We start from the raw sequence: 57,671 nt of genomic DNA, 5'->3' as shown, positions 1-57,671 counted from the left end.
CGGGAAACAGCTGTTTCAGCCTGAGCTTTAAGTGTGGGTGTGATGGCTTTTTGCAGCTGTCTGCATACCATGGTAATAACCGCAATATCATCTGTAAATCCTATTGGTCCGAGTAAATCGGGAATCAGATCTACAGGACTGAGAAAATAGAGCAGGGCACCCAATATCAGCATTTTACTGCGTAGCGGTGTTTCTGCTGATTTAAAGAGCAGATATAAGGTGTATAGCTGCACCATTACGGGTTTACCCAGAATTAAGGCATTTTTACTAAGCTTTGTAAAAAAGCTTTTTTCATTGAACTGATTATGTCCGATATTGACATTTTTATGTAACCAACTCATCGCTATATGCTTTCATTTGCAGATTATATCTGTATGGTTTATTTTAAAGCAGCGGGTGAAAGAACGACTTTTAGCCGTGCCTGATGGCGCTGTTGATAAAAACGGACATCAAACCACCAAAAAGCTGATTTTTTCACTGACCAGAATTGCTGCGGTAACCAGATGCCGTTGAGCAAATAAGCGCAGAACTGACCTATCCAAGGTTGATGACCTACCCATATCTGTGCGGAAGAAGCAGCGTTCTGCTGTTGCAGAAAAGTAGCGAGATTAAGCGGATGGCTGTCAGGATTCAGTAATTTATTAATAGTCAAAGGCTGTTTAAGAAATTCTGCAGTTTGCTGTGCTCTTACTGCTTCTGAGCAGAAAACTTGAAAGTTATCCGGTAAATGCTGATGCAACCATTGAGCACTGGACTTTGCCTGCTGCTGACCTTTAATTGTTAATCTTCGTGCCATATCATTGCGGCTGTCTTCAGCCTCGGCATGACGCCATAAAATTAAATCCATATCTTACTCCTTTGGATTATGGTTTCAGAGTGCAGTTAGCTGTTATGCTTATGCTACAATTATTTGGTTTGCCGGCTTCTTTCTGATAGTAGTAGCATCAGTAGTGTTCTGGCAATGTGGCTGAGGCTATCTTTGTATTTTTTAATCATGCATTAACATTGAAAGACAGGTGTGAATCGATTTTCTGTAGAAAGGAAACTGCAAGATAAAAAAAACGGGCAGTTGGCTGAGCGCTTTCAAGTCTATACACAGTTAATGCGTATAGACCGGCCGATTGGTACGTTATTGCTGTTATGGCCAACCTGGTGGGCTTTATGGATTGCTGCAGACGGATATCCGGACTGGTTAATCGTGCTGCTGTTTACAATCGGCACTTTTTTAATGCGTAGTGCCGGTTGCGTGATTAATGATTATGCAGACCGCGATTTTGACGGTGCTGTTGATCGTACCTGTCAGCGACCTTTTGCTTTAAAAAAGGTAAGTAAAAAAGAAGCGCTCATACTGACATTACTATTGTGTATTTTATCTGCATTCTGTTTGCTGCCTATGAATCGGCTTACCTGGCTGATGAGTATTCCCGCACTATTTCTAGCCATGACATATCCGTTTACTAAACGTTTTTTTCCATTACCGCAGTTATATCTTGGTCTGACATTTTCGTTTGGGATACCTATGGCGTTTGCAGCGATAAATAATCATGTGCCGATGATTGCGTGGATTTTACTGGCTGCCAATACATTGTGGACGTTAGCTTATGACACTATATATGCCATGGCAGATAAGGAAGATGATTTAAAAATCGGCATTCATACATCTGCAATTACATTTGGTAATCATGATATTACTGCTGTTATGTTGTGTCATGTTGGGTTTGATCTGCTGATGATTCTGGCTGGCTGGCAGATTCACGCCACTATCTGGTACTGGCTGGCACTGGTAATTGTATCTGTTTTGCAGTATTGTCAGTGGCTCAATATTCGTACGAGAGACCGCAAAATATGCTTTACCATGTTTGTTCGTAATAACCGGATTGGTCTTATCCTGTTTATTGGATTGCTTCTGCATTACTGGATAGGCAAATCATGAACAATGAAAGCATTATCGGGTAGAAATAAGAGATAATTTTGTAATTTGATTGTATTGAAATAAATTGCATCTGAATCAGCAAAGTAAATTAGTCCCCTTTCCGGATTAGCCGGCTGTACAGTGCAGTTTGATAGGAATTGAATATGAGCATGAGTTTAATTGGGGATATTTTACCGGTTTCACATGTGGTTCTTGATTTAAATGTAAGTAGTAAGAAACGTCTGTTTGAAGAAGCCGGTCAATTATTATCCGCAGAGGCAGGTTTGTCGCAGGAAGATGTTTTTAATTGTTTGTTTGCACGCGAAAAGCTGGGCTCAACCGCACTAGGTAAGGGTGTGGCCATTCCGCACGGGCGTACCGGTGCAGTGAAGGATACGGTAGGTGCGTTTTTCCGTCTGCAGACACCCATCGCATTTGATGCTCCGGATGAGCAACCCGTCAGTCTGGTATTTATACTATTGGTACCGGAAAATGCATCAAGCAAGCATTTGAATGTTTTATCGGAACTGGCCGGAAAATTTTCACAAAAATCTGTACGCAATGCATTATTGTCTGCTACCAGTGCCGAAAGTGTGCGTGAAATACTGATAGCAGAACAGGTATAAGGAAACATTACTATGCCCAGTATTTCGGTACGGCGCTTATATCATGACAATCAGACAAAACTGAAACTTGCATGGTCTGCCGGCACAGCCGGTGCGGATAACCGTATCAGTATTGACGCCGATAAGCCGGTACTGGCGCTGGTAGGACATCTGAATTTTATTCATCCCAATCAGGTGCAGGTAATCGGGATTGCAGAAGTCGAGTATCTGAATAAAATTGAAGCGGGTGAAATCAAAACCACGCTTAATGAATTGTTCGATTTGACTATGTCTCTGATCATAGTCGCAAATGATTTACCTGTGCCCTATATGCTGCGTGATTATTGTCATACGCATAATGTACCTTTGCTGACATCCAAAACAGAAAGCCCTTTTCTGATGGATGTTCTGCGAATTTATCTGCAGAGAGTGCTGGCAGCTTCTACAGTTAAATACGGCGTATTTCTGGATGTATTTGAAGTTGGTGTGCTGATAACCGGTCAGTCAGGTCTGGGTAAAAGCGAACTTGCGCTGGAGCTGATATCACGCGGACATGGCTTGGTGGCAGATGATGCGGTGGAGTTATACCGTATCGGGCCGGAAACACTTGAAGGCCGCTGTCCGGCTATGCTGAAAGATTTTCTTGAGGTGCGCGGTCTTGGTGTTTTGAATATACGGGCAATTTTCGGTGAAACTGCTGTACGGCCCAAAAAGCAGTTACAGCTGATAATCAATCTGGTACTGGCCGATGATACCCATATGCAAAGGATTGACCGTCTGAGTATAAAAAGTGAAACTGAAAGTATTCTCAACGTATCTATTCGCAGTGTTACTCTGCCGGTAGCAGTGGGTCGAAATCTGGCTGTATTGGTAGAGGCTGCTGTGAGTAATTTTATTTTACAAATGCGTGGTCAGGACAGTACCAAGCAATTTCTGGATCGTCATAATTCAATGCTGAAAGAGGATGCGGTGAATCATGAGGATAGTATTGATTAGCGGATTATCCGGTTCCGGAAAATCCATTGCTTTACGTTTACTGGAAGATGTTGGCTTTGTCTGTGTTGATAATTTACCGGTAAAGCTGTTGCCCGGTCTGATTGAACACTATGCAGCCAGTCATGTAGCGCAACTTGGCGTAAGCGTAGATATCCGTTCACGCTTCAACCCTGCAGATGTATTGGAATTGGTCACACAGTTACGTACTCTGGGACATCAGGTAGATTTGCTGTTTTTAACTTCTTCAGTAGCCGTTTTACTGCGCCGGTTTTCAGAAACACGCCGCAGCCATCCATTGGCACGGGAACATAAAACATTAAGTGAGAGTGTTTCTGCTGAACAGCAATACATGTCCACTTTGCAAAGCCATGCTTATGTAATAGATACTTCATTACTGAATGTACCGCAATTGCGCCGTCAGATTCAGCAATGGTTGCACTTGCCCGTAGCGCCAATGCGTGTTGTTCTGGAGTCTTTTGGTTATAAGTTTGGTGTACCTGCCGGTCTTGATTTCGTTTTTGATGTGCGTTTTTTACCTAATCCCTATTACGATTTCCACTTACGTCCGTATAGTGGTCTGGATGAACCTGTAAAGACATTTTTTTCCGGACAGCCAGTTATGGCAGAAATGATAGATGATTTATCCGGTTTTCTATTGCGCTGGTTACCGCACATGGAAAAAGAAAGTCGCAGTTATGTTAATATTGGCATCGGCTGTACTGGTGGTCAGCATCGTTCTGTTTATATTGTAGAAGCACTGGCAAACAGGTTAAATGCTTATTCAGTATTGATTCGGCACAGACAGTTAGAATTAAGTAATCATTCTGAAAAAACGGTATAATACGCATTATGCGTTATTCAGGCAGCCTGATGTCAGGCTGCCTGAATGTTTTCAGTTTTGATATTTTTGATTTCAGACAAGGACAGTTTATGGCTATTCAGTGGTACCCCGGGCATATGAACAAAGCCAAAAAAGTCATTGCCGAACGGATAAAATGCGTGGATATGGTAATTGAAGTGCTGGATGCACGCCTGCCTGCTTCTAGTGCCAATCCTTTACTGGCAAAACTGTCCGGGAATAAACCAAAATTAAAAATTCTGAACAAGCAGGACTTAGCTGATCCCGAGCGCACAGAGTTGTGGCTGGCTGATTACCGTTCCCAGCCTAATACTAATGTCTTGGCACTGGATGCATCAGAAAAGCAGGCCGCTAACAGAATTATTGCGGCCAGCCGCGCACTGGTTCCTAACCGCCACGGTTTGGACAGACCGCTGAGAGTGCTTATTTGCGGTATTCCCAATGTAGGTAAATCTACCCTGATTAATGGCATGCTGGGTAAACGCAGCGCCAAAACCGGTAATGAGCCGGGTATTACTAAGGCTGAACAGCGACTGATACTGGCTGATGATTTCTGGTTATACGACACGCCCGGAATGTTATGGCCGAAAATTATAGTTGAGGAGGCCGGTTATAATTTAGCTGCCAGTGGTGCCGTGGGTCGTAATGCCCTGGATGAAGAGGTGGTAGCACTGGAATTACTGGATTATCTGCGCCGGCATTATTTGCCGTTACTACAGCAACGCTATCAGGCCGACTTGAGCGAAAGCCCGCACTGGCTTGATGATCAATGGTTAGAATGGGTAGGTAAAAAGCGTGGTGCATTATTAAGTGGCGGGCGCATTGATTACCAGAAAGCTGCTGAACGCCTGCTGACCGATTTTCGTGACGGACTAATCGGGCGTATTACATTGGAAACACCCAATCAGTGGGCAGTTTGGTTGAAAAAAGGTCAGCAACATGAAGCACAACTTAAGGCAGAACGGGCAGCCAGAAAAGCTGCGCGCAAAGGTTAATTTTTATAGATTATTTAAAACGGATTTCAATTTAAGTATAGAAATATATGACTATGAATCAATCTGTTTCTATCGAAGCATTAATTGAAGCTGCATTGCTGACGCAAAGTGAGGCACTAAGTGAAAAAACTTTGTCTGCGCTTACTGATCCGCCTTTATCATCAGATGAGTTAACCAGCATACTGGAAGCACTGCAAATACGCTGGCAGGAAAGGGCACTTAATCTGGTGCATAGTGCTGAGGGCTGGCGCTTTCAGGTTACTCATGCTGCTTATCCCCGTTTGGCCAGTCTGGATGTTCAGCGCACCCCTCGTTATTCCCGTGCTGTACTGGAAACATTGGCCATCATTGCCTACCAGCAGCCGGTAACGCGAAGTGATATTGAGGCTATCCGTGGTGTTGCTGTCTCAAGTAATGTTTTACAAACATTACAGGATCGAGGCTGGATAGAAATTATCGGACAGCGTGATAGCCTGGGAAGGCCAAATTTATGGGCTACCACAGATGGCTTTCTGAGTGATTTACAGCTGGAAGATTTAAGCCAGTTACCACCATTAACAGAATTGGGTGAGCTTGTCTTACCTGATTTAAATGAACCTGCCGTAGATCAGTCTACCGCAGAAGAACTGTCTGAAGACAGATAGGAGTATATGAATGAATCAAGCCAAGAAAAAATTAACTAAACGCCAGATACGCGACGGAGTAGCCAGTAAAAGCAATAAACATGTTTCCGGGCGGCACTCCGGCAATAAGACCAAATCAGCTCTCAGGCAGCAAAATAATACAGGTGGTAAAGCGGATAGTTCTGTAATTACAGCTAATACAAAAACGAAAGTACAGCGTGCCAAAAAACTGGTGCAGCGTACGCCTAATCAAGAAATTCAGCAACGGGCACGGATGCTGAAAGACCAGCGTATCAGTCTGGAAAAAATGGAGCCTGTGAGACTGCAAAAAGCTCTTGCCGCTTCTGGTGCCGGTTCAAGACGGGAAATGGAACAGTGGATTAGCCAGGGGCTGGTACGTATTAACGGTAAAGTGGCTCAATTGGGAGACAAAATCACACCGGATGATGAAGTCAGTGTGCGCGGTTCTGCTATTAATATCAAATGGCCGGATCGTTTGCCGCGCATTATGGTTTATTACAAACAAGAAGGTGAAATTGTCAGCCGTGATGATCCGCAGGGGCGGGTCAGTGTATTTGACCGCTTGCCTCAGACAGCCAGCAGTCGCTGGGTAGCTATTGGTCGTCTGGATATCAATACATGCGGGTTATTGATATTAACCACTTCCGGCGAATTGGTTAACCGGTTTGCTCATCCGAGTTTTGAAGTAGAACGCGAATATGCTGTTCGTGTTCTGGGTGAACTGAGTGAAGAACAGAAACAGAGTTTGCTCAATGGTGTCGAACTAGAAGATGGTATTGCTCAGGCTCAGCATCTGTGGGAACAGGGTGGTGAGGGAGCGAATAAATGGTACAACATCATCATTAAAGAGGGTCGCAACCGAGAGGTAAGGCGTTTATTTGAAAGTCAGGGACTGACCGTAAGCCGGCTGGTTCGTGTGCGTTTCGGACCGATTGCTTTACCAAATAGGCTGAAACGTGGTCAGTATTACGAACTGAATGAATTTGAAGTAGCCAATATTATGAAATGGGCTGGTTTATATCAGTCTGAGTCTTCAAAAAAACGGTAAATATAGAGCTTTTTTGGAGGTTATAAATGGCTCCACTTTATGTTATATCTAATTAATCAGTGTATATTTTTTTTTACATTAAGTTGAATATTGATTGATTTGTGTCAATAAATAGTGTCTTTTTTTACACAACCTGATTAAATGCTTTGTGTTCTTTTGCTAATCGGCGCAATATATATTGCAAATTAATTTTTGCATTATTTGCTTGGTTGTCCACATTCAAGAAAATGGAGTCATAATGATTTCACCAATGAAAGTGCCAGAAATCGAACACCGCACATTTGAATTGACACATTACGATGGTGTAAAACGCACGGTATATTGTACTGATGTAGAAACAGAGTTTCCTGATGGCTGTCTGATTACTTCCAGAACAGATCTGAAGGGAATTATCACTCATGCAAATGAAGTATTTGTACACATGAGTGGCTGGTCGCGCGATGAACTGATGGGTGCCGAGCACTATATTTTACGCCATCCTGATATGCCCAAAGTAGCTTATAAAGATTTGTGGGATACTGTAGAGCAAGGAAAAAAATGGCATGGCTATGTAAAAAACCTGCGTAAAGACGGTGGTTTTTACTGGGTTTACGCTACAATAGTACCCAATATCCGCGATGGTGTTATTGAAGGTTATACCTCTGTACGACGCAAACCTTCCCGCAGTAAAGTATTAGAAATGCAGGCATTATATGAAGGTCTCATGAAAGAAGAGCGGGGTAACTCATGACTATCAATTTTTTAATTGCCCCAGATTTTCCTCCTGAATACTATGCCGGTTGGCATTTTCTTAATACTCGCCTGCAACGGCTGATTGATGCACCGGTGCATTTATCAATGGCCAGCAATGCTGAAGAAGAACAGCAGGAAATTGATAAGGATAATGTTGATATTATCTATGCTAATCCGTTCAATGCTTCCAAGCTCATTCGCGAACTTGGTTATTTGCCGGTAGTAAAGCCTGTCAATTGTTTTGATGAGATGGTTATTGCCAGTAGTGCAGACAGTGAGATCAAATCACTTGCCGATATCAAGCCCGGTATGTCAATTCTGTGTACCGAGAATTACGATGTTAAACTAATTGCTTTGCGACTGTTGGAAGCCGTAGATATAGAAGAAAAAGATTTAACATGGATTAAAAGTGAATCTTTCGCAGCTGTTGCCCGCGGACTGATACAGAATCAGGGTAATATTGGTTTATTTATGTCCTCTGCCTATCATAAACTGACTGCTATTACACGAAGTCGCTTAAATCTTTTAATTGAAAGTAAAATCAATGATTTATATCATTTGATTTTATTGCATCCGCGTAATGCAGAAATGCTGGAAAACTTACAGAATGCATTTAGTACTATGCATGATACTCCGGCTGGTGAAATGCTGCTGGAGGACTTGGGTTTAAATGACGGCTTTGAAGTATTGAAAAAAGAAGATGTGGAATTATTAATCGATCTGATTGAAACATTACGCGATTAAAGTTTTTAAAAGCAATTTTATTTTATAATTGTCGACGCAACTTGTTTATAAAACGAGTTGCGTTGTTTTTTGATTTAAGTAATTGTAATTTGTGTGGGCTGTATTATTTTGCAAACTAAAAGTACTGTACCAAAATTATTTTTGGCGCCTATGCAGGGTTTAATAGATGCGCCAATGCGCGATCTGTTAACACGCATTGGCGGATTTGATGTTTGTGTTACTGAATTTGTGCGCATAACTCATACCATTCATGGTCGCTCTATCTGGCTGAAATATATGCCTGAACTGACAAATAATAATCAAACTCAGTCTGGTGCTGCTGTAGCCGTACAGATATTAGGAAGTGATGCAGATAATATGGCACTGAATGCTCAAAAGGTAGTTGAACTGGGGGCTACCCATATTGATTTAAATTTTGGTTGCCCGGCTCCTACAGTTAACCAGCATCAGGGTGGTGCAGTTCTCCTGCAGTATCCGGATAAAATTGAACAAATAGTAGCCAAAGTACGCAAAAGCCTGCCAGATAAAATTATGCTGAGTGCCAAAATGCGTCTGGGTTATGAAAATAAAGATCTGGCTCTGGATTGTGCACAGGCCATAGAACAGGGTGGTGCAGAACAGCTAACAGTACATGCACGTACAAAAATCGAAGGATACCGGCCTCCCGCTCATTGGGAATGGATAGGACGTATTAATCAGGCAGTTTGTATTCCGGTTATTGCTAATGGTGATGTATTTACACTGGCTGATTATCAGAAAATCCGTGCTGTTAGTAATTGTACAGATGTTATGCTGGGGCGCGGGGCAATTCAATGTCCGGATCTGGCACGGCAAATTGCTGCCTATAATCATGGGCAAGTAATATCTGCTCTATCATGGCAAGAAATTCTGCCGTGGATTAATGATTTTTTTAATATTTGCTGTAATAAAGTCACCGAGGGTTCTGCTTATCCGGTATCCAGACTAAAACAATGGCTGGGCATGCTTAAATTAAATTACCCTGAAGCAGGAAAGTTATTTACCCAGCTGCGTACTTTAACAGCCGTTAATCAAATCAGTCAGGTTCTTAATCAGCAATTAGAAGAAAGCCAGAATATTGTATGAGTTATAAAATTATACAATCTGCCAGTAATAATGAACTGAAGCATTTGTCCAAATTAATTGCTCAGTCTCATTACCGTCGTCAGCATCAGCTTGCTGTACTGGAAGGTGTTCATCTGATTGAAACATTCATTCAGGCAGGATATTTAATTCAGGCATTATATTTACCGCAACAGCGTATTCATGACTCGGAAATTTCTGATTTACTCGCAGCAATTCCGGCACATCAGGTTGTACTGGTTGCGAACAATTTGCTAGATAAAATCAGTGATTTAGTTAATTCAAGAGAACCTGTAGCAATAGTGAAGCTACCGGAGGTTGTATCTGCATCAGATATTCAGGATGTTATTCTTTTAGAAAGAGTACAGGATCCCGGTAATACCGGTACCATTTTACGCAGTGCTCTGGCTGCCGGTGTTCATAATATTGTACTGAGCAAAGATAGTGTTGATGTCTGGTCGCCTAAAGTCTTACGTGCAGCAATGGGCGCTCATGCCTATCTGAATATACAGACTGTTTCCGATTTAACAGCCTGGTGTACAGATTATGCCTATCCGTTGTATGCTACGGTATTGAGTCCTGAGTCTCATAGTCTTTATACATTAAATCTGAACGAACCTGCCGGCTGGATATTCGGCAATGAAGGAAGCGGACTGAGTGCAAAAATGCTACAAGCAGCTTCCAGACACGTAATTATTCCCATGACCGGTCAGACTGAATCACTTAACGTGGCTATGGCTGCAACTATTTGTTTATTTGAACAACAGCGGCAGCGGCTTTTGGTAAACACCCTGCCAAACAATTAATATTTTTATTTTTCGGGTCTGATTTGCAGATACCGGAATGAAACCAGGGCAGTTATCAGCAGCAAACCCGGCGGACAAATGCTCTGTTTGATGTTATCCTGCTAATCTTGCAGAACGTGGATATATAAGATATTTCAAGCATGAATAAACGTATTGTAACGATTGTTGCTGCCTTAGTGGCGGTTGTATTACTGATTTTACTGGGTTTGCCATACTATCTGGGTATTAAAGCCCAGCAAAGTCTTGACGAACAGCGTGCTTTACTAGCCAAAAATTCTTTTCTGCTGATTGAAAAGCAGAACTATGAACGCGGCTGGTTTAGCTCAACAGAGACTATGCAGATTCGCTTTAAACCCAGTTTTTTTGCCGGTGTACAGCAACAGTTACCGGATAATGTACGCACGGTACTGCAACAACCGATTACTTTGGTTAATCATGTACATCATGGATTATTTGCCGGCAGTATTCGTCCTGTACGGGCTCATGTAGAAACTGAGCTGCAGTTCACGCCTCAGGCAAAACAGATACTTGATCGTTTTTTTGGTCAGAACGCGCCGCTAAAGCTTGAAAATACTATTAATCTAAGTGGAAGCGGACAAATGCACGTTGCGATTCCGAAATTCAATTATGAAGAGTTATCCGGAATTAAAATCAATTGGCAGGGGCTGGATTCAACAATTGATTATGCTAAAGATTTTAATAGTTATGATAGCCATACTGTCAGTCCCGGCCTGGATGTGATTCTGGCGACTAAAGGACATGCGTTTTATCAGGATTTAAAGCTGAACAGCCATACAGAACATGGTAAAACATCACTGGCTTTAGGTAATAGTGATCTGAGTATCAAAAACATTACATTTATCTGGAATGATGTATCAGATAACAGTATCCGTTTAGATCAGCTGGTTAATCTGGTAACTAATTTGCAGATAGGTGCATTTATTAGTCCGGCTGGTAGCAGTATTCCTGCCAAAATTAACATTCAGGATCTGAAACTGGCTACTTCTACTCAGGAAAAAGATCAGTGGATTAATAGTAATGGTAAATTTGGTTTTGCTAAATTAGAGTATGGCAATGATGTTTATGGTCCGCTGGATATTGATGCATCTGCCGAACACCTGGATGCAGCCAGTCTGGTGGCAATCAATAACAAAATTACTCAGTTATCAACTCAGAATCTGAATAATGAGCAACTTAGCGCAGCAATTGTATCTGCTGTGCGTAATGAGGGGCAGGGACTGTTTACTCATGACCCGCTTATTAAACTGAACAGTTTTAAATTGCAAATGCCGCAGGGCTTAATAGATATACATGGCAGCCTTGGTTTCAAAAACCTGCTTGCGTCTGATATGCAGCAGTTTGGATTAATGCTGAATAAAACTGAGTCAGAAATGGACTTTGCCATTCCTCAGGCAGTAATGGAAAATTTTGCTATCAGTCAGGCACGTGCCTTTTTTACGGTGGATGCCAGTGCTGGAGGTCCGGAAGCTCTTGAAGATATTGACCAGACAATCCGCTTGATGATTGATAGTGCGGTTAAATCCATGCAGACCAAAGGCTATATACAGGTCGACAATGGGGTTATTAAAACTCATCTGAAATTAATGGGTGGTAAGCTTTATCTGAATGGCAAAATGTGGAATAACGAATCAGAACCTGAGCCGGATTATGCTGAATTGCCGGCAGCGTCTGAAACTGCTTCTGTACCTCAAGTTACCGCTAATCACTAACTACCATTAGTATAAAAACCTCTTAATCTTGCTGATTAAGAGGTTTTTATTAATTTATATATCTAATTTCAGTATAGATAATTATTGACCTCTCAAAAATAAAGCATCCAAATCCTGCAAGCGAAGTTTTACCCATGTTGGGCGACCATGATTACACTGATTAGCACGTTCTGTATTTTCCATATCGCGCAGTAATGCATTCATCTCCGGTAAAGTTAATTTACGTCCTGCACGTACTGAACCGTGACAGGCTAAAGTGGATAGAATGCGGTTTTCCCGTTCCCTGATGACTTCGCTACTGCCAATTTTCATTAAATCATCCAAAACTTCTTGTACCAGCAGCTTAATATCGCTTTTTACCAACATAGCCGGTACGGTATGCACCACCAATTGCTGATGATTTTCAACTGAAATATTCAGACCATAATCTTGTAAAGTAGCGGCATATTCATTTGCCAGAGCAATTTCTTCATGGCTGGCATTAAAGCGGATTGGAATCAGTAATGTCTGACTGCTTACTTTACCAGTTGCATCACGCTGTTGCTTCATTTTTTCATAATTTACCCGTTCGGCACTAGCATGCATATCGACCAGAATAAGTGCGTCTTCTGCTTGTGCCAGAATATATATATCAAGTAGCTGGGCAATAGCATATCCCAGTGGGGGAATTATCGTTTCATTCGCCTGTACTGATTGATAAGTAGAATTTATACCGCGTACTTGCTCCAAGCTGGCCAGTTCATTATCAATTTCTGCTGATTGTGGGATACTGATTGTATTGTTTTCAAATACTGGTTCTGATTTATATAATTCAGCATAAGTATTCAGAGCACTCTGTGATTCTTTTAAACTCAGATTGCGCTGAACTGGTGTATGGCTTCGCTGATATGGTGCCGGAGAGTGTATTGCAGTATTGATTTTATTAGAACCAAATACTTGTTGAACTTCAGCCGGCTGTTTTTGCATAATATCTTTGAGTGCTGTTTCCGGCTGGGATACAGAGGTGGTATGACTAGCATTAGTAGAAGCCAGACATTTATTCAAAGTATGAAATACAAGCTGATGTACAGCCTGACCCTGGCGGAAACGCACTTCAGTTTTGGTTGGATGGACATTTGCATCAACTTCGGTAGGCGGCAAGGTAAGAAACAGGATAAATGCAGGTGTTAAGGCCTGATGTAAAACATCGTTATATGCCTGTTTAACTGCATGCAGAATAATTTTATCCCGTACAAATCGCTGATTGACAAAAATATATTGCTGGCTGGTTTTGCCATGTGTAAAAGTGGGTTTACCAATGAGTCCGTGTAAACGCATTTCATTGAGTTTTTCGTCAACACTCAGGCTGGCAGCAGTAAAATCTGTTCCCATAATGGCTGAGCAGCGCTCTTGCAGGGATTGCGCAGGCAATGAAAGTATATTTTTATTATTATGCTGTAAACTGAATGCTACTTCAGGATGAGCCAGTGCCAGACGTTCTACCATGGTACGGCAATGTGCAAACTCAGTTGCAGGTGATTTAAGAAACTGACGCCTTGCCGGTGTGTTGAAAAAAAGTTCAACTACATCAACAGTTGTACCAGTGGAATGTGCAGCTGGTTTAACATCACTGAGTTTGCCGTCTTCTGCGTAAATCTGAGTTGCGTGATTATCTGTATCTGTACGACTGGTCAGAGTCAGGCGGCTGACTGAGGCAATGCTGGCCAGACCTTCACCACGAAAACCCATGCTTACTACTTTTTCCAGATCTTCCAGAGAACTGATTTTACTCGTTGCATGGCGATGTAAAGCTAGCGGAATATCTGTCTTATCTATGCCCTGGCCATCATCAGTAACGGACAAGCGTTTGATACCACCGGCTTCCAGCTGAATATCAATATGGCTGGCTCCCGCATCCAGACTGTTTTCAATTATTTCTTTCAGTGCATTGGCCGGACGTTCAATCACTTCTCCGGCAGCTATCTGGTTAATTAAATGATCGGGTAATACATGTATCTGACTCATAACATGCCTGTAATATCGTTATTAACAGCAGAAAAAAATATTTAATTTTGCTTTGAAGCTGCAAATCTGTGGCGCAGTATTTCTATAACAGCCGGCAATAAAGAAACAGCAATGATAATAATCAGTGCCAGAGAAAGATTCTGTTTAATGAATGGCAGATTACCAAAAAAATACCCAGCATAAGAAAACAGCACAACCCAGAGGATAGCACCAATACAGTTATAGCGTATAAAATGACCATAATGCATATGTCCCATTCCGGCTACAAACGGTGCGAATGTACGCACTATTGGGACAAAACGGGCAATGATAATCGTCTTTCCGCCATGCTTTGCATAAAATTCCTGTGTTTTGTGTAAATAAATTTGTTTGAATATTTTCGAATGCGGATTTGCAAACAGATGGGCACCAAATTTTTTTCCGATTGAAAAATTTACGGCATCACCGATGATAGCGGCAGCCAGTAACAACACAACCATAAAATGCACATTCATCTCGCCTATAGCAGCGATTCCACCGGCTGCAAATAACAGGGAATCCCCAGGCAGAAACGGAGTAACTACCAATCCGGTTTCACAAAAAATCAAAGCAAACAGAATTACATAAATCCATATTCCATATTGAGTCACAATAAATTGCAGGTGCTGATCAATATGTAAAATGAAATCTATCAGAGTTGAGATTATATTCATGAAGGATAGCAAAGAAATAAATGATGGTATTTTAACGCAAAGCATTCGTTAACAGCAGGTATATGCATGCTAAAATTAAAATCATAATCATCAGCCCTTTTTTTCAGGCTGATTCTGACTAATTTACACTGATGAATATGCTATGAGCCAATATGTATACTCAATGCTGCGCGTAAGTAAAACCGTGCCGCCACAAAAACAGATTATCAAGGATATTTCTTTATCTTTCTTTCCCGGTGCCAAAATTGGTTTGCTGGGACTTAATGGTGCAGGGAAATCCACTGTTTTAAAAATTATGGCCGGAGTGGATACCGAATTTGAAGGTGAAGCCATTCCAATGAGTGGTATTAAAATCGGCTATTTACCACAGGAACCCCAGCTTGATGCTGATAAAACGGTGAGAGAAGAAGTGGAATCCGGCTTAGGGGATGTGGCCGGTGCACAGAAAAAACTGGAAGAAGTATATGCAGCCTATGCAGAGCCGGATGCTGATTTTGATGCGCTGGCTGAAGAGCAGGCACGGCTGGAAGCTATTATCGCGGCAGGGGCCGGAGATAATTTAGAACATCAGCTGGAAATTGCTGCTGATGCACTGCGGTTACCAGAATGGGATGCACGGATTGGTAATTTGTCCGGTGGGGAAAAACGCAGGGTTGCATTATGTAAATTGCTATTAAGTAAGCCGGATATGCTGTTACTGGATGAACCGACTAATCACCTTGATGCAGAATCAGTAGAATGGCTGGAACAGTTTCTGGTTCGTTTTCCGGGTACAGTAGTAGCTGTTACGCATGACCGCTATTTTCTGGATAATGCTGCAGAGTGGATTCTGGAATTAGACCGGGGGCATGGTATTCCATGGAAAGGTAACTATAGTTCATGGCTGGAACAAAAAGAAGCCCGACTGGAGAACGAAGCTAAAACCGAGGCCGCAAGAATTAAAGCCATGAAGCAAGAGCTTGAGTGGGTAAGACAGAATGCGCGTGGGCGTCAGGCTAAATCTAAAGCGCGTCTGGCGCGTTTTGAAGAAATGAGTAATTACGAATATCAGAAACGTAATGAAACTCAGGAAATATTTATTCCGGTAGCCGAGCGTCTAGGTAATGAGGTGATTGAATTTGAGCATGTCAGCAAAAGTTTTGGTGATAAATTACTCATTGATGATTTAAGTTTTAAAATTCCGCCTGGTGCCATTGTTGGGATTATCGGACCAAACGGAGCCGGTAAATCTACACTATTCAAACTGATTACCGGACAGGAAGAGCCGGATACGGGTGAGGTAAAGATTGGTCAGACAGTAAAATTATCAATTGTTGATCAGAGCCGTCACGGTCTGCATGATGATAAAAACGTATTTGATGAAATAGCAGAAGGGCGTGATATTTTACAGGTAGGACAATTTGAAATTCCTGCCCGAGCCTATCTGGGCAGATTCAACTTTAAAGGCAGTGACCAGAGTAAAATTGTAGGAAAACTATCCGGAGGTGAGCGCGGTCGCCTGCATCTGGCCAAAACTTTAATTTCCGGTGGTAATGTATTGCTGCTGGATGAACCATCTAATGATCTGGATGTGGAAACTCTGCGTGCACTTGAAGAGGCATTACTGGAATTTGCCGGCAGCGTACTTGTCGTTTCACATGATCGCTGGTTTCTTGACCGGATTGCCACACATATTCTGGCTGCTGAAGGTGAATCAAAATGGGTATTTTTTGATGGCAATTATCAGGAGTATGAAACTGATAAAAAACGTCGTCTGGGAGAGGAAGGTGCAAAACCCAAACGCATTCGCTATAAACCGGTAATTCGCTAGTTTGTCTGGCCGGACATGTTGATTTCAGATGCCGTATATTTGTCCGGCTAATATTTCACTTTTTAAAATAAATCTTCTTGATACAGAATTTTTCAATAATTATTCAATATTTGAAATACTTGAAAAAAACTGGTTTAGCACCATTTTAACATCCAATTTAATTGCATATTTCCAGGAAAGATTGAGGCATTACATGGCTGAAATTTATGATTCTGCTCCGTTACAGCCAACCACGATGGCAATGTTGCCTTTGCGTGATGTTGTCGTTTACCCGCATATGGTATTGCCCCTTTTTGTAGGACGTGAAAAATCCATAGCGGCTCTGGATGCTGCCATGGAGCATGATGAACCGGTATTTTTGCTGGCACAGAAAAACGCAGATACTGACGAGCCACATGCTGAAGACATGTATGACATGGGCACAGTAGCCAGTATTCTGCAAGTGCTTAAATTACCCGATGGTACGGTTAAAGTACTTGTGGAAGGTCTTTACCGGGCTAAGGTACAGTATATTGATGAAAGCGGGCCATATGTTGAGGCTCATATAGAAAAATGTACGGATGCCATTGAAGAGGATAAACACGATGATGAGGCATTACGTCGTACATTATTATCCCAGTTTGAACAGTTGGCAAAATTGAATAAAAAAATTCCGGCAGAAGTCATTACTACTATTAACGGTATCGATACTCTTAGCCGTCTGGCTGATACTATTGCTGCCCACTTGCAGCTGAAACTTGATCAGCGTCAGCAAATCCTTGCTATGACCAATGTGACTGCGCGTCTGGAACATTTACTTCATTTGCTTGAGTCTGAGCTGGATATCCTTCAGGTAGAAAAACGTATTCGCGGGCGAGTAAAGCGGCAAATGGAAAAGTCGCAGCGTGAATATTATCTGAATGAACAGGTAAAAGCGATTCAGAAAGAGCTGGGTGAAGAAGATGATGATTTGGCTAATCTTGAAACGCAGATTCGCCAGGCTGGTATGAGCAAAGAGGCAGAAGAAAAATGTCTGTCTGAATTCAAAAAATTGTGCATGATGCCTCCGATGTCAGCTGAATCAACAGTTGTTCGTAATTATATAGATACGCTGCTTGAATTACCGTGGAAAAAGAAATCTAAGGTAAGCAAAGATATTGTCAAAGCCGATATGATTCTGAATGCCGACCACTATGGTCTCGAAAAAGTTAAAGAACGCATTCTTGAATATCTTGCAGTACAAAAACGCATGAATCAGCTTAAAGGTCCTATTTTATGTCTGGTCGGCCCTCCAGGTGTAGGTAAAACATCACTGGGTGAATCCATTGCTAAAGCGACCGGAAGAAAATATGTTCGTATGGCGTTAGGTGGTGTGCATGATGAAAGTGAAATTCGTGGTCACCGGCGAACTTATATCGGCTCAATGCCCGGTAAAATTCTGCAAAACATGGCCAAGGTTGGTGTTAAAAACCCACTATTTTTACTCGATGAAATTGATAAATTAGGTAATGATTTCAGGGGTGATCCTGCTAGTGCTTTACTTGAAGTGCTTGATCCTGAACAAAACCATTCTTTTTCTGACCATTATGCAGAGGTTGAATTTGATTTATCAGATGTGATGTTTATTGCTACCTCTAATAGTATGAACATTCCGTCTCCGCTATTAGACCGTATGGAAATTATTCGTCTTTCCGGTTATACCGAAGACGAAAAAATCAATATTGCCATGAAATATCTGGTAGCGAAACAGATCAAGCAAAATGGTGTACGCGACGGTGAAATCTGCATTGAGGAATCAGCTGTACGCGATATTATCCGTTATTACACCCGTGAAGCCGGTGTACGTTCACTTGATCGTGAAATAGCCAAAATTTGCCGTAAAGTAGTAATGAAGCAAGCGGTTGCAGCAGAAAATACCAGTAAAGGTAAAAAAACTAAAGCAAAACCAGAAACGATTGTCATTAATGCAGATAATTTACATGACTATCTTGGTGTCCGCCGCTTTGATTATGGAGTAGCGGAAAATGAAAACCGTATTGGTCAGGTAACAGGACTAGCCTGGACAGAAGTAGGTGGTGAGCTTTTAACTATTGAAGCCAGCAAATTTCGTGGTAAAGGCAATATTCTGCGTACCGGTAAGCTGGGTGATGTGATGCAGGAATCTGTCAGCGCTGCGTGGAGTGTTGTTCGTTCACGGGCTGAAAGTCTGGGTATCGAGCCTGATTTTTATGAAAAAAATGATATTCACGTTCATGTTCCTGAAGGTGCTACGCCGAAAGATGGTCCGAGTGCGGGTAGTGCTATAACTCTAGCTTTAGTTTCTGCTTTCACCGGTATCCCGGTACGTGCGGATGTAGCCATGACTGGCGAAATTACTCTGCGAGGAGAAATTCTGCCAATTGGCGGGCTGAAAGAAAAGCTGCTGGCTGCTTTACGCGGCGGAATAAAGCATGTGCTGATTCCGAAAGACAATGTTAAAGATCTGGAAGAAATTCCGGCTAACATCTGTGAACAGCTGACTATTCACCCGGTACAGTGGATAGATGAAGTACTTAATCTGGGGTTGGCTTATCCGCCCAGCCCGTGGCAAAGTACACCTGAAGAAAGTTTAATAGCTAAATCGGCGCCTAAGTCAACAACAAAAACTGTAAAACACTGAGTATGCAGCCATTCACCAACACTAATGGTGAATGGCTTTGTTTTTGGCATGATTTAACTCAATGTAGTTGTGTCGACGCTTGACATAAAGAATTTGGGCTTGTTATAAAGTAATCGTAATGTATTGTTCAGTTTTTGCCATAAAGGAAATGGTCGGAAACTGAAAATCATATGAACATAACAACAGAAAGGGACTTTATTGTGAATAAGTCTGAATTGATTGAAGCTATTGCTCAGGAAGCCGATTTACCTAAAGCTTCTGCAGCAAAGGCTCTGGACGGTATGATTAGCTCTGTTACTAAAGCACTGAAAAGTGGTGATACTGTAACTTTAGTGGGTTTCGGTACATTTTATGTTGGTGAACGTGCTGCACGTGCCGGACGTAACCCGAAAACTGGCGAGCCATTGCAAATCAAAGCAGCCAAAACTCCTAAGTTCCGTGCAGGTAAAGCACTGAAAGATGCTCTTTGATTTGAATTTTGTAATCAAGCTGGGCGGGATATTTTCCCGCCCTTTTTATTGTTTGTCGCTTTTGTGCATTAATTCTTTAATCAACATGGTTTAGCTTAATAAAAAAAGTTACAATATCGCTCTGTCTGTTTTAAATAAAGTTAACTGAATCTCATGTTTCATATTGTAGAAAAATATAAAACCCCGGCTCAGATTATTCTAGGCGCGATTTGTCTAAGTTTTGTATTTGCAGGTGGCTATTCACTGGCTGTTCCCGGTTCTGACTATGTCAGCAAAGTAGGTGACATAAAAATTAAAATAAACGACGTCAATGATTTTCAGCGGCGTCTACAGAACGCATCTGGTAATCCGGTAAGTAAACAGCTTGCTTATGAAACACTGCGTGATCAGGCTTATATTCAGCAGGCTGCTAATGATATGAATATTAATGTTTCTATCAGCCAGATAAAACAGGTGATTGCATCTGATCCGAGTTTTCAGGAAAACGGAAAATTTGTAGAAGCCAAATATCGCGCATTTTTACAACAGTCAGGAATGACAGAAGAAGCTCTAATAGACGGTATGCGTAAACAGTACGCTATGCAGACTATGCTGAATCTTATGAAAGCCGGTAATCTGGTAAGTGACGTACAGGCCAGACAAATGATTAATCTGTTGCAATCTGCACGTCAGGTTCAAACAATTACCTTTCCTGCAGCAAATTTTGTCAGTCAGGTAGCTGTTGATGACAGCAAGCTGAAAGCTTATTACGAAGCGAATAAAAAACGTTATTATCTGCCGCAGGCTGTGAAATATGAATTTGTACAATTGTCTGCTGCAGAGCTGGGCGCTAAGGAAACAGTCAGTGAAGCTGAGCTACAGGAAGCATATAATCAGATTCCGACTTCCGCATCAGCTCCGAAACCCTCATTGGAAAGTGTAAAAGCACGATTAACTCAAGAGATTCAGATTCGTAAGGGTGCAGCTGTTGTTGCGAAAATGAAAGAAACTGTCAGTGATCTGGCATTTAATAACCCAAAAACATTACAGCCGATTAATGATAAGCTTGGTTTACAAATTCACAAGGTAGATCAGGGTTGGGTAACACGCGATATGGCCAATGCCAATCGGATGCCTAAAGCGTTGCAAGATGTTTTATTTGGAAATGATGTACTGGTAAAACGATATAATTCTGAACCAGTTGATTTGGGTAACGGAACATATTGGGTGGTACGTGCACTGGATGTACGTAAAGAACATCAGGCATCTTTTGCAGAGATTAAAGCTCAGATACAACAAGACTACATTGCCGAGGAATCCAAAAAGCTGGCGACAGCATCAGCTAAGCAGGCTCTGGAAAATTTAAATAAAGGTGACATTTCCAGTCTCTCATGGTCACCAAGTACAGATCTTACACCACAACAAGCTGTAGCGATGATGTCTAAGGATGATTTCCAGCTTTGGATTAAAGCCAAACCCGCAAACAATAAACCGGCATATATTTTACTTACCGATCAGCAAAATCCAGTATTGGTTAAAATTAATGCAATTAAACCACCTCAGGATATGGGTAATGTTTTGCCACAGGCTAAGCAAATTATCAGTGAAAATCTGGCACAGAACCTTGCTGTTGCTAATCTGCAATGGTTAAAAAATCGCTATAAAGTGAAGCAGGGTGTACAAAAGCTGGATACGGCTGACGAATAATAAAATGATTATTGACCTTATAAATTTTATAAGGTCAATATTTTTTACAGACATATATTGTCTTGTATTCAATAAGTTTAGATTTTCCGTTTGCAGTTGAAGGATTTTTGAGTTGTATACCAGTTATCATGCCATTACAGGTGAAATTCTATTTACCCGTGAAAATCTGACCAGAGCTGAATTCGATTTACAGTATCAGCAGCTGTCCAGTAAACAACGTAATTTTGCCTGTGAAAATGTGCAAACACGTACTCATTATCTTTTAGAGTTTGCTCAGCGACTGGAACAAGCACAAACCGAACTGGCCTATCAGATTTGTATTGAAGTAGGACGCTGTTTACGAGAGTGTGAAGCAGAAATCAGTAAATCTATTGCTCTGATTCGTTATTATGCGCATTTAGCGCCCGAGCTGCTTGCCCATAAAACTATTGCCACGCAGGCAAGCCTGAGTCAGGTTCGTTTTGAGCCTTTAGGAACAGTATTGGCAGTAATGCCATGGAATTATCCGGTATGGCAGATTTTGCGCTTTGCTATTCCTGCTTTATGTGCCGGAAATGCCTGTCTGGTAAAACCTGCACCTTCTGTAGGCAAAATCAGCCAGATGCTGTTTGAATTGATAGGGGATGATTTACCTTTACAACTTGTCTGGCTCAGTAATGATGATATTGAATATGCTATTTCTCAAACTCAGGCACTGGCTTTCACCGGTTCAACCCAAACCGGGCGATATCTGGCTGCACTGGCCGGCCGTCATTTACGCAAATGTGTTATGGAACTGGGCGGAAGCAATGCGTTCATTGTATTAAATGATGCGGATATTGAGCAGGCTGCTGCAGATGCTTGTTATTCACGCTTTCGCGATGCCGGTCAGTCATGTAATGCAGCCAAACGTCTGATTATAAATAATGACATTGCTGATGAATTTCTGGCCGTTTTAATGCAACACTGCCGGAAACTGCAAATGGGAGAGCCATGGCTGCCGTCCACAACTTTGGCACCACTACATCGCAATGATTTACGTACATTGGTTCATGTGCAGGTTCAGGATGCACTAACCCAGGGTGCCCAATGCTTACTTGGCGGCAAAATCCCGGAAAATGTACAAGGCTGGTTTTATCCGGCTACTATTCTGGATAAAGTCAATCCGGATTGTCGTGTATATCATGAAGAAGTATTCGGACCAGTAGCGATTATTCTGCGAGCCAGTGATAATCATCATGCATTAACGCTGGCTAATGATAATCCTTTTGGTCTGGGAGCCAGTATTTATACGCAGAACACTTCACAGGCATGGAAATTCGCAGAACATTTAAATGTAGGTAGTGTATTTATTAACCGACATACGAGTAGTGATTTACGCCTGCCTTTTGGCGGAGTAAAAGATTCCGGATTCGGACGCGAATTGTCAGAATTTGGTATTTATGAGTTTGTTAATGTGAAAACCTACTGGCAAAAATAATTGATACATTCATATAATCAATCATTTATTTGAAAAAGAATGTAATATCTATAGATATAATTTTTATTGCATAAAATAATGATTCTACTTAGTAAAAAGGGACAGAAACTATGTATGTAGCCAGACGCTTTTACTGGTTCGTACTCGCCATAATACTATTTTTGATTGTAATAACAGTTGTATGGCAGATAAAGTCCCAAGCGCATAAAGCTGTCAATACAGATATAAACCAGCAGGTTGTGAATAAGCAGCCAAAGGTTCAATATCATCAGAATTCTCACCAATCAAAAAACGATCAGGTTAATGAACAGATTCTTTCTGAACCTGAAAAAAACAAATATGATGCTGAATATGCTTTGCCAATAGATCAGTTACAACAGTTAATTCCGGCTATGAAAGAAGGCGTATTACAGTTATCGTATCCGGATGGTAAAAAGAAACTACAAGGCAATTATAAAAATGGTAAACCAGTCGGACAATGGCATAGCTGGTATCCAAATGGCCGGCTTGCGATTGAAATAACCTGGAAAAACGGTTTACCGAATGGCAAAACACGCAGCTGGTATGAAAATGGCCATAAACGCGGAGAAATTTATTTCGTTAACGGAAAAGCAGAAGGGCGCTGGCAGCGCTGGTACGCTAACGGGCAGATAAAACAGGATATGACTGTACATCAAGGCGTGGTAAAAACGATGACTACGTGGGATAACAGCGGACATCTGATTTCTGATGTTGCAATTATAGATAATAAAGTCAGCGGTGTTGTTCTAACCTGGTATGATTCAGGTGCCAAAAAAAGTGAATCTGTATTTGAAAAGAACGAACTAGTACGTAAAACCGAATGGGATGAAGACGGACTAATTGTTGACCTTGATGATAACTAATAATATATATTATTTAAAATAAATATCTTTATGTAATGCACAGCGTGGATTAAAAGAAGCTTGACAAAACGGACACTGATATTGCTGATACTGTTTATAGGTTAAGGGGGTTTTGCAATTTCCACACATAACCGGTTGGCTATTTTCAGTTGTCATGGCTACAAATGTATGATTACACATCAAATCATGGCATTTAAAGCAGGCATAGTATTGTTTACACTGGGCACATTGAAGGGCAGCGATATCATTTTCATTATGATAGTGTACACAGCGACCGCAAGAGTCGGTTTGAATTCCTAAAATCATTGTTTTCAACTTTTCAGATAATATTCATTATAGCTGAACATAAATGTTTTTAAAGATAACTGTCTTTATATATCGAACGAATTAAAAATTTTATTTTATAAAAAAACCGAATCCTGTTTCAGGATTCGGTTTTGTGAATACAAGATATGAAAAGTTACATACGTTCAATCAGAGCTTTACCAAAATCAGAGCAGGAGACTTCTTTTGCACCTTCCATCATACGAGCAAAATCATAGGTGACAATTTTGTCGGCAATGGCTTTTTCAATTGAGGTAATAACCAAATCTGCAGCTTCTTTCCAGCCTAAATGACGTAACATCATTTCGGCAGACAGAATAATAGATCCCGGATTAACTTTATCCTGACCGGCATATTTAGGTGCAGTACCATGTGTTGCTTCAAATACGGCATATTCATCAGAGATATTGGCTCCCGGAGCAATACCGATACCACCAACCTGAGCAGCCAGAGCATCTGAAATGTAGTCACCATTCAGATTCAGTGTCGTAATCACATCATATTCAGCCGGACGCAGCAAAATCTGCTGCAGGAATGCATCAGCAATACAATCTTTAATGACGATATTTTTACCAGTTTTCGGATTTTTAAATTCGCACCATGGTCCATCACCAATTAAAGTTGCGCCAAATTCATTTTTAGCCACTTCATAAGACCAGTCACGGAATCCGCCTTCGGTGAATTTCATGATGTTACCTTTATGAACAATGGTAACACTGTCTCGGTCATTATCAATAGCATAACGTATAGCTGCGCGGGTCAGGCGTTGTGAACCCTCTTTAGAAACAGGCTTAATACCAATGCTGGATGTTTCAGGGAAGCGGATTTTGGTAACACCCATTTCACCTTGCAGGAAGTTAATAATTTTTTTAGCATCTGCTGTTTCTGCAAACCATTCAATACCTGCGTAAATATCTTCAGTGTTCTCACGGAAAATAACCATGTTAACTTTACTAGGATCTTTAAGCGGAGAAGGTACGCCTTTGAAATACTGTACAGGACGCACACACTGATATAAATCCAGTTGCTGACGAATGGCAACATTCAGTGAGCGAATACCGCCGCCTACCGGTGTAGTCATCGGTCCTTTGATTGCTACTTTATATTCTTTAATGGCTTCCAGTGTTTCTTCCGGTAACCATACATTTTCACCATAAACTTTAGTGGCTTTTTCACCGGCATAAACTTCCATCCAGACAATTTTTCTGGAGCCGTTATAGGCTTTCGCTACTGCTGCATCAATAACGTCTTTCATCACTGGCGTAATATCAACACCAATACCATCCCCTTCAATAAAAGGAATGATTGGATCATTCGGAATAGCTTGGCCAGAAACGATTTTATGACCTTCTGTCGGCACTTTAATGTGACTCATGGTAACTCCTGTGATGTTACTTTTTCTGATAAAGGGCTACTTACTCCCGCTTGCAGCCTGACAGCCTCATTATCCTTTATTTTGTTAACTTAAGCCAGAAAAATGTAGTGCGATGTAGTCGGAAATTGTTTTAGGGAGGTATCATCAGAATGCATTTTCAGAAGCCCATAAATCAGGCTGATATTCATGCTGATAAAAATGGCTGATACCCAGACCAATCAGTCGGAATTGTTCGCCATTGTCCGGTGGTAACCGCTTGAGTAAATCCTGCCCGGCAGCAATCAAAGCTGCAGCATCAGGTAAAGGAGAAGAGTAGGTCTGTGAACGTGTATGAATCTGAAAATCAGCAGTTTTTAATTTTAAAGTTACACAATTTCCCTGCAACTGTTTCTGCTGCATCGTTTCTACCAATGTCTGTGCCAGGTCAGGCAGATGGCGGGCGATTTCAATCAGATTTTCATTTTTGATAAGTGTAATTTCCGTAGATATCTGCTGACGGTTACGTTCAGGAGTAACTTCGCGGTCATCACGCCCCTGAGCTAGATCAAACAGCCGGTATCCCCAGCGACCAAAATGATGCACTAAAACAGATAAATTTACCTGACTTAAATCTCCGACTGTTTTCCAGCCTAAGGCATTCATTTTTTGTTCAGTTACTTTACCGACTCCGGGAATTTTGCCTAATGGTAATTTCTGCAAAAAATTCATTACTTGCGAAGGGGCAATAACAAACTGACCGTTTGGCTTGCGCCAGTCAGAAGCAATTTTAGCCAAAAATTTGTTAGGAGCAATACCGGCGGAGGCGGTCAAACCCGTTTCAGACAGAATAGATGCACGTATTTCACTGGCAATATCCCGGGCATAAGGCAGATTGCCCTGATAATTAGTGACATCGAGGTAAGCCTCATCCAAAGATAAGGGTTCAATTTGATGTGTATAGCGGCTAAAGATACTGTGAATATACTGTGATACTGCACGGTATTTATTGAAATCTGGAGTAATATAAATTGCCTGAGGGCATAATCGCTTAGCTGTAGATACAGCCATAGCAGAATGCAGTCCATATTTGCGAGCCGCATACGAGGCGGCACAAATTACTGACCTTGGTCCATCCCATGCTACAACAACAGGTTTGTTTTGAAATTCGGGACGATCGCGCAATTCTACTGACGCATAAAAAGCGTCCATATCAATATGAATGATTTTCCGATCCGACATGTTTATACTTTATTATTTTTTAAATGTGCGGGATCAGACACCAGTAATATAAAAAATAATACTGATGTCCAGACTAATAATGACGAATTAATGCAGGCTATAACCGTTAAGATACTTAATACGTTCATTAGTCATTAGTGTATCACATTCCAGCCGTATTAGTTCCGCCTGAGCAGGCGAAGCGGCTTTAGCCGCTTTTGCCTGACACTGACTGGTTTTCTGGGCTATCCATTTCTGTTCTTCCTGCTGCAAGGTATTACGAACAGTATCGTTCAGATTATGCCATTTCGCATTAATAACACTATTGGCATTGCGGTTATTATCCCGTGCCTGCTGCAACTGATCAGCAGTTATATCATTTTGGATAACATGATTGTTATCAGCCTGATTATTACTCTCTGTTGCTAAAGAATGGCCGTTAAGAATATCACTAGCCTTTTGAGCTTCCGGGCTGAGGCGATCTAATGGTAAAACCTGGGCATTGGGATTAGTGATCAGCTTGATAGCATCTGCACGATTATACATATGTCCGGCAATCATGACTGTATCCTTGATACCATAGGGTAATAGTGCATTACCTAAAACAGTACTTAAAGTCTGAATACCAGTCTGATCAAATTTGCTGGCGGAATTGGTTACAGATGCTGCATTAGCATTTGTTTTGTCTGAAACAGGTGCATATTGGATAGGTTTAGTAAAAACATTATCATGCAGGGTAACTTCATTACCTTGCAACTGCTGATTCAGATGGGCAATAAAATCGGTTTTACCAAATAACAACGGTGCATTTGTCTGAATTTGCTGCCAAATATTAGTTGGAACGGTAATTTTTAGCTCACTGCTGCAAACAGGATTACCATTATTGTCTTTATCCAGCTTGCCATCAGATACGGCTACAGATAATTCATGGCTGGCATTGATTACTTTATCTGCATCTACAAACTGACGGCTGTCATTTTGAGCGAACTGATGAACATTATTATTGATACCTGTCTGCAGGGTTTGCTGAATCTGACTGCGAAGCTGCTCACTATTGCAGCTTAGCTTTGTTTTAGATGCTTCTGAATCATCCCTTGAACAGGCTGCCAGAGAAATAATGCCGATGATGCTGTATACAAGTATGCTTCTTTTCATGATTGTTTCCTATATTGATAATGGATAAAAGACAACTTGATTACAAATAATGCATCTTTATTATGCTGCGTATGTAATTATTAATCATTTGATTTTACTCAAAAATACAAAAAGCCTGAAATATCTCTCAGGCTTTGGAAACAATATTACTGATTTAACGCAAACTATCCAGTATAGAGTAAATCGGGCTTAAAATTGCTTCCCCCAAACGCAGAGAACGCTGGCCGTTCCAGCCAAAATCGTCATCCGGCCATTGATTATTGTCTTTAAATGGCATTTCAAGTGTATAAGCTAAACATTTGAAGGTTTCGCCAATGTATGCAGTAGCAATATTCAAATTGGCTTTACCCGGTTCATCTTTTTCATAACCATATTTATCCTGAAAATCCGGGCTTGCTGCCAGAAAGGCCTGTTTGAACATTTCCTGTAACGAATGCAGCCTGTCATCGAAGGAAGGAATTCCCTCATTACCTGAAAGAAATACATAAGGAATAGATTCATCGCCATGAATATCCAGGAATAAATCCACTCCTGTTTCATGCATTTTTTCACGTACCAGATAAACTTCCGGACTGTTTTGCATGCTGGGCTGTAACCATTCGCGATTGAGATTTGCTCCGGCAGCATTAGTACGCAGATTACCGAGTACGGATCCATCAGGGTTCATATTCGGAACAATATAAAATGTAGCCTGATCCAGCAAAGCACGTGCTGTCGGATCCTGATGATCTAATAACCGGCCTAACAGACCTTCAATAAACCATTCAGCCATAGTTTCGCCAGGATGCTGACGCGCAATTACCCAGATTTTCAAATCGCTGGCAACCTGATTGCCAATTGTCAGCAGATTAATATCGCGTCCCTGAATAGTGCTGCCTAAATCTTCTATCTGGCATAAGCCGCTGCTCTGGCTGTCACCTAGTAAATTCAGATGCTGTTCATATGAATAAGGTTCGAAGTAGGCATAGTACACACTATTGGATAACGGAGTATGAGAAATAGTTAATATGTCGTTTTCGAAAGTTGTAGGAACACGAAACCAGTTGATGCGATCATAAGAGCACATTGCCTGATAATCTTCCCAACCTTCCGGATAAGCAGATTCAGTTGTATTAATGAAATTCAGGCGAATATTCTGATAGGCAACACCCTGTACACGGAAATAAAACCATTGCCGAAATTCGGCCGCATTGTCTTTAGGTAATTTGAGCTGGATATTAGCCGGATCACTGGAGTCGACAATCTCAATATTACCACCATCAAACTGTGTGCTGATTTTTAGCATACAACTACTTTCATTGAAATAAACAACTGAGTTAAAGATATTGTAGTCTTTCTGGCAGTGACTTTCTATGTTTGTCAGACAAAATTTATGGCAGGATAATATAGTATCGCTTTGCAAAAAAATAATTTCTGTACTGCTTAAAATTTATTTTATGAGTTTAAAATTTAATTTGAACATTAAAATATCTGCTTAAAGTGTGATTATTTAAAAATCTGTTAATTTATTAGCACTTTGCCCGGAGTAATAAATTTAATAAAAGCTTTTAAGCCCTAATGTTTGAAAATTAAAAGCTTTTCTGAATTATTATAAATTCTTGGGCGCACTACAGTACATTCCGCTAAAATAAGCAGTTATTTTCTGGTTTTCTGGTATTGATTTACCAGAATGTTGCTGTCTGAATTAATTTGAATTATTGGCTTACATGAACAATATACGCAATTTCTCTATTATCGCCCATATTGACCATGGGAAGTCGACACTGGCTGATCGTTTTATTCAGTATTGTGGCGGTCTTGAAAATCGGGAAATGAGTGCACAGGTACTCGATTCCATGGATATTGAAAAAGAGCGCGGTATTACAATTAAAGCTCAAACTGCAGCTTTACAGTATAAAGCCCGTGACGGGCAGGTTTATCAGCTTAATCTGATTGACACCCCGGGGCATGTAGACTTTTCCTATGAGGTATCCCGTTCTCTTTCTGCCTGTGAGGGTGCATTACTGGTGGTAGACGCATCACAGGGTGTAGAAGCTCAGACTGTAGCCAATTGCTATACAGCTATTGACCTGGGCGTAGAGGTTTTGCCCGTTCTGAATAAGATTGATTTACCTTCAGCAGAGCCTGAGCGGGTTATAGAAGAAATAGAAGATATTATCGGAATTGAGGCCATTGATGCTGTACGCTGTTCTGCTAAAAGCGGCATCGGTATTGAGGATGTACTGGAAGAGATTGTAAAAAAAGTACCGGCACCTAATGGTAAAAATGATGCACCGTTAAAAGCGTTAATCATTGATTCATGGTTCGATAATTACGTTGGCGTAGTAATGCTGATACGCATGGTCGACGGAACGGTACGTCTGAAAGATAAAGTTCGTTTCATGGCCACAGGAGCCGAAACACAGGTAGAACAATTAGGTATATTTACGCCTAAATCTGTGCAGAAGCAGGAATTAAAAGCCGGTGATGTAGGCTTTTTAATTACCGGTGTCAAAGAGCTTGGTTCGGCTAAAGTAGGTGATACGATTACCCTGGCGCGGGAGCCGGCCAGCGAACCTTTACCCGGTTTTAAAGAAGTGCAGCCGCAGGTGTTTGCCGGTTTATATCCTGTTGAGAGTCACGATTACGATGCATTACGTGAAGCTCTGGAAAAATTACAGCTTAATGATGCTGCACTGAAATTTGAACCGGAAGTTTCACAGGCACTGGGATTCGGTTTTCGCTGTGGTTTTCTTGGTCTGCTGCATCTGGAAATTGTCCAGGAAAGGCTTGAACGAGAATTTAATATGGATCTGATTACCACTGCTCCAACAGTGGTATATGAAATATTAATGAAAAGCGGTGAACGCTTAGAGATTGAAAACCCGTCTAAATTACCTGATATCGGTACACTTGAAGCAATTTATGAGCCTATTATCACGGCAACTATATTATTACCTCAGGAATATGTCGGTGCGGTAATGACATTGTGTAATCAGAAACGCGGTGTTCAGAGAAATATGCAATACATGGGCCGGCAGGTAATGCTGACTTATGAAATGCCAATGAATGAAGTTGTGATGGATTTCTTTGATAAGCTGAAATCAACTTCACGCGGCTATGCTTCGCTTGATTATGAATTTCTCGAATTCAGGGCTGCAGATCTGGTTAAACTGGATATTCTGGTTAACAGTGAAAAAGTCGATGCGCTCAGTCTGATTGTTCACCGCAGTAATTCTGTTCATCGCGGCAGAGAGCTGGTAGCTAAAATGCGTGAGCTGATTCCGAGACAAATGTTTGATATTGCGGTTCAGGCGGCAATCGGCGGTAAAATTATTGCTCGTGAAAACGTAAAAGCACTGCGCAAAAATGTGCTGGCTAAATGTTATGGCGGCGATATTACCCGTAAGAAAAAATTATTGGAAAAACAAAAAGCCGGTAAAAAACGTATGAAACAGGTGGGTAATGTAGAAATTCCGCAATCTGCCTTTCTGGCGATTTTACAGGTTGGAGATTAATAAATGTCAAACACGATGATTATAGGCGCAGCAATCCTTCTGGTGCTGGGGATAGTTCTATTTTTGAAAAGCTCAAAAAAGCGTGAAGAAAATGGGGAATGGAGCGGAGCATTACAATGGGGATATTTGCTGATTCTGGTAGGTGCATTTGGTGTATTGTCATACAAAATGAGTTTTACCGCAGTTTTGCTGATTTTTGTATTGTTTACCGGAATAGCCTGGATTATTCATCGTGGCCAGAAGAAAAAAAATCCGGGGCATATAGATAATAATCACTTTACTGATTACATGAGTGGTTTTTTCCCGATTATTCTGGTGGTATTTATTCTGCGCACTTTTTTAGCTGAGCCTTTTCAGATTCCATCCAGCTCTATGCGTCCGGGCCTGATTACCGGTGATTTTATTCTGGTGAATAAATTTACTTACGGTATCCGTTTGCCAATTCTGAATAATGTACTTATTCCGGTCAACAAAGTAGAGCGTGGTGATGTAATTGTATTTAATTACCCCCGAGATACACGTATAAATTATATTAAACGGGTAATCGGTTTGCCGGGTGATGTTATTACATACAAGGATAAAATCCTTTCAATCAACGGTAAAGTAATCACTGATACTGATGAGCAGAAAATTTATAATTATTCCGAACAGGTTCCTCAGTTTGGAAATATCAATATGCAGGCTCAGCAGGTAACTGAGCAGCTTGGTAATAAATCGATTCAGATACTGAAAATGCCTCAGCAACCCCCCGTTATTCTGCAAGCAGTACATACTGATTTTCCAGATCGGGAATTGTGTAACTATGAGACTGATGGCAGTGGGTTTAGTTGTACCGTTCCTGCAGGAAAATACTTTATGATGGGTGACAATCGTGACAATAGTGAAGATAGCCGTTATTGGGGATTTGTAGATGATAAGCTTGTTGTAGGTAAAGCCTTTCTGGTATGGCTGAATATGGGTGATATGAAACGAATCGGTACGAAGATTCAGTAATATCTGATACCGGGCGCAAGATTTTTCTTGCGCTTTGTTTATTTAATTATGGTTATTCATTATCAAAGACGGTTAAATGAGAAAAACTGATGTACGCCATGAAAATGCTTTGAAATATGTACAACAAAAGCTTGGCTATCAATTTAAGCAGTCTGATTTATTGCTGCAGGCTTTAACTCACCGCAGTTACAGTGCGTTACACAATGAACGTTTTGAATTTGTTGGTGATTCGATTTTAAATTATTCTGTAGCTAAAATGCTGTTTAATGCATTTCCGCGCCTGACAGAGGGTGAACTTTCACGAATGCGGGCGAATCTGGTTAATCAGGAAACGCTGGCTCAGATTGCAGCTGAACTAAAAATCGGAGATGCTTTATTACTGGGTACTGGTGAGTTAAAAAGCGGTGGCTTCCGGCGGCCATCTATACTGGCCGATGCTATGGAAGCATTATTTGCCGCAGTAAGCTTTGATGCAGATTTTAATACTGCTGAGACTGTCGTAAGACATTTATACGCAGACCGCATCCGTAATATTAATCCTCAGAACAGTGGAAAAGATGCAAAAACACGTCTGCAGGAAGCCTTGCAGGCACGACATATGCCATTGCCAAAATATCGGATTGTAGATCAGATTGGTGATGTTCATGATTTACAATTTGTAGTGCAATGTGATTTAGGAGAAACCGGCTTTCAGACTGAAGCAGCCGGACACAGCCGGCGCGAAGCAGAACAACAAACCGCACAAACAGCTCTTGTTTGGTTAGAAAAGCAGTTTCCGGCAGCTAAACCTAGAAAAAATAAATAAGTTACAATATATTGAAGGTGGCATATTGTTATTACTTATTGTCTTACAATAAAGGGGAAATAATGGGAAAAACAAAGTCAATTTCTAAAATACTGAATGAATTACCCGAGTGTGTTAGCCTGATTGCGGATAAACCGGACTATCTTGATTGTCAGAAAAAAGAAATCGGTAAAAATATTACAGCTTTTGAAGCATATAAAATGATGACTTCACGTCAGCCTGAATGGCTAAGGATATTATTTAAAATCAGAGATAATATAGTTAGACCTGCTGGCATACGTACTATAGAGGGATTTACTTATCTGGATGAGGAGAGGATTCAATCTGGTGAAACAAATTCAGCACATTTCTTTACTATTACTGAAAATACTGCAGATAAACTTACTTTAGAGATTAAAGATTCTCATTTAGATGTTTGTCTTTGCCTGCGTATTACTGATAATACCCAGCAGCCGGATAAAAAAATGCTTTATCTGATCGCTTCAGTAAAAAATCATAATTTCTGGGGACGGTTATATATGATGCCAGTTAGTAAACTTCATCCGTTTATTGTAAATAAACTTTTTGAAAATATTGTTTAATCACTCTGAGGTCTTTCGTTACTTAGTATTCATAAAGTATTTGTTCAGTAAGAATGACTCCATTTCTCTAAAATCGTTCGAATAAAACTGTATATATTCAGGTAATTTAGTAGTTTATAATTGGTATCTGCAATGTGTTATTTAGCAGAATTCATTTTACTTGTTTTGAAATAATTCAGCTTATTATCAACCATTTTATGGTTATTTGTATCATTTAAGAAAGAATGTATGTCTGAAGTATCCAGTTACAATTATCCTCCTCAGTCAGAAAATTTTCGCTGCGGTTTTGTTGCAATTGTTGGCCGGCCTAATGTGGGAAAATCCACGTTAATGAACCACCTTATTGGTCAGAAAATCAGTATCACCAGTAAAAAAGCTCAGACTACTCGCCATAAAGTTAATGGTATTTATACCGATAATGAAGCACAGCTGATATTTGTAGATACTCCCGGTTTTCAGACTTATCACCGCAATGCACTTAATGACCGTCTCAATCAGAATGTTACTGAGGCAGTTGCTGGTGTGGATGTTATTGTATTTGTGATTGAAGCATTGCGTTTTTCGGATGCAGACAGAGAAGTACTGCAACAATTACCTGCACATATTCCGGTAGTGCTGGTAATTAATAAGGTCGATAAGGCTAAGGCAAAAGACCAAAGTGTACTGCAGAACTTTATTGATGAAGTACAGCAGGCATATAAATTCACTCAGGTTGCTCTGGTGAGTGCAAAGCACGGACTGGGCGTGGCTCAGCTTGTGCATATTCTCAAGCCCATGCTGCCAATAGGTATTCCGCTCTATCCTGAAGATATGGTGACAGACAAATCGGCAAGATTTCTTGCTATGGAAATTGTGCGGGAGAAACTGTTTCGTTATCTTGGTGAAGAATTACCCTACGCTATGAATGTCGAAGTAGAACAGTTTACCGAGGAAGACGGACTTTACCGGATTTATATTGCAGTTCTGGTAGATAAGGAAAGCCAAAAGGGCATTTTAATTGGTAAAGGCGGGGAAAAACTGAAAAAGATATCTACTGAAGCCAGACTGGATATGGAAAAATTGTTTGAAACAAAAGTTTTTTTAAAGGTTTGGGTAAAGGTAAAATCCGGCTGGGCTGATGACATTCGCTTTTTGCGTGAATTAGGAATGTGAGGTAAGAGTCTGGCACTTCTAAACTTAATATGTATCAATTTTTATTCTGGTATCAGCATTACAGATAAATAAAATTACTATTCATAGTATGCGTGCTCATTTTGTAAATATATAATCTGATATGCTTAATGCTTATTTATCTTAAGGATAGCCATGGCGGCTAACTAAACATCAGATAGCACAAATCAATTTATGCTTCTCAATATTCTGGATTTTGTACATAAAAACATTCAGCAGACAGTAAAGGCCGGAGATATAGTTGTTGATGCTACTGCTGGTAACGGGCATGATACTTTGTTTCTGGCATCATGCGTTGGTGCCCAGGGTAAAGTAGTCGCATTTGATATACAGGCAAGTGCATTAGAAGCTACCAGTAACAGACTGGCAAAAGCCGGTTATCGTGAGCGGGTACAGTTAATTCAAGCCGGACATGAACATTTGAGTGAGTATATTCAGAGTAAGGTTAGTGCCATCATATTTAACCTTGGATATTTACCCGGCGGAGATAAAAACTGTACAACCCAAGCCAATACAACTCTTAAGGCAATGCAAAGCGGATTAAACCTTCTTATCAATAATGGTGTATTGGCTGCAGTTTTATACCTGGGTCATGAGCAGGGAAAAATTGAAGCGGAAACAATACAAACATGGGCGCGAAGCTTACCGCAACAGCAGATAGCAGTGTTGAAATATGCTTTTATTAACCGGATAAATGATGCACCTTTTGCATTAATATTGCAAAAACATTCATAGATCATAGCTCTAGAAACTAAAGGGAAATAGATGAAACGTAAGGAATTTATCAATCTGGCTGCAACAGTGTTACAGCGGCTGGATGCCATTTTGCCACCATTGGCTCAGGAACCTGACTGGACTGCAGTTGCTTACCGCTGGCATAAATTAGGTAATAAGGGTATTCTGGAAAGTTTACCGCATCCGCATACTTTTTCTCTGGACTGTCTGGCAGCTGTTGATGAGCAGCGCCGACAACTGGTACGTAATACAGAACAGTTTCTTGCCGGCAGACCGGCAAATAATGTATTAATGACAGGAGCACGTGGTACCGGAAAATCATCATTGGTTAAGGCGTTACTGCATCAGTATGCAGATCAGGGATTGCGTTTGATTGAGGTTGATAAAAGTGATTTGTTAACATTACCTGCTTTACTTTCTTTACTAAGCGCCAGACCGGAAAAATACATTCTGTTCTGTGATGATTTATCTTTTGAAGACGGCGACGATGCTTACAAAGCATTAAAAACTACCCTTGATGGCGGATTATCTCAGCGATGTGACAATGTATTGGTATATGCTACATCCAATCGCCGGCATTTAATGCCTGAGTATATGGCAGACAATGTGGCTCATACAGGCAATGGCGGAGAAGTTCATCCTCAGGAAGCCGTCGAAGAAAAAGTATCTTTATCGGATCGTTTTGGTTTATGGCTAAGCTTTTACCCATTTGATCAGAATGCATATTTACAGGCTGTACAGAACTGGTTGGAAGAAGCTGGTCTGAATTTGGATGAAACAGCAAGACGTGCAGCATTAAATTGGAGCCAGAGCCGTGGTAGCCGCTCAGGAAGAGTAGCATGGCAGTTCGTATGCGACTGGGCAGGAAGAAACCCACAGGATAGAATTGTATAGCTAAATCAATTGTTTGTTCTGTATTCAGTTTTTTGATTAACTGCTGGGTAACCCGGTCTCAACGGAAACAAATTATGTCTGTATTATTTAGCGAACCATTAATGATATTACTTCCCATATTGATATGTATCGGAAGTATCGGATTAATTATTTCTCCTTTTTTTGCTAATAAAAAAAATCAAGTAAAGACACTATCTCGAAGATTAATGACTATCTGTATGATTGTCATCGGATTCGCGGGCATAGTTGCAGGTGTATCATTATTTTTTAGAAATTATACTATTGACCAGAAAATTAAAACTATAGATATAAAAAATACGGCAGTAACAGTCTCTCCTCCTGTTAGTGGTGACAAAATTTATCTGCGAATATTCAAACAGGAAGGAATATTAGAAATATGGTATAAGCACAAAAATAATAATTATCAGCTGTACAGGACATGGGATATCTGTACATATTCAGGTGGTCTGGGACCTAAAAAAGCCGAAGGTGATGGCAAAAGTCCGGAAGGATTTTACGCAACCGAGAAAAATCTATTAAAACCAAATAGTAATTATCATCTTGCTTTTAACATCGGCTACCCGAATGCCTATGACCGTGCCAATGGATACACAGGAAGCTTTATCATGATTCATGGAAACTGCGTGTCCATCGGTTGCTATGCTATGACTGACAAGGGAATAGAACAAATCTACGCTGTTGTTAATCAAGCTATAAACAGCGGACAGAAGCGAATACCCATTCATATTTTTCCATTCAGAATGACAGCATCAAATATGCAAAAGTTTCAAAACTCAGCTTATATGCCTTTCTGGAGCGAATTGAAGCCTGCTTATGATATTTTTCAGTCTGAGCACAGAGTAGCAGATATTACTGTGCACAATAAGCATTATGTTATTAAATAAACAGAAGCAGTAAGGTAACTATCTGATATCGTGATATTTAAAATAATGATTTATTGTATTTGCATATCTGATTGAACAAACAATTATTTTTTTAATTTACCTAAATATAAAACGACTTCCGATATCAAATTTAATATCGGTAGTCGTTTTATATTGCTTAATAATGGATAATTTCTGCTTAAGAATAATTTATTAATTTGTTTAACTATTTACCGATCTCTACAACCAAAACATTACCTGTATCTTTCAGAAAGTATTCATCCTCCTGTGGAACTCGTAAAGACATCATTTTATTATCGCCAATTTCCATTGTATCCCCTGGATTCATAGTTGCTCCGCTCTGACGCAGATACGATAAAATATTACCAAACATATCGAAATAGTCAGAACCTTCATCATGGTTATTTGCTAATACAGCAAAATCAGGCAATCCAAATACATTAGCACCGTAAGTGCGCATCCAGACACCTTTAACGTCTTCTAAAATATATTTAACAAATCCGCAGAAAAATAGCGGTAAACAATCGCATAAACTCTGTGCACTGTCTTCATCACTAAGTAAGTTACTTAAAACATTTGCAGGGAGTGAAGAATGGGCGTTTTCATTAATAACTGCTAATGCATTAAATTCTTCAAAACACGCAGCCAGACGGGATAAAGCCAGGTATTGTTGTATTACATCTTCATCATGTCCTGTATAGTACAAAATTACATGACTATCATTTTTACGAACTTGATTTTTGATATCTTCACTATAATGTGCTGGCTCAACACAAGTTTCCAATGCATCAGCAGGAAAAGGCGCATTGAATCCGATCAGTTTAACTATATGTTTTCCCCAGCTTATCAAAGCAAAAACGCCTTGTTCAAGCTCTCCGGCAGGGGTTTCGTATTTGACATTTGTTATTGAAGAATCCAGATATTTTAATTTATCTAATAATTTATCTTTATCTAAATTAAGAGAGCCTTTAAATACAACACTTAATCCTATTGATTGTTTAGTATTTGTATTTTCACCTACCGTAGTATCTGTATCTTTAGATTTTTTCCCAAATAAACGAGCAAACAGTGACATTTAAATTCCTATTCTTATTAAGTTAATTGCCTGTCAAAAATTTATTTAACATAACATTTCAAAGAATAATTTATTTTTAGATTAAAAATCTGAATTTAAATCAACAAACAATTAATCACCAAATTCTTAGTGATAGCAATTTTCGCAATAGAATAGAAATACATTTGAAAATATATATCTTAATTATCAAATAAATCAGACTGAATTTTCGGCGGGGCAACCTGTACGCTACGTTCACCGCAAGCAAAGCGAATATTAAGATACTGGCCGGTTTTTAATTTGTTGGCATCACGTATTACCTGCCCGCGCTGATTAGTGACCACGCTATAACCTCTGGCGAGAATCTGTAGAGGAGAAACTGCCTGTAACACAGATGTCTGCTGCTGCAGCCGTTGTTGCGCGCGCATAAAAATATTTTGCCAAATTTGATGTAATTGTTGTTTCCGATATTCAAGTGCCTGTAGTGCATGAATAGTTTGCGGTCGTGTATTTTCCAAACTGCGTTGTTGCTGTATTAGATTTTGCCGATGCTGCCTGATCTGACGCTGCATGCCAATTTGTAACAGACGTGCTAAATCCCTTAGTTGCTGCTGCTGTTGCTGCCAGTTTTGCTGCGGGTGCTTTAACTGACGAGCAAGCCAGTCTAGTTTTTGTGAAGCATCATAATAACGTTGTTCCAGTAATTGGTGTATACGCTTTTGCCATTGAGTAACACTATGTCTTAATTGCGCCATATCAGGGCTGACCAGTTCGGCAGCTGCTGTCGGTGTCGGGGCGCGAACATCTGCGGCAAAATCGGTCAGGGTAAAGTCAGTTTCATGACCAACACCGCTTACTGTGGGAATTGCGCTGTCGGCTACCGTTCGTACGACGATTTCTTCATTATAAGACCACAAATCCTCAATGCTGCCACCTCCTCGGCAAATTATCAGTACATCAGCCAGTGCCTGCTGATTGGCACTGGTAATAGCAGCAGCAATCTGACGTTCACTTCCTGCACCCTGTACGGCTGTCGGGTAAACAATCACACGGATACCGCTATGACGCCGGCGCAGGGTTGTTACAACATCGCGTAAAGCTGCTGCGGCAAGACTGGTCACTACACCGACCACTTTAGGATGAACAGGTAGCGGACGTTTGCGTTCCTTTGAAAATAAACCTTCTACAGTTAACTGCTGTTTCAGCCGCTCATAAGCTTCATATAACTGTCCCAACCCTTTGTGGCGCACTGCATTAATAGTAATCTGAAATTCACCTCGTGCTTCGTAAATACTGATTTTTCCGGCTACTTCTATATGATCACCTTCCTGTAAGGGCTGGTTCAGCTGCTGTGCCACACCTTTAAACAGTACACATCTGACTTGTGCACGGGCATCTTTTAAAGAAAAATAGAAATGACCGCTGGCTGCACGGGTAAGATTAGAAACTTCACCACCAACCCATAAATCAATCAGATTGTCTTCAAGCAATTGACGGGCATAAGCATTGAGTTCAGATACACTTAAAGCAGCCGGAGCAGAGAAATCAGACATAATGGATACCATATTCAGAGCGGTTTTATTCTGTAGATATTATACGGCGTTTTTTTATCATAGTTCAGTTCTGCATATACAGCATGGTATAGTGCAGCTTTGTAATTAATAGGCAGAGTTATGGGCTGGTTAGCCGGTTTAATACAAAAGCACTGGCAGCATCCGCGTATAGCGCTGGTATTGTTACTGTGGCCGTTTGCACGATTATTTCAGAGTATTGCTTTGTTACGGCACTGGCTGTACAAATCGGGCATTTTGCCGACTAAAAAACTGCCTTGTCCGGTAGTGGTTATCGGTAACATTCATGTTGGCGGTGTTGGTAAAACACCTTTAGTCGCTGCGCTGGTACAGACTTTACAGCAGCGGCAGATAAGGGTAGGTATCATCAGCCGCGGTTATGGGCGTTTAAGTAAAGAAACGGTTATTCTGAATGCACAATCTACTGCGGCAGAAGCCGGAGATGAACCATTAATGCTGTTTCAGCAAACTCTGGCACCGGTTGCAGTTGCTTCTACTCGTGAAGCTGCCGGCAGAGCATTGTTAAATGCATATCCGGATTTACAGCTTTTATTAAGTGATGATGGTTTACAACATTATGCACTTTGCCGGGATATGGAAGTTATAGTATTTCCGGCCGCAGATATCGGAAAAAAACTGGATATATTGCCTAATGGCCCATTGCGCGAACCGGTTGAGCGCTTACAGGGAGCAGATGCGGTAGTATTCAGTCAGGGTGATGCGAATTCTGTTCGGCAGGCACAGCAACTAAATTTAATAAAAACACAATGGTGTGGTTTTAGTCAATTGAACTATGGCGATTTCTATTGTTTAAATCAGCCGCAACAGACTGCAAAAGCTCATGAATTTTCAGAAAAAAAATGCGCGGCAATTGCAGGTATCGGACAACCGCAACGTTTTTTTCAGGCATTACAGATGCTGGGTATTCATCTGAAAGAAACCATTGCGCTGAATGATCACGCAACCATTCAACCCGAAGACTGGCCTGATGCAGAAATAATATTTATTACAGAAAAAGATGCGGTCAAACTGAAAAAACCTTTGCAATATAATATTTGGGTCTTACCACTTTCAGCACAAATCTGCCCGGATTTAGCTGAATTGATTCAGTTAAAATTAGACTTACACCGTTCTAAATAAAATAAATACGTTTCTGCAATGAAAAAGATGCCATGGGCTCCGGCTGCTGGTAAAATTTCAATAAATTGTCAGTATATCGTTGTCAGACGATACAAACTGACTACGATTTCAGGTTCTGTATTAAGCAGCCTCTATATTGCCATTTTAATATATGGTAAAGTCATTCGAAGACGATATTTATAAATTATTAACTGGTATTACTGCATTCAGGAAACCTGCTAAATCAACAACCATAAACTTCGCTTGCCACTTTTGCGAAACTAAGGATTAAAAATGAATCAAAAATATCTGGATATACTGGTATGCCCCGAGTGTAAAGGAAAATTGCAATGGCATGCACAGCAGCAGGAACTGTGGTGTAAAGCATCACGGCTGGCTTATCCGGTAAAAGATGGTATTCCCTATATGCTAGTAAATGAAGCTCGTAATTTAACTGATGAAGAATGTACGGCGACACATGAGTAATTTTGTTGTTCTGATTCCGGCACGGCTATCCTCTAGTCGTTTACCCAATAAGGCTTTAGCTGATATACATGGTAAACCGATGGTAGTGAGGGTAGCTGAGCGTGCACTTGCCAGCAAAGCCGGAAGAGTAGTTGTGGCAACAGATCATGCTGATATTCAGACTGCATGTCAGGTTCATGGAATTGAAGCTGTTTTAACAGCTCCGGAGCATGAGAGCGGTACAACTCGTCTAGCTGAAGCAGCCGGCATTCTGAATCTCGCTGGAGAAGACTGTGTTGTAAATGTTCAGGGTGATGAACCTTTGATTGAACCTGAGCTGATTAATGCTGTAGCTGAACAATTACAGCAAAGTTCAGTACCAATGGCCACAGCAGCACATCTATTAACTGATTACACAGATTTTATAGATGCCAATTGTGTTAAAGTTGTGTTAAACAACAAAAATAATGCCTTGTACTTTAGCCGTGCGGCCATTCCATGGCCGCGTGAATTAATGCGCAGCGGCGCTGAAGTCATGCCGGCAGATATTCCGGTATATCGTCATATTGGCATTTATGGTTATCGGGTACAGTTTTTGCACCAATATGCAGATTTGACTCCATCACCATTAGAACAGGCTGAATCACTTGAGCAGCTGCGCGTACTGTGGCATGGTTACAATATTGCGGTACAAATTACACCGCATGCTCCGGCTGCGGGTGTGGATACAGCTGCCGATCTGGAGCGTGTACGCACGAACTGGACAGAAGTAAAAAAATAAATATTAGTAATAATATTAAATCAAATCACAGATATATTCAGGAGTTGAAATGAAAGTTTTATTATTAGGTGCACCGGGTGCCGGAAAAGGCACACAGGCACAGTTTATTACTGCTGCGTTTAACATACCGCAGATTTCTACCGGAGACATGCTGCGTGCAGCAGTAAAAGCCGGCACACCTTTGGGCATTGAAGCCAAAAAAATTATGGATGCGGGCGGGCTGGTTCGTGACGATATTATTATAGGTCTGGTAAAAGAGCGTATTGCCCAGCCGGATTGTGCTAATGGTTTCTTATTTGATGGTTTCCCGCGTACACTGGCTCAGGCTGAAGCAATGGAAAAAGCGGGCGTGCATCTGGATGCTGTAGTAGAGATTGCCGTACCCGATGATGTCATTATTGAACGCTTGTCCGGTCGCCGTGTCCATCTTGCTTCAGGCAGAACTTATCATTTGGTTTACAATCCGCCAAGAGTTAACAATATAGATGATGAAACTGGTGAACCACTGATTCAGCGTGATGATGATCAGGAAGAAACCATCAAAAAACGTTTACAGGTTTATCACGAGCAAACAGAAGTACTGATTGATTTCTATGGTAAACAGAATGATGCCAACGCACCGGATTATATCCGTGTAGACGGAACCCAACCGGTAGAAGCAGTAAAAACTCAGGTTCTGGCCGCCTTAAAACTTTGATGGCTGAATCCGGCTGTCTGTTCTCATAAGATTACAGACAGCTTTTTGCTGTATGACAAATGATAAACAGTATTTCAGAATAAAGCCGGATTGTATATCCGGTTTCGGAGCATGGTATGAAAGTTACCAAAACCGTATTGACTGTATTACTTCTTGGTGTTTGTGCTTATGCACTGGCACGCAGGGAAACTTTATATAACGAGCATTATATTGGACCTGATGAAAATCAGCCTTGGGAAGAGCAGGCTGTACCTATGCCAGCGTATCCTGCCGGTAATGAGCAATGGGCAGATATTTATATCAGCCAGACATATCAGGGCCAGCCAAAATTAATGCTGAACAGTATTCAAATCAATACAGACCATACTATCCATTATATTCTGAACCAGCAATCAGATCAGGGGATTAATAACCTTACTGCTGAAGCTATTCATTGCCCGACACGGCGCATGAAAGTGTTCGGATATGGTGACGATGTGAATAAACGCTGGATACAGCCGCGCAATAGTCAATGGAAAGTAATCGGTACCAGCCTGAATCAACTGGATAAAGTACGTTCGGTGCTGTATCAGACTTTCTGCGAAGACGGATTGCCCCGTAATCAGCAAGAGTTAATTAAGCGTATTACCACACGTGCCATGCGCTAGTAGGATATATCGTGGAATGGTTAAGTGATTCTCATATCTGGTGGTTACTAATTATCGGATTCAGTGCTGGTTTAATGGATGCAGCTGTCGGTGGTGGCGGGTTGTTACAGATCCCCGGGCTGTTTGGCGCATTACCACAGAAAACCATCACACCGGTCGTTCTGGGGGTAAATAAATTTGCTTCTGCCTGTGGTACTTTGGTAGCAGCTGTGCAATATACCAGACGTATACCCGTTCCATGGGCAATGCTGTTACCTGCCGCCGTCCTTGCATTTGCTTTTTCATATATGGGTGCTCATGTTGTGGAATATCTGCCCACAGCGTGGATGAAACCGTCCATTCTGGTTATTTTAATCATTATGGCGATTTATACCTTTTTGAAAAAGGATCTGGGTCAGGTTCAGCGCCAAAGCCAGCTGACCCGACGTGAGTATATTATCGGACTGTTAATGGGTGCCTTAATCGGTTTATATGACGGTATATTCGGTCCCGGAACAGGCAGCTTACTGGCTTTTATATTTGTTCGCTTTTTTGCCTTCGACTTTATTACTGCAACAGCATCTTCTAAAGTTATTAATCTCACAACAAATTTTGCCGCACTGATATTTTTTATTCCACATCAGTATGTCGTATGGCATTGGGCAATTCCACTGGCTATTGCCAATCTGAGCGGAGGAATCATTGGTGCCAGATTAGCAATGCGTGGCGGCAGCAAATTATTGCGTAAAGGTTTTATTATTCTTCTGTGTATTATGATTGGTAAATTTGGCTACGATTTACTGTAATTTCTGATTGCAGCATTGGTTTATACCGGGCTGCGCTTACACCGGAAAAAATCCTGTAATAATTGGGTGGATTCATTAGCCAGAACACCACCAATGATTGCAGTGTGTTTATTTAACTGCTGATTAGTAAATAAATTAATCACACTGCCGGCTGCTCCGGTTTTTGTTTCACAAGCTCCATAAATTACCCTTCTGATTCGTGCTTGTATTAATGCACTTGCACACATAGCGCACGGTTCCAGAGTAATATAAACATCACAATTTTCCAGACGGTAATTTCCCAATGCTTTACTGGCTGCCGTTAATGCCTGAATTTCTGCATGATGGCTAATATTACAATCAGCGATACAGCGATTGTAGCCATAACCAACCAGAGTGTTTTCACAGACAACAACAGCACCAACCGGCACTTCATTCAGTATAGAAGCCTGTTGCGCTGCATCCAAAGCCTGATGCATCCATTGCTGCATAACTGTTTCAGACGGAAAGACAGCTACTGGCGGATGCAGTTTAAGCTGCTTGCGCCAGTAATCTTTTTCTTCAGATGTAAACGATTGAACTGAGCGATCTTCCACTAGAGCAATAAATTGCCACAAAAGACTGTCTGTACAGCCTGTACTGATGCTTTTAAATTGTAAAAACGCCGTTAGCGCTCCGCGAAGATGTAAATCTTCTAAGCAATGTATATTAAGTTGTTTAAGAATAGCTATGGTTTTAGGTGCCAGCGGAGGCGTTGTTAACGGCGTGCTCATAGGTAAAGTGCAAATTTATTGTATTGTATCTTACTATAAATACAGGTTTGTGCTATTTGGAATTTTTATATAATAAATAATAGAATTATCATTCTACTGTACAAAATATCTTAAATAACAATTAGTTGCTAAGACTCATTAATATTACCAGACATATTATTTTGTGTTTGCTCAGAAATTGCCTGCACAATAGCTGCCCGGTGTATTTCATCACTATAATCCTCACATTGTTCGGGACTGATACCCAATTTAATAAATAAAACATTATCTTTTTCAACTTGAGGATTAGATGTGGTAAGCAATTTATCTCCATAAAATATAGAGTTTGCCCCTGCTAAAAAAGCCAGTGCCTGCATTTGCTCATTCATTTTTTCACGTCCTGCGGATAATCGCACATGTGATTTGGGCATCATAATACGGGCAACAGCAAGCATTCTGATAAAATCAAACGGCTCAATATCCTGTTCATTCGCTAAAGGTGTACCTTTAACCTTAACCAGATTGTTGATGGGAACACTTTCCGGATGTTCATCTAAATTAGCTAATTGAATTAATAAACTGGCTCTGTCTTTCAGAGATTCACCCATTCCAAGAATTCCGCCTGAGCAAATTTTAATGCCTGCTTCTCGGACATAAGCCAATGTTTGCAAACGTTCCGCGTAGGTACGGGTAGTAATGATGTTTCCATAAAATTCGGGTGAAGTATCTAAATTATGATTATAGAAATCTAATCCGGCCTCAGATAACGCATGAGCCTGATCCTGTGACAATTTGCCCAGAGTCATACAGGTTTCCATGCCCAGTGCTTTAACACCTTTTACCATCTCCAGAACATACGGCATATCTCTGGCAGTAGGATGCTTCCAGGCAGCACCCATACAGAAACGTGTTGAACCGATTGCTTTTGCAGCCTTGGCTTTTTCAATTACTTTTTGAACTTCAAGTAATTTTTCTTTTTCCAGACCAGTATCATAATGAACTGACTGGGGGCAATATTTACAGTCTTCCGGACAAGCACCGGTTTTTATTGATAATAAGGTTGAAACTTGCACTTTATTGGCGTCAAAAAATTGTCGGTGTATTGTTTGTGCTTTAAATATCAGATCATTAAATGGCAGTTGAAATAATTCGATAACCTCTGGTAGTGACCAATCATGACGAATAATGCTTAGCGACATAAAAATTCCCTTTAAATAACAGTCATAAAATTTACATTGCATGATAATACTTAACTTAATAATGTCAATTTCTCCATAAATCAAGTTTATATTTAAACAAATTAAAATCTGATTTTTTTACTGCATAAGTAAAGTGTATGATTACTATCTGGCTAGAAGCTCAGATAATTTTTGAAAAAGGGAATTTAATATGCAATGTTGTGTAATTATTACTGGTCATAGTCGGGGTTTGGGGCGGGCTCTCACAGAATATTACCTGACCAAAGAAGTTAAAGTTGTCGGTCTATCACGGCATGGCTGGGATAATCCGCCGGAAAAATTACTGGAATATTCAATTGATTTTTCTGATGCTGATGCTATGGCGACATTAATCCGGTCAGCCAGCTGGCAAAGTGGTCTTGAAAATAAAAATGAAATTATTCTGATAAACAACGCTGGTATGGTAGAGCCGAATTCAATAATAGGCCAGCAGGATTGTGATGCAATTATTAAAGCAGTAACTGTAAATATTACTGCACCATTACTATTAACTAATGCGGTGATTGCCGCTGCTCCGAAAGCTGAAATTCGCATTGCGCATATCAGTAGTGGTGCCGGACGGCATCCGGTAGCAGGCTGGAGCGTATATGGAGCTACTAAGGCGGCACTGGATCAGCACGCAGCAGTAGTAGCGGCTGAACAACATCCGCATGTACGTATTGCCAGTATTGCTCCCGGTGTTGTTGATACCAATATGCAGCAAAATATCCGTTCTGCCGATGCTGATAAATTTCCCATGGTACAAAATTTTATTGGCTTAAAGGATAAAAATCAGTTGCAAAGTGCTGAAGATACTGCAAAAAAAATTGCGGATATGATTGCTGCAGATGATTATGGCCGGCAAATTCTGCGCGATGTACGGGAACAGAATGGGGTTTGATATAATAAGCCCTTTTTGCTTTGGCTGATAACTATATGACCGGTATTACTTACCAGCAACAATTATCTGATAAACAGCACTATCTGGAGCAACTATTTGCAGACTGTGCTTTTCCGCCAATACAGATTTTCACTTCTCCGGCTTCTCATTACCGGATGCGTGCGGAATTTCGTATCTGGCATGAAGGAGACAGCTGTAGTTATGCTATGTTTACCCCGGGAGAAAAAGCCTGTTCCGGTAATGTATGTAAAATACGTGATTTTGCCATAGCTCATGAAAATATTAACTCATTGATGCCTGTTTTACTGAGCAAAATACAGGCCAGAGAAGAGTTAAAAACACGCTTATTTCAAGTTGAATTTTTAACAACACTGGCTGGCGATACGCTGGTTACTCTGATTTATCATAAAAAACTGGATGATGTCTGGGCTCAGTCAGCTAAATCGCTGGCCACCGAACTGAACATTCAGATCTTAGGACGCAGCCGTGGGCAGAAGGTAGTTCTGGAACGCGATTATGTTATTGAACGCTTAAAAGTTCATAATGAAATCTTTGAGTATAAACAGTTTGAAGGTGGTTTTACTCAGCCGAATGCAGAAGTTTGTCAGTCGATGCTGGGTTGGGCTGTTGATGTTGCTCAATCGATCAATGGCGGAGATCTACTGGAACTTTATTGTGGCAATGGTAATTTTACTTTGCCGCTGTCCCGCCAATTTCACAAAGTTCTGGCTACAGAAGTATCAAAAACTTCTGTACAGGCAGCGCATTGGAATATTGAAAATAATCATATCAATAATATTGCATTAGCCCGACTTTCGGCAGAAGAATTTACAGAAGCATTTACAGGCATCCGAACTTTCCGGCGATTGGCCAGCGAGCAGATTAATCTGGCTGATTATCAGTTCAGTACGGTTTTTGTGGACCCTCCGAGAGCCGGTATTGATCATGACACTCTTAAGTTGTTACAGAAATTTGATAACATTATTTATGTATCCTGTAATCCGGTCACTTTGCACGAAAATCTGCAAACATTATTAGCTACTCATAGCGTTAAACAGGCCTCCATGTTTGATCAGTTTCCTTTCACACCGCATATTGAATCTGGTGTCTGGCTAAAGAGACGCTGATTAAATTTAATTTATAAATAGCACTTTGTCTAAATGATAAAAAAACTGCCTGATAAAATTTATCAGGCAGTTTTTTTATCAAAAGAACAAATTAATTTTTCTCTTCAGTCTGAACTTTTTGACGTAAACGCAGTCCAAGCTCACGCAATTGTTTTTCGTCAACATGATTTGGTGCATCTACCAGTAAATCCTGCGAACGCTGAGTTTTCGGGAATGCGATAACATCACGAATTGAGTCAGCACCAGCCATCAGGGTTACCAGTCGGTCCAGACCAAACGCCAGACCTCCATGCGGAGGAGCACCGAATTTCAGGTTGTTCAGCAGAAAACCGAATTTATTCTGTTGCTCTTCCGGAGTGATTTTCAGTGCAGCAAATACTTTCTCTTGAATATCTGCACGATGAATACGAATAGAGCCACCACCGATTTCCCAGCCATTTAGCACCATATCATAAGCACGGGCAATACACTGATCCGGTGCAGATACCAGTAAATCCTCATGACCGGCCTTAGGTGCAGTAAAAGGATGATGCATAGCAGACCAGCGATGTTCTTCTTCATCATATTCGAACATCGGGAAATCAACTACCCATAATGGACGCCATTTGTCAGCAAAATAGCCGTTAGCAGCACCATGCTCGTGACCAATTTTAACGCGCAGCGCGCCAATAGCTTCGTTAACCACTTTGGCTTTATCAGCACCGAAGAAAATGATATCACCATTTTGTGCACCGGTTTTCTCAATAATAGACTGTAAAGCACGATCAGAAAGGAATTTCACAATCGGAGATTGCAAACCGCTATCTTCTGTATTATTTACTTTGCTAATGTCATTTACTTTGATATACGCCAGACCTTTTGCACCATAGATACCAACAAATTCTGTATAGGTATCTATTTCCTTCCGGCTCAGGCTGGCACCATTAGGTACACGCAAGGCAACAACACGGCCATTTTTCATATCGGCGGCCGCACGAAATACTTTAAACTCTTCCGTTTTCATCAAATCGGTTAATTCGGTAAATTGCAGATTTACACGCAAATCCGGTTTATCCGAACCATACAGGAACATAGCCTCATGCCAGCTCATGCGCGGGAAAACAGGCAGGTCTACAGCCAGAGCTTCCTGAAAAACCAGCTTAACCATGTTTTCAGTGATATCCATGATTTCGTTTTCACTTAAAAACGAAGTTTCAAGGTCTATCTGAGTAAATTCCGGCTGACGGTCAGCACGCAGGTCTTCATCACGGAAACATTTTACAATCTGGTAATAGCGGTCAAATCCTGCCACCATCAGTAGCTGCTTGAATAGCTGCGGAGACTGCGGTAACGCAAAGAATTCACCCGGAAATACACGGCTGGGTACCAGATAGTCCCGTGCACCTTCCGGAGTAGAGCGGGTTAACATCGGTGTTTCGATGTCTATAAATCCCTGACTGTCCAGATAGCGGCGGACAGCCATAGCAACACGATAGCGCAGTCGCAGATTATTTTGCATTACCGGACGGCGCAAATCGATTACGCGGTTAGTCAGACGTACATTTTCACTGATGCTTTCATCATCAATTAAAAATGGCGGGGTGGCAGCAGTATTGAGTATGTCAATTTCTTTGGCTAATAGTTCAATACCGCCGGAAATCATTTTATCGTTTTTGGTACCTTCAGGACGTGCACGTACACGACCGGTAATACTCAGTACATATTCGTTACGGGCAGAGTCAGCCAGAGTAAAAGCTTCAGGTGTATCCGGGTCAATTACTACCTGTACGATACCTTCCCGGTCGCGCAGGTCAATGAATATTACACCGCCGTGATCGCGGCGGCGATGTACCCAGCCTTTTACGGTAACAGTCTGGTCGAGATATTGCTCATTAATTAAGCCACAATAGTTGGTTCGCATTTTGATGCCTTTGTTACTATGATTACGGTTAATTGTGTCATTCAGGATTATCATTTCCGGCCAATCATGCATTAATGCGGTTTAGCTGGTTTGTGTAAAGAGAAAATAGCCTGTAATGACTGGTTGTGCGGTGGTTCATCCGGCTGCACCATACCCAGTGAAATAACATATTTCAGTGCATCATCCACGCTCATATCAATTTCGCGGACATCTTTACTGTTAACCATAATATAGTAACCACCTGTCGGATTAGGGGTAGTGGGCACATATACTGAAATATAATTATCTGACGAAGTTTCTTCAGGGTGGTGTGGCAAGGCGGATGCCAGTTTATCCGGTATGTGACCTGATACAAATCCGATAGTCCAGATATCCGGCTGAGGAAAGGGTACCAGTACGGGTGTTTTAAACGACTGCCGGGAATCTGACAATAAAGATTCAGAAACTTTTTTAACTCCGGAATAAATACTCTTTACGACAGGAATGCGCCCCCACAACGCATCCCAGGCAGCGAATATTCTGCGTCCGAGCATATTTGCTGCCAGTAAACCAGTAAAAAATACAACAATGATAGCAAACAGTAAGCCTAAACCATGAATCTTGAATCCCAATATTGCCTGTGGCTGCCAGTGAGCAGGCAGAATGTTGACAAGCTGATCTGCCATGCCAATGATATAGCTGATTACCCAGATTGTTACAATAATAGGTAACCATACCAGCACGCCAGTGAGCATGTATTTCTTTAATGATTTTTTCAGTTTTCCGCCCTCGGCAGGCTGTTGTGCCATAGTGTGATTAAGTCCTTTTAATTAAAGCCGGCTTAAAATTATCAAACTTTATATTATACCCATATTTGTTTGTTTTCACAGCGGCATTACTGAGATTAATTAAATTTAATTCAACAGTACAGATACTGAAAATTCAGATTGGCAAAATAACTGTATATTTTCAAAATAACATATTGGAATTTCATCTTAATCCGGATTTAATAATTTTAATAGAACTGAATAAAACCCGTTAATCGAGTATTAAATTTTTCATCTGCCTGATTTAATTTTATGCATGATTATCTGTACTGTTATTATCATCTCAGATTTCTATAAATCTAGTATTAAAAAGCTTTACGGCAAAAAAATTACTATAACATTTTTAAATTAATTCAGTATAATGTGATTATGATAATTACAAATAAATATTTATCTGAAATTAACAACAGCTTGTATGTCAAAAACTCTCGTAGTCAGTGGATGGTTACCGTGGTGGGTATTGGGTGTTTGCGGTTCTTATCTGCTGCCATCATCAGCGATTTTACCGTGGATATATGCTTTTTTTATTTTGTTAGTCTTCACATTTTTTACGCGCTGGCAGGTTTTTTTATTTGGTTGTGCTCTATGCGCCGGAATAATATTTGCATTATGGCGCACGGATAATTTATTACAAAATCAATGGCCGCTTACTGATAAAGCAAGTGTGCAAAATATTACGCTTACTGTAAGCGATATCCCTCAATATGATCAGCAACGCAGTCGTTTTGTGGCACAGGTTAAATTACCAGATGGACGGCAGCAGCAATGGCTACTGACAGATTATTCAAAACAACAATGGCCAGCTGGCAGCCGATGGCAAATAAAAGCAAAAGTGCGTGCCATAATCGGTGAAGCTAATAAGGTTGGTTTCAATCGTGAAGCATGGGCACTGGCTAATCATATCAGCGCTCAGGCTACTGTGGTAAAAGGTAAGCGCAAAGCACTTCCGGCTGTGTCCGGCTGGAAGGAAAAGCTCACAAGCTGGCGAATTTGGTGCGGTGGCCGATGGGAAACACAATCTCAGATATATCCGCAGGGCGTAGCATTAATAAAGGCGCTTACAGTCGGTGAACAGTCGGCATTACCGGCTGAAGCATGGCAGGTATTCCGTCCTTTGGGTTTAAATCATCTGGTCAGCATTTCCGGCTTACATGTAGGCATGTTAGCAATGCTGGCCGCGTGGCTGTGCAGCAAATGCTTACAATATCTTCCTTTTCAGATTTCACAACCATGGATACTGACACGTGGTGCAGCGGTAATTACTGCGATTGTATACAGTGCTCTGGCCGGATTTGCGGTGCCAACCCAGAGAAGTATGCTGATGATTATCATTCTGGCGCTGACGTGGCGGCGGGGGTATTTGCGAGCATTTCAAATTTGGTGGCTGACGATAGCACTTGTATTGCTGTTTGATCCTCTGGCCGTTCTTAGTGTTGGTTTCTGGCTTTCTTTTTTGTTAGTTGCAGTTCTGATGTGGGCAGGGGAAGGTGTAAATCATACAATTAAATTGTTTCAGTTAGTGCAGGCACAGTGGACTGCCGGGCTTGCTTCAGTCGTACTGGTAGCTTTCTGTTTTGGTTCAGTACCTGTCATGTCGCCATTGGTAAATGCTCTGGCCATTCCGTGGTTCACACTGGTTCTGGTACCAATAGCATTATTATCAATGATTATTCCGTTAGATTTCTTGCGTACTTTTGCTGCATATCTTACCGAACAAACTATGCAGATACTGTACACAATAGGCGAATATGCGCCGGAATATTATCCCGCACATGCGCCATTAGCTTTGTGGTTACGGCGATGCTGTCTGTTTTAATTATGTTGCTGCCCCGGGGCTGGCATCTGCGTCCGCTATGCCTGCTAATTTTATTGTTAATGCTCAGTTACCGACCGCCACGTCCTGCTCAGGGTGAAGCATTAGTTAGAGTATGGGACGTCGGGCAAGGTCTGGCTGTAAGCATTAGTACGGCTGGGCATGAATTATTATTTGATACGGGTACAGCATACGCTGCGCAATCGGTGTTATTACCTAATTTACGCGCAGCCGGTATCAGGCAACTTGATACGCTAGTACTCTCACATAATGATGCTGATCATGACGGCGGTGCTGTACTGATTAAAAAGCAGCTGCAACCTAAAAAAATCATCGCCGGACAAATTAGTGCATATCAGTTTCCTGTCCACCCATGTACAACCGGAGCTAACTGGCAGTGGGACAATGTCTGGTTTGAATTTCTTAATCAGCCAGTAGCAACTAATAAAAAAGGAAAAAATGATTATAGCTGTGTTTTAAGAGTAGTCAGTGCTGATAAAGCCGTGTTGATAACCGGCGATTTAGGAAAAAAAGGCGAGCAGGCCTTGTTAAAAGCTTATGGGGAAAAATTGTTTAGCCAGATTTTAGTTTTAGGTCATCATGGCAGCCGTTATTCAAGTGATGCTGCTTTTATCCAAACAGTTGCTCCTCAATATGCCGTAGCCAGTGCAGGCTTTGCTAATCCTTACGGTCATCCGCATATTCAGGTGCAAGCATTGCTGGCACAGGAAAATATTAGTCTTTTACGAACAGACCGGATGGGAGGAATACAGTTAATTTTATCCGAACGAAATTTAAGCTGGCAGCCATTACAGGTTTATAAACCATACTGGCAACGAAAACCGATGAAACAAACATCAAGGCTATAACAATTAAATGCCATAATGTCCTGGTGTATAATTATAAGAATCTGAAAGTAATCGGATAAAAGGAATCTGTATGTATTGGCGGAAAATTTGCTATTTAGGCATAGTTGTCTTAGCGCTGGCTGCTTGTGCTACACCTGAACAAAAAGCTGCCCGTCAGGCAGAGCGTACAGCAGCAGAAAAGGCAGCACAGCAAAAACTGCAGCTGGATCTGGCTGCACAGTGTGATACCCGTACTGCTGAATTAATGCGGGAACAAATGCAAAACCCGACATTTTTATCTGATCCTGCCAATGCCAAATTAGCAGAAGAATACCGGCAAAAAGTTAATTTGCCTATTTTTCAGAGTTGTTACAAGCTGGCATGGAATAATTATATTAACAAAATTAAATTGCAGCAGGCGCAGAACTGGGCAATGCAGCGCAGATGGGATGATGATATGGACTGGATGATGTTCCGCCCGCGCTGGTGCCGAGGGGTTCATAACGGACGCTCATACGTTTATCGTTGCTGACATCCCGTTAATGAGCAATATAAAACAGGCAGGTACAGGCTGCCTGTTATGCTATTAGTCTATTTTACTGGCTTAATACATCTACACCTTTGGGCGGTGTAAATTTGAACTGATTGCGATTAAACTGCGGATGAGTATTAAGCTGACTGAAAGTAATATTGGTCAGATTACCAAAACTGTCTTTCAGCTGCATATTGGCCAGATTGTCACCACGAAAACCAATACGAATATTCTGATAGCCTGTATCGCTTCGTTTTGGAATGGCCCGAACATAATCAATGCCATTACTGCTGCCATCATCTGACAAGGTATAATTGGCATTCAACGCTGATTTATTCGAAAGAATAGCTGCCGGAGAATCGCCAATGGTCTGATTCTGAGAGCGCTTGGTTACCTGAGCTAAGTCCTGATCATATAACCAGACAGTTTTACCATCACCAACAATAGTTTGCTTATATGGCTGTGTATATTCCCAGCGGAAAAGTCCCGGGCGTTGAATGGAAAATGTTCCTGAAGTAGTTTGAGTACGCTTTTTACTGTGAACAGTCTGACTGAACTGACCGGAAATACCATCTGTATCGGAATTGAATTTTTGCAGAGTATCAAGACCTCCGGCATAAGCCAGAGTTAAATTGACAGTTATAAAGCCGGTTAGTATTGCTTTACTCAAAATTCGCATTAATTACTCCTTTGATGAACTACTAAAGAATATTTTAGCTGCTCCTGAACAAAGATGAAACTAAATTAAGCTATTAATCTCTGTTTGAATAATTACAAAATAAATGAATAATGACAATAAGCTTAACAAATAAGGAATTTGAAAATATCTGGCCAATATATCAATCAATGATGGTATAGGGATTTTTTATTAGTTTACATAAAATTTCTAAGAATTTTTAGAAAATAAATTTGCTAATGAAAAAGCCTTAAGTGAAAAGCTCTTTCATCAGCAATATTGGTGCATTTAATGTTTAGCTGCCTGCTCAAAACGGGCTAAATTCTGTTTAGCCTGTTGAAGCTTTGATGTATTTTCGTTTAATTTATTTTGTAATTCAGCAATTTTTTCTGTATCTCCTTTAGCCTGAGCCTTGGCTAGTTTACGCTGTGTTTCACTGATTTTGCTGTCTAATTTATTAATTTTTTGAGTGTATTTTTGTCGTAAATCATCATTTGAGCAATTTTGAATGATGTCTGCTTTTTGTGCATTCAGCCGGTTAATTCGCTTTTGATTATGGTTAGCCTGTGCATATTGCAATTGTTTTTCAATCTGTTGCTGTTTTTCTTTACAAGTTTGCCAATTATGATCAGCTAGTGCAGGAATTGAAACTGCTAAAGTCAAAGTTAAAAGAACAGCTTTTGTTGTGCGTGAATAATACATTTTTAATCCTTTTATATATTAATAAATTGATATTGTAATTCATAATAGCTGATTAAAACCATTAAAATGTTAAATCATATTAAATCGCAGTTTATTTAGCAGCGACAGGACATGTATACTCAATCATAATTTTGCCACAACGTAACTTCTATATATGTCTATTGTCTTATTACTCGAATCTGCTTTGTTGAGTTGCCAGCCTGAGGAAAAATGTACGCTAAGTTTAACTGCACAAAAACTGTGCTTAGATACACCTGCGAATAGTCTGAGAAGGGATGAAACAGGTGAAATAGAAGATTTTCGTCTGGCCGGACATCCGCCGAAACCTGAATTAGTGCCTCCCTCCAGAGTTACAAACAGAAAATTAACTACTATAGAAGGTTATGCAGCTTTGTTGCATGCAGTTTGTCATATTGAATTTAATGCAATCAATCTGGCTTTAGACGCAGCCTACCGATTCAGATTGTTACCGGAAGAGTTCACTCGTGACTGGGTACGGATTGCTGCTGAAGAAGCAAAACACTTTCAGCTTATGCGTCAGCGTTTGCAAGCAACTGGATATGATTATGGTGATTTTTCAGCTCATAATCATTTATGGGATATGGCTTATAAAACTGCATTTGATCCATTACTGCGTATGGCTTTAGTACCCAGAGTACTGGAAGCACGAGGGTTGGATGTAACACCGGGAATGCGTAAGAAAATTGCTCAAAAAGGGGATGATGAAACTTGTGCTGTACTGGATATTATCTATCGTGAAGAAGTAGGGCATGTACGTGCGGGAAATTACTGGTATCAGTATTTATGTAAACAGCGCGGACTTGAGCCACTGACATTATTTCGTCGTTTACTCAATCGTTATGATTTATTTATTTTTCGCGGCTATGTTAATCTGGAAGCACGGGAACAAGCCGGTTTTTCCAGTTTTGAACTGGAAATGCTGGAAAATTTTGAGCAAAACCGCCAGACAAATATACACAACTGGCGGCAGGCTTTACAAAATTAAAAACAGCATATAGCCAGCACAGACTATATGCTTATCTGTAAATTTATTTCATCGCACTGCATAAAGCATTTACATTATAACGGAACATATCAATGTATGTAGCTGCCGGAGCACCTTTGCTCAGTGCATCAGAATAAAGACGACCGGATATTTTGGTTTGAGTCTCGCTGGCAATACGCTGAACCATCTTCGGATTTTTTATGTTTTCCATAAATATAGCTTTAATATGATCGCGCCGGATCTGGCTGATAATAGCGGCAACCTGACGGGCAGAAGGCTCTGCTTCTGTGCTCATACCTTGTGGCGCAATAAATTCAATCCGGTAACGTTTTGCCATATAACCGAAAGCATCATGTCCGGTTAACACTTTTCGTTTTTCTGCAGGCACTGCATTAAACATTTTGCTTGCCCAGTTATTCAATCCGGCAAGTTGTTGCTGATATGCAGTCAGACGCTGTTGATAATAGGCTTTACCTTGCGGATCCACACTAATCAGAGCATTAGCAATGTTGCGTGCATATATTTGCATGAGAACAGGGTCATTCCAGACATGCGGATCGGTATGCTGATGATGTCCGTGACCATCATCAGCCAGCATTAACGGTTTAATGTTCTGAGTAACAGTAAACAAAGGTACTCGGCTTTGCTGAGCGGAACGTTGCAAAGCAAGAGGTTCAAGCCCAAGTCCATTAAGCAAAATCAGTTTAGCAGTACGCATGTCACGTAAATCTTTACTTACTAACTGATACATATGTGCATCCTGATCAGTACCAATCAGGCTTCGTACCTGTACTCGTTCACCGCCGATTTGCCGTGTAACATCTCCCAGAATACTAAAGCTTGTGAT

Annotated in this window: 55 protein-coding genes and 1 pseudogene (2 of these 56 running past the window's edge); 38 read left to right on the top strand and 18 right to left on the bottom strand. The window is 40.9% G+C overall.

Translation table 11 applies throughout. The features are described 5' to 3' along the window. Both GYY70_RS02975 and GYY70_RS02970 read right to left on the bottom strand, forming a co-directional pair. On the bottom strand, positions 1 to 341 hold the 5' portion of the coding sequence (locus tag GYY70_RS02975) for a YkvA family protein (RefSeq protein ID WP_174831249.1). It extends 16 nt beyond the left edge of the window; the window shows 341 of its 357 coding nt (coding positions 1-341); the start codon lies at positions 339 to 341; its stop codon lies beyond the left edge, outside the window. Between the two features lie 38 nt (positions 342 to 379). Beyond that, on the bottom strand, positions 380 to 847 hold the full coding sequence (locus GYY70_RS02970) for a histidine phosphatase family protein (RefSeq protein WP_084551968.1): 468 nt from the start codon (positions 845 to 847) through the stop codon (positions 380 to 382). A gap of 255 nt (positions 848 to 1,102) precedes the next feature. Between GYY70_RS02970 and ubiA the strand changes: the two genes are divergently transcribed. From ubiA to GYY70_RS02910, 12 genes are all read left to right on the top strand, one after another. Continuing rightward, positions 1,103 to 1,933: a 4-hydroxybenzoate octaprenyltransferase gene (gene ubiA / locus GYY70_RS02965; protein WP_174831652.1), complete on the top strand. Its 831-nt coding sequence runs from the start codon at positions 1,103 to 1,105 to the stop codon at positions 1,931 to 1,933. Between the two features lie 149 nt (positions 1,934 to 2,082). Beyond that, positions 2,083 to 2,538 (top strand): PTS IIA-like nitrogen regulatory protein PtsN, encoded by a 456-nt coding sequence (gene ptsN / locus GYY70_RS02960; protein ID WP_174831651.1) that lies wholly within the window; start codon positions 2,083 to 2,085, stop codon positions 2,536 to 2,538. A 12-nt stretch (positions 2,539 to 2,550) separates the two neighbouring features. After that, positions 2,551 to 3,513, top strand: a complete 963-nt coding sequence (hprK, locus tag GYY70_RS02955; protein ID WP_025330762.1) for an HPr(Ser) kinase/phosphatase — start codon at positions 2,551 to 2,553, stop codon at positions 3,511 to 3,513. After that, the gene (gene rapZ, locus GYY70_RS02950) at positions 3,494 to 4,354 is read left to right on the top strand and encodes an RNase adapter RapZ (protein WP_025330761.1); all 861 of its coding nucleotides are present in this window, start codon (positions 3,494 to 3,496) and stop codon (positions 4,352 to 4,354) included. The genes hprK and rapZ overlap by 20 nt, the downstream gene beginning before the upstream one ends. An 89-nt stretch (positions 4,355 to 4,443) precedes the next feature. Continuing rightward, complete coding sequence (gene ylqF, locus GYY70_RS02945) at positions 4,444 to 5,367, top strand: ribosome biogenesis GTPase YlqF (protein ID WP_037395238.1); 924 nt, start codon at positions 4,444 to 4,446, stop codon at positions 5,365 to 5,367. 53 nt (positions 5,368 to 5,420) lie between these two features. Continuing rightward, the gene (locus tag GYY70_RS02940) at positions 5,421 to 6,011 is read left to right on the top strand and encodes an SMC-Scp complex subunit ScpB (RefSeq protein ID WP_174831650.1); all 591 of its coding nucleotides are present in this window, start codon (positions 5,421 to 5,423) and stop codon (positions 6,009 to 6,011) included. A 10-nt stretch (positions 6,012 to 6,021) separates the two neighbouring features. Next, positions 6,022 to 7,059, top strand: coding sequence for a pseudouridine synthase (locus GYY70_RS02935; protein ID WP_174831248.1), 1,038 nt, complete (start codon positions 6,022 to 6,024; stop codon positions 7,057 to 7,059). Positions 7,060 to 7,297: 238 nt separating this feature from the next. Further along, positions 7,298 to 7,789 (top strand): PAS domain-containing protein, encoded by a 492-nt coding sequence (locus GYY70_RS02930; RefSeq protein WP_232332590.1) that lies wholly within the window; start codon positions 7,298 to 7,300, stop codon positions 7,787 to 7,789. Beyond that, positions 7,786 to 8,535, top strand: coding sequence for a phosphate/phosphite/phosphonate ABC transporter substrate-binding protein (locus GYY70_RS02925; protein ID WP_025330757.1), 750 nt, complete (start codon positions 7,786 to 7,788; stop codon positions 8,533 to 8,535). Before GYY70_RS02930 ends, GYY70_RS02925 begins: the two co-directional genes overlap by 4 nt. Positions 8,536 to 8,685: 150 nt before the next feature. After that, positions 8,686 to 9,639, top strand: a complete 954-nt coding sequence (locus GYY70_RS02920; RefSeq protein WP_174831247.1) for a tRNA-dihydrouridine synthase — start codon at positions 8,686 to 8,688, stop codon at positions 9,637 to 9,639. Further along, positions 9,636 to 10,442, top strand: coding sequence for an RNA methyltransferase (locus tag GYY70_RS02915; protein ID WP_174831246.1), 807 nt, complete (start codon positions 9,636 to 9,638; stop codon positions 10,440 to 10,442). The genes GYY70_RS02920 and GYY70_RS02915 overlap by 4 nt, the downstream gene beginning before the upstream one ends. Before the next feature lie 140 nt (positions 10,443 to 10,582). Then, positions 10,583 to 12,172 carry a YdgA family protein gene (locus GYY70_RS02910; RefSeq protein WP_174831245.1) on the top strand — a complete coding sequence of 530 codons (1,590 nt, stop codon included), beginning with the start codon at positions 10,583 to 10,585 and terminating at the stop codon, positions 12,170 to 12,172. An 81-nt stretch (positions 12,173 to 12,253) separates the two neighbouring features. Here the strand turns inward: GYY70_RS02910 and mutL are convergent, their stop codons facing one another. Together mutL and GYY70_RS02900 are read right to left on the bottom strand one after the other, a co-directional pair. Beyond that, positions 12,254 to 14,176 carry a DNA mismatch repair endonuclease MutL gene (gene mutL / locus GYY70_RS02905; RefSeq protein WP_174831244.1) on the bottom strand — a complete coding sequence of 641 codons (1,923 nt, stop codon included), beginning with the start codon at positions 14,174 to 14,176 and terminating at the stop codon, positions 12,254 to 12,256. Between the two features lie 41 nt (positions 14,177 to 14,217). Beyond that, positions 14,218 to 14,862: a DedA family protein gene (locus GYY70_RS02900; RefSeq protein ID WP_084554406.1), complete on the bottom strand. Its 645-nt coding sequence runs from the start codon at positions 14,860 to 14,862 to the stop codon at positions 14,218 to 14,220. A 148-nt stretch (positions 14,863 to 15,010) separates the two neighbouring features. Here GYY70_RS02900 and ettA point away from each other — a divergent pair, with 148 nt between their 5' ends. The 6 genes from ettA to GYY70_RS02870 all read left to right on the top strand — a co-directional run bounded on the left by ettA (position 15,011) and on the right by GYY70_RS02870 (position 23,815). Beyond that, positions 15,011 to 16,678 carry an energy-dependent translational throttle protein EttA gene (ettA, locus tag GYY70_RS02895; RefSeq protein ID WP_174831243.1) on the top strand — a complete coding sequence of 556 codons (1,668 nt, stop codon included), beginning with the start codon at positions 15,011 to 15,013 and terminating at the stop codon, positions 16,676 to 16,678. 193 nt (positions 16,679 to 16,871) lie between these two features. Beyond that, the gene (gene lon / locus GYY70_RS02890) at positions 16,872 to 19,316 is read left to right on the top strand and encodes an endopeptidase La (RefSeq protein WP_370521137.1); all 2,445 of its coding nucleotides are present in this window, start codon (positions 16,872 to 16,874) and stop codon (positions 19,314 to 19,316) included. 200 nt (positions 19,317 to 19,516) lie between these two features. Further along, positions 19,517 to 19,786, top strand: coding sequence for an HU family DNA-binding protein (locus tag GYY70_RS02885; protein WP_025330749.1), 270 nt, complete (start codon positions 19,517 to 19,519; stop codon positions 19,784 to 19,786). 153 nt (positions 19,787 to 19,939) lie between these two features. After that, a complete protein-coding gene (locus GYY70_RS02880; RefSeq protein WP_174831242.1) occupies positions 19,940 to 21,472 on the top strand; it encodes a peptidylprolyl isomerase in 1,533 nt (510 codons plus the stop codon). Between the two features lie 112 nt (positions 21,473 to 21,584). Beyond that, entirely contained in the window at positions 21,585 to 22,931 is a 1,347-nt protein-coding gene (locus GYY70_RS02875) for an aldehyde dehydrogenase family protein (protein ID WP_174831241.1), read from the top strand. Between the two features lie 110 nt (positions 22,932 to 23,041). Next, entirely contained in the window at positions 23,042 to 23,815 is a 774-nt protein-coding gene (locus tag GYY70_RS02870; protein WP_174831240.1) for a toxin-antitoxin system YwqK family antitoxin, read from the top strand. 9 nt (positions 23,816 to 23,824) lie between these two features. Here the strand turns inward: GYY70_RS02870 and GYY70_RS12310 are convergent, their stop codons facing one another. The 5 genes from GYY70_RS12310 to GYY70_RS02845 all read right to left on the bottom strand — a co-directional run bounded on the left by GYY70_RS12310 (position 23,825) and on the right by GYY70_RS02845 (position 29,151). Next, on the bottom strand, positions 23,825 to 24,121 hold the full coding sequence (locus GYY70_RS12310) for a CHY zinc finger protein (RefSeq protein WP_110414231.1): 297 nt from the start codon (positions 24,119 to 24,121) through the stop codon (positions 23,825 to 23,827). 154 nt (positions 24,122 to 24,275) lie between these two features. Next, positions 24,276 to 25,514 carry an NADP-dependent isocitrate dehydrogenase gene (gene icd, locus GYY70_RS02860; RefSeq protein ID WP_078475624.1) on the bottom strand — a complete coding sequence of 413 codons (1,239 nt, stop codon included), beginning with the start codon at positions 25,512 to 25,514 and terminating at the stop codon, positions 24,276 to 24,278. Positions 25,515 to 25,658: 144 nt separating this feature from the next. Continuing rightward, positions 25,659 to 26,732 (bottom strand): DNA polymerase IV, encoded by a 1,074-nt coding sequence (gene dinB / locus GYY70_RS02855; protein WP_174831239.1) that lies wholly within the window; start codon positions 26,730 to 26,732, stop codon positions 25,659 to 25,661. Between the two features lie 87 nt (positions 26,733 to 26,819). Then, a complete protein-coding gene (locus GYY70_RS02850) occupies positions 26,820 to 27,866 on the bottom strand; it encodes a lysozyme inhibitor LprI family protein (protein WP_174831238.1) in 1,047 nt (348 codons plus the stop codon). A 154-nt stretch (positions 27,867 to 28,020) separates the two neighbouring features. After that, a complete protein-coding gene (locus GYY70_RS02845) occupies positions 28,021 to 29,151 on the bottom strand; it encodes a carboxypeptidase family protein (protein ID WP_174831237.1) in 1,131 nt (376 codons plus the stop codon). A gap of 421 nt (positions 29,152 to 29,572) precedes the next feature. On the opposite strand from GYY70_RS02845, the gene lepA reads away from it, so the two are divergent. The 8 genes and pseudogenes from lepA to GYY70_RS02805 all read left to right on the top strand — a co-directional run bounded on the left by lepA (position 29,573) and on the right by GYY70_RS02805 (position 37,446). Further along, positions 29,573 to 31,363, top strand: a complete 1,791-nt coding sequence (lepA, locus tag GYY70_RS02840; protein WP_174831236.1) for a translation elongation factor 4 — start codon at positions 29,573 to 29,575, stop codon at positions 31,361 to 31,363. 3 nt (positions 31,364 to 31,366) lie between these two features. Further along, positions 31,367 to 32,356, top strand: coding sequence for a signal peptidase I (gene lepB / locus GYY70_RS02835; protein WP_025330739.1), 990 nt, complete (start codon positions 31,367 to 31,369; stop codon positions 32,354 to 32,356). A 76-nt stretch (positions 32,357 to 32,432) separates the two neighbouring features. Beyond that, positions 32,433 to 33,161 (top strand): ribonuclease III, encoded by a 729-nt coding sequence (gene rnc / locus GYY70_RS02830; RefSeq protein ID WP_174831235.1) that lies wholly within the window; start codon positions 32,433 to 32,435, stop codon positions 33,159 to 33,161. A 62-nt stretch (positions 33,162 to 33,223) separates the two neighbouring features. Continuing rightward, positions 33,224 to 33,742, top strand: coding sequence for a DUF2867 domain-containing protein (locus GYY70_RS02825; RefSeq protein ID WP_084587318.1), 519 nt, complete (start codon positions 33,224 to 33,226; stop codon positions 33,740 to 33,742). Between the two features lie 228 nt (positions 33,743 to 33,970). After that, a complete protein-coding gene (era, locus tag GYY70_RS02820) occupies positions 33,971 to 34,894 on the top strand; it encodes a GTPase Era (RefSeq protein WP_037394944.1) in 924 nt (307 codons plus the stop codon). Between the two features lie 186 nt (positions 34,895 to 35,080). Next, positions 35,081 to 35,647, top strand: a pseudogene (locus GYY70_RS02815) (class I SAM-dependent methyltransferase); the annotation flags it as partial. A 30-nt stretch (positions 35,648 to 35,677) separates the two neighbouring features. Further along, entirely contained in the window at positions 35,678 to 36,541 is an 864-nt protein-coding gene (locus GYY70_RS02810; RefSeq protein WP_084548429.1) for an ATP-binding protein, read from the top strand. A gap of 74 nt (positions 36,542 to 36,615) precedes the next feature. After that, positions 36,616 to 37,446 carry a murein L,D-transpeptidase family protein gene (locus GYY70_RS02805; RefSeq protein ID WP_174831232.1) on the top strand — a complete coding sequence of 277 codons (831 nt, stop codon included), beginning with the start codon at positions 36,616 to 36,618 and terminating at the stop codon, positions 37,444 to 37,446. A gap of 205 nt (positions 37,447 to 37,651) precedes the next feature. Here the strand turns inward: GYY70_RS02805 and GYY70_RS02800 are convergent, their stop codons facing one another. Both GYY70_RS02800 and xseA read right to left on the bottom strand, forming a co-directional pair. After that, complete coding sequence (locus GYY70_RS02800) at positions 37,652 to 38,521, bottom strand: DUF4261 domain-containing protein (RefSeq protein ID WP_174831231.1); 870 nt, start codon at positions 38,519 to 38,521, stop codon at positions 37,652 to 37,654. A gap of 179 nt (positions 38,522 to 38,700) precedes the next feature. Further along, positions 38,701 to 40,053, bottom strand: coding sequence for an exodeoxyribonuclease VII large subunit (gene xseA / locus GYY70_RS02795; protein WP_174831230.1), 1,353 nt, complete (start codon positions 40,051 to 40,053; stop codon positions 38,701 to 38,703). A gap of 120 nt (positions 40,054 to 40,173) precedes the next feature. Between xseA and lpxK the strand changes: the two genes are divergently transcribed. The 6 genes from lpxK (at position 40,174) to GYY70_RS02765 (ending at position 44,565) form a co-directional block, all read left to right on the top strand. After that, the gene (gene lpxK / locus GYY70_RS02790) at positions 40,174 to 41,211 is read left to right on the top strand and encodes a tetraacyldisaccharide 4'-kinase (RefSeq protein WP_174831229.1); all 1,038 of its coding nucleotides are present in this window, start codon (positions 40,174 to 40,176) and stop codon (positions 41,209 to 41,211) included. A gap of 273 nt (positions 41,212 to 41,484) precedes the next feature. Further along, positions 41,485 to 41,676 (top strand): Trm112 family protein, encoded by a 192-nt coding sequence (locus GYY70_RS02785; RefSeq protein WP_025330730.1) that lies wholly within the window; start codon positions 41,485 to 41,487, stop codon positions 41,674 to 41,676. Continuing rightward, the gene (gene kdsB / locus GYY70_RS02780; RefSeq protein WP_174831228.1) at positions 41,669 to 42,436 is read left to right on the top strand and encodes a 3-deoxy-manno-octulosonate cytidylyltransferase; all 768 of its coding nucleotides are present in this window, start codon (positions 41,669 to 41,671) and stop codon (positions 42,434 to 42,436) included. Before GYY70_RS02785 ends, kdsB begins: the two co-directional genes overlap by 8 nt. 49 nt (positions 42,437 to 42,485) lie before the next feature. Continuing rightward, positions 42,486 to 43,133 (top strand): adenylate kinase, encoded by a 648-nt coding sequence (gene adk, locus GYY70_RS02775; RefSeq protein ID WP_037394928.1) that lies wholly within the window; start codon positions 42,486 to 42,488, stop codon positions 43,131 to 43,133. A 116-nt stretch (positions 43,134 to 43,249) separates the two neighbouring features. After that, positions 43,250 to 43,780, top strand: a complete 531-nt coding sequence (locus GYY70_RS02770) for a CNP1-like family protein (RefSeq protein WP_174831227.1) — start codon at positions 43,250 to 43,252, stop codon at positions 43,778 to 43,780. A gap of 8 nt (positions 43,781 to 43,788) precedes the next feature. After that, entirely contained in the window at positions 43,789 to 44,565 is a 777-nt protein-coding gene (locus GYY70_RS02765) for a TSUP family transporter (protein WP_025330726.1), read from the top strand. 20 nt (positions 44,566 to 44,585) lie between these two features. Here GYY70_RS02765 and tadA read toward each other — a convergent pair whose 3' ends face one another. After that, the gene (gene tadA / locus GYY70_RS02760) at positions 44,586 to 45,317 is read right to left on the bottom strand and encodes a tRNA adenosine(34) deaminase TadA (RefSeq protein ID WP_174831226.1); all 732 of its coding nucleotides are present in this window, start codon (positions 45,315 to 45,317) and stop codon (positions 44,586 to 44,588) included. A gap of 128 nt (positions 45,318 to 45,445) precedes the next feature. After that, positions 45,446 to 46,495 carry a biotin synthase BioB gene (gene bioB, locus GYY70_RS02755; RefSeq protein ID WP_174831225.1) on the bottom strand — a complete coding sequence of 350 codons (1,050 nt, stop codon included), beginning with the start codon at positions 46,493 to 46,495 and terminating at the stop codon, positions 45,446 to 45,448. A 190-nt stretch (positions 46,496 to 46,685) separates the two neighbouring features. On the opposite strand from bioB, the gene GYY70_RS02750 reads away from it, so the two are divergent. Further along, on the top strand, positions 46,686 to 47,414 hold the full coding sequence (locus GYY70_RS02750; RefSeq protein ID WP_174831224.1) for an SDR family NAD(P)-dependent oxidoreductase: 729 nt from the start codon (positions 46,686 to 46,688) through the stop codon (positions 47,412 to 47,414). Positions 47,415 to 47,449: 35 nt separating this feature from the next. Continuing rightward, on the top strand, positions 47,450 to 48,541 hold the full coding sequence (trmA, locus tag GYY70_RS02745; protein ID WP_174831223.1) for a tRNA (uridine(54)-C5)-methyltransferase TrmA: 1,092 nt from the start codon (positions 47,450 to 47,452) through the stop codon (positions 48,539 to 48,541). Positions 48,542 to 48,632: 91 nt separating this feature from the next. Here the strand turns inward: trmA and aspS are convergent, their stop codons facing one another. Together aspS and GYY70_RS02735 are read right to left on the bottom strand one after the other, a co-directional pair. After that, the gene (gene aspS / locus GYY70_RS02740; RefSeq protein WP_174831222.1) at positions 48,633 to 50,441 is read right to left on the bottom strand and encodes an aspartate--tRNA ligase; all 1,809 of its coding nucleotides are present in this window, start codon (positions 50,439 to 50,441) and stop codon (positions 48,633 to 48,635) included. A 71-nt stretch (positions 50,442 to 50,512) separates the two neighbouring features. Continuing rightward, complete coding sequence (locus GYY70_RS02735; protein WP_078475603.1) at positions 50,513 to 51,229, bottom strand: DUF502 domain-containing protein; 717 nt, start codon at positions 51,227 to 51,229, stop codon at positions 50,513 to 50,515. Positions 51,230 to 51,662: 433 nt separating this feature from the next. Between GYY70_RS02735 and GYY70_RS02730 the strand changes: the two genes are divergently transcribed. From GYY70_RS02730 to GYY70_RS02720, 3 genes are all read left to right on the top strand, one after another. Next, positions 51,663 to 53,063, top strand: a complete 1,401-nt coding sequence (locus GYY70_RS02730; protein WP_174831221.1) for a ComEC/Rec2 family competence protein — start codon at positions 51,663 to 51,665, stop codon at positions 53,061 to 53,063. Next, positions 53,048 to 53,929: a ComEC/Rec2 family competence protein gene (locus GYY70_RS02725; RefSeq protein WP_174831220.1), complete on the top strand. Its 882-nt coding sequence runs from the start codon at positions 53,048 to 53,050 to the stop codon at positions 53,927 to 53,929. The genes GYY70_RS02730 and GYY70_RS02725 overlap by 16 nt, the downstream gene beginning before the upstream one ends. 70 nt (positions 53,930 to 53,999) lie before the next feature. Next, positions 54,000 to 54,440 carry a hypothetical protein gene (locus GYY70_RS02720; RefSeq protein WP_174831219.1) on the top strand — a complete coding sequence of 147 codons (441 nt, stop codon included), beginning with the start codon at positions 54,000 to 54,002 and terminating at the stop codon, positions 54,438 to 54,440. Positions 54,441 to 54,504: 64 nt separating this feature from the next. Here the strand turns inward: GYY70_RS02720 and lolA are convergent, their stop codons facing one another. Both lolA and GYY70_RS02710 read right to left on the bottom strand, forming a co-directional pair. Continuing rightward, a complete protein-coding gene (gene lolA, locus GYY70_RS02715) occupies positions 54,505 to 55,119 on the bottom strand; it encodes an outer membrane lipoprotein chaperone LolA (protein WP_174831218.1) in 615 nt (204 codons plus the stop codon). A 285-nt stretch (positions 55,120 to 55,404) separates the two neighbouring features. Then, on the bottom strand, positions 55,405 to 55,818 hold the full coding sequence (locus tag GYY70_RS02710; RefSeq protein WP_174831217.1) for a DUF1090 domain-containing protein: 414 nt from the start codon (positions 55,816 to 55,818) through the stop codon (positions 55,405 to 55,407). A 154-nt stretch (positions 55,819 to 55,972) separates the two neighbouring features. On the opposite strand from GYY70_RS02710, the gene GYY70_RS02705 reads away from it, so the two are divergent. After that, the gene (locus tag GYY70_RS02705) at positions 55,973 to 56,824 is read left to right on the top strand and encodes a ferritin-like domain-containing protein (protein ID WP_174831216.1); all 852 of its coding nucleotides are present in this window, start codon (positions 55,973 to 55,975) and stop codon (positions 56,822 to 56,824) included. 43 nt (positions 56,825 to 56,867) lie between these two features. On the opposite strand, the gene GYY70_RS02700 is transcribed toward GYY70_RS02705, so the two are convergent. Beyond that, on the bottom strand, positions 56,868 to 57,671 hold the 3' portion of the coding sequence (locus tag GYY70_RS02700) for a metal ABC transporter substrate-binding protein (RefSeq protein WP_174831215.1). Its footprint extends 84 nt past the window's final position; the window shows 804 of its 888 coding nt (coding positions 85-888); the start codon falls outside the window, past its right edge — the gene reads right to left on this strand; the stop codon is at positions 56,868 to 56,870.

It is taken from the genome of Snodgrassella sp. ESL0324, from assembly GCF_013344955.1.
In the GTDB taxonomy this organism is placed as follows: Bacteria; Pseudomonadota; Gammaproteobacteria; order Burkholderiales; family Neisseriaceae; genus Snodgrassella; species Snodgrassella alvi.
The sequence above is the reverse complement of the archived record's forward strand: the minus strand, read 5'-3'. Positions and strand labels throughout refer to the sequence as shown.

Bases quoted from the DNA above. Each gene is read 5' to 3' on its own strand.
- era (WP_037394944.1), top strand. From the start codon at position 33,971: ATGTCTGAAGTATCCAGTTACAATTATCCTCCTCAGTCAGAAAATTTT.
- GYY70_RS02920 (WP_174831247.1), top strand. From the start codon at position 8,686: ATGCAGGGTTTAATAGATGCGCCAATGCGCGATCTGTTAACACGCATT.
- GYY70_RS02870 (WP_174831240.1), top strand. From the start codon at position 23,042: ATGTATGTAGCCAGACGCTTTTACTGGTTCGTACTCGCCATAATACTA.
- GYY70_RS02770 (WP_174831227.1), top strand. From the start codon at position 43,250: ATGAAAGTTACCAAAACCGTATTGACTGTATTACTTCTTGGTGTTTGT.
- GYY70_RS02880 (WP_174831242.1), top strand. From the start codon at position 19,940: ATGTTTCATATTGTAGAAAAATATAAAACCCCGGCTCAGATTATTCTA.
- lolA (WP_174831218.1), bottom strand. From the start codon at position 55,119: ATGCGAATTTTGAGTAAAGCAATACTAACCGGCTTTATAACTGTCAAT.
- GYY70_RS02915 (WP_174831246.1), top strand. From the start codon at position 9,636: ATGAGTTATAAAATTATACAATCTGCCAGTAATAATGAACTGAAGCAT.
- rapZ (WP_025330761.1), top strand. From the start codon at position 3,494: ATGAGGATAGTATTGATTAGCGGATTATCCGGTTCCGGAAAATCCATT.
- bioB (WP_174831225.1), bottom strand. From the start codon at position 46,495: ATGTCGCTAAGCATTATTCGTCATGATTGGTCACTACCAGAGGTTATC.
- ubiA (WP_174831652.1), top strand. From the start codon at position 1,103: ATGCGTATAGACCGGCCGATTGGTACGTTATTGCTGTTATGGCCAACC.
- kdsB (WP_174831228.1), top strand. From the start codon at position 41,669: ATGAGTAATTTTGTTGTTCTGATTCCGGCACGGCTATCCTCTAGTCGT.
- GYY70_RS02805 (WP_174831232.1), top strand. From the start codon at position 36,616: ATGTCTGTATTATTTAGCGAACCATTAATGATATTACTTCCCATATTG.
- GYY70_RS02725 (WP_174831220.1), top strand. From the start codon at position 53,048: ATGCTGTCTGTTTTAATTATGTTGCTGCCCCGGGGCTGGCATCTGCGT.
- GYY70_RS02735 (WP_078475603.1), bottom strand. From the start codon at position 51,229: ATGGCACAACAGCCTGCCGAGGGCGGAAAACTGAAAAAATCATTAAAG.
- GYY70_RS02720 (WP_174831219.1), top strand. From the start codon at position 54,000: ATGTATTGGCGGAAAATTTGCTATTTAGGCATAGTTGTCTTAGCGCTG.
- GYY70_RS02850 (WP_174831238.1), bottom strand. From the start codon at position 27,866: ATGAAAAGAAGCATACTTGTATACAGCATCATCGGCATTATTTCTCTG.
- GYY70_RS02940 (WP_174831650.1), top strand. From the start codon at position 5,421: ATGAATCAATCTGTTTCTATCGAAGCATTAATTGAAGCTGCATTGCTG.
- ylqF (WP_037395238.1), top strand. From the start codon at position 4,444: ATGGCTATTCAGTGGTACCCCGGGCATATGAACAAAGCCAAAAAAGTC.
- ettA (WP_174831243.1), top strand. From the start codon at position 15,011: ATGAGCCAATATGTATACTCAATGCTGCGCGTAAGTAAAACCGTGCCG.
- trmA (WP_174831223.1), top strand. From the start codon at position 47,450: ATGACCGGTATTACTTACCAGCAACAATTATCTGATAAACAGCACTAT.
- GYY70_RS02935 (WP_174831248.1), top strand. From the start codon at position 6,022: ATGAATCAAGCCAAGAAAAAATTAACTAAACGCCAGATACGCGACGGA.
- GYY70_RS02970 (WP_084551968.1), bottom strand. From the start codon at position 847: ATGGATTTAATTTTATGGCGTCATGCCGAGGCTGAAGACAGCCGCAAT.
- lpxK (WP_174831229.1), top strand. From the start codon at position 40,174: ATGGGCTGGTTAGCCGGTTTAATACAAAAGCACTGGCAGCATCCGCGT.
- rnc (WP_174831235.1), top strand. From the start codon at position 32,433: ATGAGAAAAACTGATGTACGCCATGAAAATGCTTTGAAATATGTACAA.
- lepB (WP_025330739.1), top strand. From the start codon at position 31,367: ATGTCAAACACGATGATTATAGGCGCAGCAATCCTTCTGGTGCTGGGG.
- aspS (WP_174831222.1), bottom strand. From the start codon at position 50,441: ATGCGAACCAACTATTGTGGCTTAATTAATGAGCAATATCTCGACCAG.
- GYY70_RS02845 (WP_174831237.1), bottom strand. From the start codon at position 29,151: ATGCTAAAAATCAGCACACAGTTTGATGGTGGTAATATTGAGATTGTC.
- adk (WP_037394928.1), top strand. From the start codon at position 42,486: ATGAAAGTTTTATTATTAGGTGCACCGGGTGCCGGAAAAGGCACACAG.
- GYY70_RS02930 (WP_232332590.1), top strand. From the start codon at position 7,298: ATGATTTCACCAATGAAAGTGCCAGAAATCGAACACCGCACATTTGAA.
- dinB (WP_174831239.1), bottom strand. From the start codon at position 26,732: ATGTCGGATCGGAAAATCATTCATATTGATATGGACGCTTTTTATGCG.
- mutL (WP_174831244.1), bottom strand. From the start codon at position 14,176: ATGAGTCAGATACATGTATTACCCGATCATTTAATTAACCAGATAGCT.
- tadA (WP_174831226.1), bottom strand. From the start codon at position 45,317: ATGAGCACGCCGTTAACAACGCCTCCGCTGGCACCTAAAACCATAGCT.
- GYY70_RS02750 (WP_174831224.1), top strand. From the start codon at position 46,686: ATGCAATGTTGTGTAATTATTACTGGTCATAGTCGGGGTTTGGGGCGG.
- GYY70_RS02710 (WP_174831217.1), bottom strand. From the start codon at position 55,818: ATGTATTATTCACGCACAACAAAAGCTGTTCTTTTAACTTTGACTTTA.
- GYY70_RS02730 (WP_174831221.1), top strand. From the start codon at position 51,663: ATGTCAAAAACTCTCGTAGTCAGTGGATGGTTACCGTGGTGGGTATTG.
- GYY70_RS02785 (WP_025330730.1), top strand. From the start codon at position 41,485: ATGAATCAAAAATATCTGGATATACTGGTATGCCCCGAGTGTAAAGGA.
- GYY70_RS02810 (WP_084548429.1), top strand. From the start codon at position 35,678: ATGAAACGTAAGGAATTTATCAATCTGGCTGCAACAGTGTTACAGCGG.
- GYY70_RS02925 (WP_025330757.1), top strand. From the start codon at position 7,786: ATGACTATCAATTTTTTAATTGCCCCAGATTTTCCTCCTGAATACTAT.
- xseA (WP_174831230.1), bottom strand. From the start codon at position 40,053: ATGTCTGATTTCTCTGCTCCGGCTGCTTTAAGTGTATCTGAACTCAAT.
- GYY70_RS02800 (WP_174831231.1), bottom strand. From the start codon at position 38,521: ATGTCACTGTTTGCTCGTTTATTTGGGAAAAAATCTAAAGATACAGAT.
- lepA (WP_174831236.1), top strand. From the start codon at position 29,573: ATGAACAATATACGCAATTTCTCTATTATCGCCCATATTGACCATGGG.
- hprK (WP_025330762.1), top strand. From the start codon at position 2,551: ATGCCCAGTATTTCGGTACGGCGCTTATATCATGACAATCAGACAAAA.
- GYY70_RS02825 (WP_084587318.1), top strand. From the start codon at position 33,224: ATGGGAAAAACAAAGTCAATTTCTAAAATACTGAATGAATTACCCGAG.
- ptsN (WP_174831651.1), top strand. From the start codon at position 2,083: ATGAGTTTAATTGGGGATATTTTACCGGTTTCACATGTGGTTCTTGAT.
- GYY70_RS02910 (WP_174831245.1), top strand. From the start codon at position 10,583: ATGAATAAACGTATTGTAACGATTGTTGCTGCCTTAGTGGCGGTTGTA.
- icd (WP_078475624.1), bottom strand. From the start codon at position 25,514: ATGAGTCACATTAAAGTGCCGACAGAAGGTCATAAAATCGTTTCTGGC.
- GYY70_RS12310 (WP_110414231.1), bottom strand. From the start codon at position 24,121: ATGATTTTAGGAATTCAAACCGACTCTTGCGGTCGCTGTGTACACTAT.
- lon (WP_370521137.1), top strand. From the start codon at position 16,872: ATGGCTGAAATTTATGATTCTGCTCCGTTACAGCCAACCACGATGGCA.
- GYY70_RS02705 (WP_174831216.1), top strand. From the start codon at position 55,973: ATGTCTATTGTCTTATTACTCGAATCTGCTTTGTTGAGTTGCCAGCCT.